This is a genomic window from Aestuariibius violaceus (assembly GCF_040779325.2).
GTDB classification, from domain to species: Bacteria; Pseudomonadota; Alphaproteobacteria; order Rhodobacterales; family Rhodobacteraceae; genus Aestuariibius; species Aestuariibius violaceus.
The window spans coordinates 499,352-554,980 of the sequence record NZ_JBFONT020000002.1; the positions used below are offsets into that span (position 1 = coordinate 499,352).

Sequence of the window (55,629 nt, forward strand, 5' to 3'; positions counted from 1 at the left end):
TCGAACTCTCCGCTTGCGATGCAGGACGGTCCCGCCGAAGGCCGTGTGCGCGCGCTTCTCGAGCCGTTCGCGGGCGACCTCTACCCCGGCGCGCTTGACGGTTACGCCTTGCCCGTCGCCGATGGCAGCGAACGTAATCGCGCCGGGATGCGCGCCGCGATCGACCGGCTGGAAGAGGCCGGCTGGACCGTTCAGGACGGCGCTCTCAAGAACGAATCCGGAGAGCCCTTCGCCATCGAGATCCTGTTCAAGCAAGGCGAGATGGAGAACCGGGCGGTCCTCGACATCTACGTCCAGAGCCTCGAACGGCTCGGCATGGATGTCGACATCGCAACGGTCGATCCGGCGCAATACAACGAACGCACCGACGGCTACGATTTCGACATGACGTTCTATCGGCGCGGTCTATCGCTTTCGCCCGGCAACGAACAGCGGCTCTATTTCGGCAGCGAAGGCGCCGATACGCCCGGCAGACGCAATCTGATGGGGGCGAAGTCTCCTGCCATCGACGCGATGATCAACAGCATCCTCGCTTCGGAAAGCAACGAAGACTTCCTTGCGGCGACCCGCGCACTGGATCGGACGCTCATGGCGGGCCGCTACGTGATCCCGATCTACCAGTACAACGTCAGCTTCATCGCCCATGCCAAGGAGCTGAAATACCCCGAGACGCTGCCGATCTACGGCGACTGGTTCACCTGGCAGCCGGATGTCTGGTGGTATGAGGAAGACTAGCCTCCTCCTCGCCCTCGCCCTCGCCCTCGCGCTCCTGACCGCCTGCACCCCCGCCCGCGTCGTCACCAAGACCGGAACAACGGCGGTCAAGGCGACCGGCGCGGTCGTGGGTGGAACGGCAAAGGCGGTGTTCTGAGATCAGGTATAATTGGCGCAGCTGAGTGCTGACACCTCGACGGAACCGATCGGTGCACCACTCTCATATACGTAGCTTTCACGGATCACGGCCCCGGCGCTCAGCAAGGCTGCAAAGAAGGTGTCGTCGCAGAGAAACGCTGTGATGTCGTATGCCCAGAAGTCGTTCATCTCGAGGCCGCTCTCGTGCTCCCGCACGAGGTAAACCCGCGTCAGCATATTTCCTGAGGCGCCGATCTGAGCAAGGATCGTGGTTTCATCGACGTGGATGGGTAGGACGGCCTCGTCCGCCATCGTCCGTAAGACATCGTCGATCCCGACTAAGCCGACTTGGAAATTGACATATGTCGCCTCCTGATCTGGGGTGAGCGGTCTTTGCGCTTCGCGCTGAATGGCCAATTCTTCGAGGTAAGGTACGGCGGAAAACGACATCATGAAGAGGACGAAGCCGATAAGCGCGCCAGGTATCCCTGCCAGCATATGGGGGTCCGGACGATCCCGATCAGAGGACCCCTTCATAAGCAGGACTAGGCACAGGAACGGCACGAGCGCAAAGAGCGCTGTCCACCGGTTCCATCCGATGTCCCTAGCACGGGCCGCACCGGTATGGCCCAGTAGAATCCCGGCCACGACCAGCCAAGCTCCAGTTAAGATTAGAAGAAACCAGACAAACCGTCCCACAACCGCGTCGATCATAAAGACGAATGGAAGAAAAGCGATGCTGATGAATAGGCTCAGAAAGCCGTACCAGGCAAAATAGGGTGCCCGCCGTAGCCGGTTTTCTTCGCTTCCGGCTGAGACACCGAAAATGCTGCCAACGAGCAGGACAGAAAAGGCTACGGCGCTGAGTCCGGCTTCGCCGAGCCCAAGTAGAGAATAGGCAAGGTTTTCAAACAAAGCGGCTGCCCGGTTTCAAGGAATGCCCCAACCGACATCAGATGTCCCGGTAGGCCGGTCGAGACCAGAGTGTTTTTGGTCCGCGCCGCAGATTGCTCACTGCTTTTGTACAGGTGCGGCCATGCCGCCACGCTCGCACCTACCGGTCCCGGATCTTCCCAAAGAATTTTCTGTTCAACCGTATGAATTCCTCGATTGCGCCGCCAAGCCCACCCATCTGCTTGCCTTTGAGATAGAGGTATCCCGCGCAGGCCCCGAGCGCGCCGCCGACGGTATCCATAATCAGATCGTACATTGTGTCGATCAGGCCGGATTTCTGCATGTTGAGGCCAAAGATCTGGTCCATCCCGAACTCGAAGATTTCCCAGAGCGCCCCGACCGTGATCGCCACGCAGAACGACAGGAATGCCACCGCCCAGGGGGGCGCAGCATAGCGGTCGCCCTCGAACAGCATGAAGATGAACAGAAATCCGAACAGCCCGAACGACACAGCCGACCCGAAATGAAGCGCGATGTCCCACCACCAGTAGCGCTCGTAGAAGTCGAAGGCCTCTCCCAGAAAGATCGTCGCGAAGATGAAGAAAACGATGCCCGAAAGAAAGCTCCGTGGCAGCCGCACCCCCATCCAATAGGCGAAGTATTGCGGCAGAAGGGTCAGCGTGAACGCGGCGAGGCCGACGAAGACCAGCGACCACCGTCCGAAAAGCACGCCGGTCACCACCGCGGCCAGCAACGCGACCCGAATAAGCCCTGCGAGGATCGCCGGACGCTCAGTCACCGAAAGCCCCCTCTCCCTTCATTCCGAAAGCCCCTATATTGGTGTCATGTCTATTGATGCTCCGAAACCCCTGCGGCTTGCGAGCTATAACATCCGCGCCGGTCTCGGCACCGACCTTCGCCGTGATCCGGCCCGCGTGCTGCACGCCATTGCCGGGCTCTCTGCCGATCTCGTGGTGCTGCAGGAAGCCGACCATCGCCTTGGCACCCGCCCCTCTGCCCTCCCCTACGGCCAGATCTCGCAGCTGACGGGCCTCGCCCCGCTTCCCATCTCCGAACGGCCCGGCGGTCTCGGCTGGCATGGCATCGCGTTGCTCGCGCAGCCCACCCTTGTGGTCTCCGACATTCATCGTATTCCGCTTCCCGGCCTCGAACCCCGTGGCGCCGTGGCGGCCGATATCGAGGCCGAGCCGGGGCCGCTGCGCGTCGTCGGCGTGCATCTCGGCCTTCTGCGCAGTTCGCGCCGCGCACAGCTCGACAGGATTCGTGAGGAGCTCGATGCGCTCGACCCGCGGCCCACCGTGATCCTTGGGGACTTCAACGAATGGTCGACACGCAAGGGGCTTGGCCGCCTTGCGCGCCATTACACGCTGCTGACCCCCGGCGGCACCTTTCCCGCCCGCCTGCCTCTGGCACCGCTTGACCGGATCGCCCATTGCGACCGGCTCAACGTCAAGCTGCGGCCCCCGCCCGAGGCGCGTCACCCGCATCCGTCGGATCACCGCCCGATCCTCGCCGACGTGACCCTGCAGCCCGCCGCCTGACACTTCCCGGCCACAGAGTGTCGCGCTTCAGCGGCGCCGACACAAAACGGTTACATTCCGGGCCTAGCCCTCCGCCCCATGAATATTCTTGTTCTCTGTACCGGTAACTCGGCCCGATCCATCCTCCTAGAAATGCTGCTCGACGACCTTGGCCAAGGCCGGGTCACCGCTTACTCAGCTGGCTCCAAACCGGCCGGCAAGGTGCACCCCTATGCGCTGAAGCTCCTCGAGGAGAACGACTACGACACCTCCCGCCTGCGGTCAAAAAGCTGGGACGAATTCGCGGGGTCTGACGCGCCAGAGATGGACATCGTCATCACCGTCTGCGGGTCTGCCGCAGAGGAGGCGTGCCCGATCTGGCCCGGCACGCCGATCCGCGCCCACTGGGGTGTCGAAGATCCTGCCGCCGCGCCGGAGGATGACTGGCCGGGCGCTTTCGGAACAGCCTATAGAATCCTGAAAAAACGTACAGAATCCTTTCTCGCCCAACCGATCGAGACCTTGGACGAAGGCGAGATCAAGGCGCTTCTCTCCCGCATCGGGCGGCAGGTCTGACATGCTGCGACAATTGTCTGCCGAGGCGCTCGGCACCGCTTTCCTGCTGATCGGCGTCGTGGGCTCCGGCATCATGGCCCAGACGCTGTCGGACGGGAACATTGCGCTGGCGCTTCTGGCGAATGCAATCGCGACCGGCTGCATCCTCTACGTCATCATCGAAACCCTCGGGCCGATCTCGGGCGCGCATTTCAACCCGGCCGTCACGCTCTATTTCACCTTGCGTGGCGAGATGACGCCCGGCCCCGCTGCCGCCTACATGGCGACCCAGATCTTGGCCGGCATCCTCGGCGTCTTCGCGGCGCATCTCATGTTCGACCTCCCCATCTGGCAGTTCTCCACGACCGACCGGACCGGCCCGGCCCTTTGGGCGTCGGAGATGATTGCGACCTTCGGATTGCTCTTCGTGATCGTCGGCGGCCTTGCGGCGCGGCGCGAGGCGATCCCGGTTCTCGTCGCGCTCTACATCACTGGCGCCTACTGGTTCACCGCGTCGACCAGTTTCGCCAACCCGGCCGTCACCATCGCCCGCGGCTTTTCTGACACCTTTGCCGGTATCAACCCGTCTCACGTGCCCGCCTATATCGGTGTCCAGATCATCGCCGCGATTGTCGGGGCCCTGACCCTCCCTCGTCTTTTCCGCAAATAGGGGAACCCGCCCAAGCTCATCCGCGTTCCCTGCCAAGACCAAGGCGGAGGACATCATGGATTGGACGCATGTGCAGCAGAACTGGGTCGCCTACATACCCCGTATTCTGACGCGTTGGCCCGATCTGGAGGAAGACGAGGTGCTGGCCACCGATGGCGACCTCGACCGGTTTGTCACCTACCTCTCCGTCGCGACCTCTCAAAGTGTCGAAGAGGCCCGTGACGAAACCCGTGCCTGGGCCACCGGGGAAGAGCCGTCGGATGTAAAGATGGACCCATGGCGCGATAACGAACGGATCAGCGACAGCGCCAGGAACATCCATGTCGGCGAAGACGTCTATAGCGACGACAAGGATTTCGGCGATGATGCCACCGCCGAACCCCCCGTTGGTCGCGCCGCCTCATAACCTGAAACCCAAAGGAGCCCGCCGATGACCTGGACCGACATCGCCCGGAACCCCGACCTCGCCCGCCTCACGCTGATGCCGGCTTTCCCCGAGATGCGCGAGAGTCATCTCAAGGCCGCGGCCGGCGACCGCATCCGTTTCGTCACCCGTATGGCGGGCCTGCACGATCTGACGGAAACCGAAGCCGCGGAGGCGCTTGAAGACCGTCTTGGCATGGTCAGGCCAGCCGCGCTGCTCCACGCCGCGGAATAGTCGCCGCCTGGGCCCTTAGATCAGCGACGTTACCCACAAGATTGTGGCGTCGTCGGCACTGACCGAGACGACATTATGCCCCATCGTCGCGTCGTAATAGGCGCTGTCCCCGCGCTTCATGAGGACCGGCTCGTAAAACTCCGTGTATAAACGAATTTCTCCCGTTAGGACGTAGAGAAATTCCTCGCCATCGTGACGCACCCAGCCGTCGAATTCATCGATTGACCGCGCCCGAATGCGGGCCCGATAGGGCAGCATCTTCTTCTGGCTCAGCGTCTCGGCCAGCAGGTCATGTTCATAGGTCGTCGTCGCATGCGCCGCACCCGCGCCCGACTTGGTGACCGCCATCCGCCCGTTCACCCGCGCGTCCCGCGGCGGCGTGAACAGCTGCGGCACGGAGATCTCCAGCCCCACGGCCAGCTTCTTCAGTGCATCGTAGGTCGGCGACATCTGCCCATTCTCAACCTTCGACAGCGTCGAGCGGGCGAGGCCCGCCTGCCTGGCCGCCTGCTCCAGCGTCCAGCCGCGGGCCTGCCGCAGCTCCCGCACCCGGGCGCCGAGATCAAGGGGTGCGGTCTGCACCTCCTCCTCGCCCGAGGCGCGGGCAATGCGGATGATGGATTTCGGATCGCTTTCGGCCATGCCTCGCTATAGCCGCTGCACCGGGGAGGGGGCAACCGAAGCGCCGATTTGCTATGCCGGATGTCTTGCCGCTACGCTGCCCGGCAATCGACAGAGCCAAGGGGAGGATGCGATGTCCAGCTTGCAGGAAGTGGTGGCCAGCGCCGTGACAGAGGGGGATGTGCCGTTTGCCGTCGGCATGCTGGCCGATAGCGGCGGCGTCCTGGAAACCGCAGCGGCGGGCGAGGCGCGTCCGGGGCACGCGGCCGACGAGAACACCGTCTTTCGCATCTTCTCGATGACGAAGGCGGTCGGTTCGGTGGCCGCAATGATCCTGATCGACCGGGGCAAGCTGACCATGGAGACGGAGGTGGCCGAGATCCTGCCGGACTGGTCCGCCCTCAAGGTTCTCGACGGGTGGGACGGCGACACGCCGCGGCTGCGGGAACCGGCCCGCGCCGCTACTGTCCGCCATCTGGCGACCCATACGAGTGGGCTGGAATACGAGTTCTGGAATGCCGATGTCGCGAAGTATCTCGAGGTGACGGGCCATCCCAGCATCCTCGCGGGGACCCGCCAATCGCTGAACTATCCCCTGACGAAGGATCCCGGGACCGGCTGGGGTTACGGGATCGGGATCGACTGGCTTGGGCTGGTGATCGAGGCTGTCGACGGCCGCAAGGTGGACGCCTTCTGCCGGGAAGAGATCTTCGAGCCGCTCAAGATGACCTCGACGGCGTTCGAGCCGGACGGCATGACCGACCGCCTGTGCGATGTGGTCATGCGTGGCGAGGATGGCGGCTTCGGCCCCTTCGACCTCGCCCCGCCGCCCAAGCCGGAGGTTTACGGGATGGGCCACGCCCTCTACTCCACGCCCGCCGACTACATGCGCTTTCTCCGCGTGGTGCTGAACCGCGGTGCGTTGGACGGGGCGCGCATCCTGTCTGAGGGCGCGGTGGACCGGATGCTCGCCGATCAGATGCAGGGCCAGACCGTCCAGCCGATGCAGACCGTCGCCCCGCCCGTCTCTGCCGATGTCGATCCCTTTCCCGGCACGCGATTGACCCACAGCTTTGCCTTCATGCGGAACGAGGAGGATATCGAGGACCGCCGCCGCGCCGGATCGCAAAGCTGGGCAGGCGTCTGTAACACCCATTACTGGATCGACCCGGCTTCGGACCGGGCGGGCGTCATCATGACCCAGTCCCTGCCCTTCGTGGAGCCGCGGTTCATGAAGACCTACGAGGCGTTCGAGAGGGCGGTCTACGCTTCTTAGACCTCACCGCCCTTGAACCACGGGGGGCAAGCGCATAGCCCCAAGACATGCCCGCCCCGTTCAACCTCGCCGCCCATGTGCTGGCCCGCGCCACCGACCGGCCCGACAAGATCGCGCTCGCGATCCTGGGCCCCACGAAGGCCGAACGCTGGTCCTACGCCCGGCTCGAGGCGGCCGTGCGCGGCACGGCGACCGGGCTGCTCAAGGCGGGCCTTGAACCGAGTGACCGCGTCCTTCTCCGCCTCGGCAACTCCGCAGACTTTCCAATCGCCTATCTTGGTGCGATCACCGCTGGCGTCATCCCCGTCCCCACCTCAGCCGCCCTTACCGCGCCCGAGGTCACGGCTCTCGCCGCGGATCTTTCACCCGCGGCGATCCTCCATGACGGCAAGGCGGCCCTGCCCGATCATCCGGCGTCGGTCCACGACCTTGCGACCCTGCGGAGCTGGCGTGATCTTCCGCCCGCGGAGTATGCGACGGGCGACCCCGACCGCGCCGCCTACATTGTCTACACCTCCGGCACCTCCGGCCAGCCGCGCGGCGTGATCCACGCGCACCGCGCCATCCTTGCCCGCCAGATGATGGTCGACGGGTGGTATGGCCTGACCAAGGACGACCGCTTGCTGCACGCGGGTGCTTTCAACTGGACATACACGCTCGGCACCGGATTGCTCGATCCATGGACCATCGGCGCCACGGCCCTGATCCCACAGGCGGGCACCAAGCCGGATCTTCTGCCACTTCTGATGAAACGCCACGAGGCCACGCTCTTCGCCGCTGCGCCTGGTGTCTACCGCCAGCTCCTCCGTGCCTCCCCGCTCCTCGACCAGCCGCACCTGCGCCACGGCCTTTCGGCGGGAGAGAAACTCCCCGACCAGACACGCGCCGCGTGGGAAACGGCCACTGGCACGAAGATCCACGAGGCGTTCGGTATGTCCGAATGCTCCACCTTCCTCTCCGGTTCCCCGGCCCGTGCCGCACCACCCGGCACGTCCGGCTATCCCCAGCCCGGCCGCCGCGTGACCCTTCGCACGGGCGGGACCGAGGCCAATGTCGGCACGATCGCAATCCACCGCTCGGACCCCGGTTTGATGCTCGGCTACCTCAATGCGCCCGAGGAAACCGCCGCCCGCTTCGACGGTGACTGGTTTCTGACCGGCGACCTTGGCCGGGCCGAGCCGGATGGCGCCATCATCTATCTCGGCCGCGCCGACGACATGATGAATGCGGGCGGCGTCCGCGTCTCGCCACTGGAGGTCGAAGCGGCGCTGGCCGCCCATCCCGAGATCACCGACATCGCCGCGGCCGAGGTTGCGGTGAAATCCAACGCCACGATCATCGCCGCCTTCTACACAGCAGCTCGCGATATCGTGGAGGACGATCTTAAGGCATTCGCCGCCACCCGCCTTGCGCGCTATAAGCAACCCCGTCTTTACCGCCGCCTGGCCGAGCTGCCCCGCGGTGCCAACGGAAAACTCCTGCGCCGGCAGCTTCGCGCAGACTTCGAGACCGAAAAGGACCCCGTCCCATGAGTATCCAGCTCGACATCATTTCAGATCCGATCTGCCCATGGTGCCTGATCGGCAAGATCCAGCTCGACCGGGCCTTGGCAGAGCGGCCCGATCACCCGTTTGCGATCCAGTGGCACCCCTTCCAGCTAAACCCCGACATGCCGCGCGAGGGGATGGACCGGAAGGCCTATCTCGAAGCCAAGTTCGGCGGCGCGGAAGGGGCGAAAGACGTCTACGGCCGCATCGCCGATCATGCGAAGGAGATCGGGCTTGATATCGACCTCGACGGGATCACCCGCACACCCAACACGCTCGACGCGCACAGGCTGATCCACTGGGCGGGGATCGAGCGCAAGCAACAGGCGGTGGTCGATGCGCTTTTCGCCGCGTATTTCAAGGAGGGTCGCGATATCGGTGACCGCGACACGCTCGCCGACATCGCCGATGGCGCGGGGCTGGATGCGGCGGCGATCCACCGCCTGCTGGAGTCGGACGCCGATCTGGACGGGATCAGCGACCGCGACGCCAAGGCGCGCGAGATGGGGATTACGGGCGTTCCGACCTTCATCGTGGCGGGCAAGCATGCCGTTCCCGGCGCCCAACCGCCCGATCTCTGGCTCAAGGTGATCGACGAGATCACCCAGCAGATGGAGGAGGCTGAAACGTGAGCCGCGACGCTCTCCTCGCCGTCTTCGGCGCCCTTCTGACGATCATCGCAGGCGGCACCGTGTTCTTCCGCGTGGTCGAGGACTGGACTTGGCTCGACGCCTATTTCTTCACCGTTGTGACATTGTCGACGGTGGGCTATGGCAGCTTGGTCCCCGCAACGGCCATCGGCAAGATCGGGACGACCGTCCTGATCTTCCTTGGCCTCGGGGTTTTTGCCGCGGCGATCCAGCAACTCAGCCACATGACGATCCACCGTCAGAGCGAACTGCGCCGCAAGCGCCGCGAAGCCCGGCAGGCGAAAGAGTCCGGCTGAGGGTTTCTTTCCGGCGCGCTCTGACGAGCGCATTCGAGGTTTTGCGTTCGCCACGCAGGCGGAAGGGGGCGCTGCCCCCTTCCATCCCCCGAAGTATTTCCGGCAAGATGAGGACATGACACGATTTTCCGAGGCGGATCGGGTGGCGGATGGCCTGATCGAGCGGGTAAAGAAAGCCTGTGACTTGAGCGCCTTGGCCGGATCGGTTGCGGCATGATCACGGCGCATCTTCCGGCGGGCTATGTTCTCGGGCGGTCGCTGACCTCTGCGCGGTATGTCGTGCCTGCGGCAGTGTTCGGCGCCGCGCTTCCCGATCTTGATCTTATCTGGTTCTACCTGATCGACGACCGGGCCTTCCATCACCACCATTACTGGGTCCACATTCCCGGCTTCTGGCTGATTGTCGGGGCTGTCGTCCTGCCCCTTGTTCGGCGTGCCAAACCCGCGCTACTGCCTGCCGGAATTGCGTTCTTCCTGAGTATCTTCCTTCACATCTGCCTGGACGCCATTGCAGGCGGCATCGCCTGGGCATGGCCGTTCTCAGACCGGTTTTTCACCCTCATCGAAGTTCCTGCGCGCTTCGATCACTGGGTTCTGAACTTCATCCTCCACCCGGTCTTCCTGATCGAGGTGGCGATCTGGGCTGCTGCACTCACCCTCCCGGTCGGGCGGCGGAGAGAGGCCTAATCGGCCTCCGCCCGTTTCTTGGCGGCATAGGGATGTTCCTCTTCGTCGCCGGACTGGAGGACGAAATTGGCGGCGAAGCCGTGGATCAGGATCGAGAGAAGGATCGTGATGGCCGCCACGCGCCACACCGTGTCGATGTCTCCGAACGAGGCGTGGTTCTGGGCGTAGGCGATGTAGAAGACAGAGCCCATGCCGCGGATGCCGAAGAAGGCGACGTTGCGGCGGGCGAGGTTTTGACAATCGACACCCAGAAGACCGATCCATCCGGCCACGGGGCGGATCAGGAAGATCAGAGCCACGGCAAAGGCGACCTCGGTCCAGGTGAGGTCCGCCAGCGCGCCCGCACCGATGAACGTCCCGAGCCAGAGCAGGAGCAGCGCCAGCAGGATCGATTCCAGCTGGTCGGCGCCGTGATGGACGAACTTCTCGTAGCCTTCCATCTCGGTCCCGCGGGTGTTGCTGCGCCCGGCCCGCGTGGCGGCGAAGACGGCGAGGAAGCCGTAGCCGTCCACGGCCTCCGTCACGCCATAGCTGATGAGCGTGGCAGCGAGGATCATCACGATGGAATTCCACGCCCCCTGACTGGCGTCCCCGATCTGGGAGGTCGCTATGCGGGAAATCACCCAGCCGCAGGCGTAGCCCACAATCCAGCCCGCCGCGACGCGGTAGGCGAAGTCGAAGCCCAGCCAGCCCCAGCCCCATTCGTCGATCGCCATCGCGCCCATCGTGGCCGCGCCGATGGCAAGGTAGACGAAGGGAAAGGCCAGACCGTCGTTCAGGCCCGCCTCGGCGGTCAGGGAGACCTCCATCGGGTCTTCTTCCTGGCCCGGCGGGCTGACCTGCACGGACCGGGCCAGCACCGGATCGGTCGGCGCGAGCGCCGCGGCGAGAAGCAGCGCCCCCGGGATCGTCAGCCCAAGCCCCCAGACGCCAAACAGCGCGATGGCCACGATGGTCAGCGGCATGGTGATGAGGATCAGCCGGAACGCCGCGTTCCAGTTGCGCCAGCTGCCTTTCGTATCGATGGCAAGCCCGGCGCCCGCGAGCGAAATGATCACGATCAGCTCCGAGGCATGTTCGATGATCGCGGTCTGCAACCCGCCGCCCCGCGGATCGATCACAGGCAGGCCGATCGCGCCGATGGCGATCCCGATCAAGACGTAGATCAGCGGAATGTTCACCAGACGGTAGCGCGACAGGTAAGGCTGGAATGTCAGCCCCAGCAGCGCAAGGCCGAAAACGGCGTAGAAGATATCGCGGTAATCGAGCGTCCCCAGCATTCCGCCCCCATCGAAAGACACGGGGTCAACGGCGCGGCGGCGGTTGCGGTTCCCCGGGGTCAGGCGGCGGGCGCCTTCGCCCCCTTCTTCGCCTTCTCGGCCAGATCGCGGGCGACGGCGAAGGCGCCCTTGATCTTGTCGGCCTCTGTCTTCCAGTCGCGGCGGACGAAGATCTTGTTGTCCTTGACCTTGGCGAGGCCCTTTTGGTCCTGAATGAACTCCACCAGCCCTTCGGGCGAGGCGAACTTGTCGTTGTGGAACTGGATCGTCGCCCCCTTCGGCCCCGCATCCAGCCGGGCGATCCCGGCGCGTTTGCACATCGCTTTGATGCGGACGACCAGCAGCAGGGTGTTCACCTCTTTCGGCAGCTTGCCGAAGCGGTCGATCAGTTCGGCGGCAAAGCCCTCCAGCTCGACCTTCGTCGTCAGTTCCGACAGGCGCCGGTAGAGGCCCAGCCGCACGTCGAGGTCGGGCACATAGGCCTCGGGGATCAGCACGGCGACGCCTAGGTTGATCGACGGCGCCCATTGCCCGTCATCGACGATCCCCTCGGCCTCGCCCGACTTGATCTTGGCGATCTGCTCTTCCAGCATCTGCTGGTAAAGCTCGTAGCCCACCTCGCGCATCTGGCCGGATTGTTCCTCGCCCAGCAGATTGCCCGCGCCGCGGATATCCAGATCCTGCGAGGCGAGCGTGAACCCGGCCCCCAGCGTGTCGAGCGAGCCCAGAACGCGCAGACGCTTTTCCGCCTGCGGCGTCAGCTTCACGCGCGGCTTGGTCGTCAGATAGGCGTAGGCGCGGGTCTTCGACCGCCCCACGCGCCCCCGGATCTGATAGAGCTGCGCGAGGCCGAACATATCGGCCCGGTGGATCACCATGGTGTTGGCTGTCGGGATGTCGAGGCCCGATTCGACGATCGTCGTCGCCAGAAGCACGTCGAACTTGCCGTCGTAGAAGGCGTTCATCCGGTCATCCAACTCGCCCGCCGCCATCTGGCCGTGGGCCACGACGTAAGTCAGCTCCGGCAGCTGCTCCTTCAAGAACTCCTCAATCTCGGGCAGGTCGCTGATCCGGGGGACGACGTAGAAGCTTTGCCCGCCGCGGTAATGCTCGCGCAGCAGCGCCTCGCGGATCGTGACCGGATCGAATTCGCTGACATAGGTCCGGATGGCCAGCCTGTCGACCGGCGGCGTGCCGATGATGGAAAGCTCCCGCACGCCCGACAGCGACATCTGCAGCGTCCGCGGGATCGGCGTCGCGGTCAGCGTCAGCACATGCACATCCGTACGGAGGGATTTCAGCCGCTCCTTGTGGGTGACGCCGAACTTCTGCTCTTCATCCACGACGAGCAGGCCGAGATTCTTGAACTTGATCCCCTTGGCCAGCAGCGCGTGGGTGCCGACGACGACATCCGCCGTCCCCCGTGTGATCCCCTCCTTCGTCAGCTGCGCGTCGCGCTGAGACACGAACCGTGACAGGGGCCGCACCTGCACGGGGAACCCGCGGAACCGGTCGGCGAAGCTCTTGTAGTGTTGGCGCGCCAGCAGCGTCGTCGGCGCGATCACAGCGACCTGCGTGCCCGACATCGCGGCGACGAAGGCCGCCCGCATCGCGACCTCGGTCTTGCCGAAGCCCACGTCGCCGCAGATCAGCCGGTCCATCGGCTTGCCGGCTGCCATATCCGTCAGCACATCCTCGATGGCCGAGAGCTGATCCTCGGTCTCTTCATAGGGGAATCGCGCGCAGAACTGCTCCCACAGCCCCTCCTGCGGCTCCATCACGGGGGCCGTCCGCAGTGCCCGCTCGGCAGCCACCCGGATCAGCTTGTCGGCGATCTGGCGGATCCGCTCTTTCAGGCGCGCCTTCTTGGCCTGCCACGCCCCGCCGCCCAGCTTGTCGAGCAACCCTTCCTCGTGCCCGAACTTGGACAACAGCTCGATATTCTCGACAGGCAGGTAAAGCTTTGATCCTTCTGCATATTCCAGCAGCAGCGTCTCATGCGCCGCGCCCAGGGCCGTCACGACCTCCAGCCCCTGATACCGCCCGACGCCGTGGTCCACATGAACCACCAGATCGCCGGGCGTCAGGCTCTGTGTCTCGGTCAGGAAGTTCTCGGCCCGCCGTTTCTTCTTCGTCTGCCGGATCAGCCGGTCACCCAGGACGTCCTGTTCGGAGATCACCGTCAGGCCCGGGCTTTCGAACCCGTGTTCCAGCGCCCAGACGGCCAGATGCAGCCCGCGCTTGCCGACGCCCTTGAAGTCGCGGATCAGGATCGCCTCGGCCACGCCCTCATCCTCGATCAGCCCTTCCAGCCGCTCCCGCGCGCCCTCGGAATACGAGGCGACGACCACCGGACCGTCCGCGAGTTTTGCCTTGAGATGCGACGCCAGGGCGCCGAAAAGGCTGACGCTTTCCTGCTGACGCTCAGGCGAGAAGTTGCGCCCGATCCGGCCGCCCGCATCCGTGACGCCCGGCCCCGTCGGCTGCGGCAGCGGCGCGAATTGCAGAACCCGCCGCCCGTCCACTGCCGCCTCCCACGCGGCGTCGTCCAGATACAGCGTCTCGGGTGGGGCGGGCTTGTAGACCGATCCCATGCCGCGCTGGTTCATCGCCACCTTCCGCGTCTCGTATTGATCCGCGATCTGCTCCCACCGGCTCAGCCGCGATGGCGTCACCTGATCGTCCAGCGTCACCGCAGCACCGGGCAGGTAGTCGAACAGCGTTTCCAGCCGCGCGTGGAACAGGCCCAGCCAATGCTCGATCCCCTGGTGCTTCCGCCCGGCGCTGACGGCTTCGTACAAGGGATCATCCGTTCCTGCGGCCCCGAATTCGATCCGGTAGTTCTGCCGGAACCGGGTGATCGCCGCCTCGTCCAAGATCACCTCGGAGACCGGCGCCAGCTCCACCACATTGAGCTTTTCGATCGTCCGCTGTGTGACCGGATCGAACCGCCGCGCCCCGTCCAGCACGTCGCCGAACAGGTCCAGCCGCACCGGCCCCGTCTCCCCCGGCGGATAGACATCGATGATCCCGCCACGCACCGCGTAATCGCCCGGTTCAGTGACCGTCGGCGCCTGGGTGAACCCCATCCGCACGAGGAACGCCTTCAGCGCCGCCTCGTCGATGCGCTTGCCCACCGTCGCCGTGAACGCCGCCTCCTGCAGGATCTCGCGCGCGGGCACCTTCTGCGTCGCCGCATTCAGCGTCGTCAGCAGCACGAACCGCTCGGGCATCCCGTGCACCAGCGCCGCCAGCGTGGCCATCCGCGCCGCCGAGACATCCGAATGCGGCGACACCCGGTCATAGGGCAGGCAATCCCAGGCTGGAAACACCATCACCGGCACCTCCGGCGCGAAAAAGGCGAGCGCCGCCTGCATCGCCGCCAGCCGCTTGTCGTCGCGCGCCACATGGACGACAGGCCCCGCCTCCAGTTCCTTCAGAACGAGACGGGCGTCAAAGCCTTCGGGCGCGCCCGAGACGGTGATCTTGGTGGAATCCGGCATGGGCGCTCACCTACGCGCTCCGCCGCGCAAGTCAACATTCAGAGGTCCTGAAACGGCCCCAACGTCAGGTTCTGGTACATTCCGAACATCGCTGTCACCAGAAGCGCCAGCATCCCGATCAGTTGCACGAAGAAGCGGTGCCGCGATAACAGCGCGAACAAGGCCTCGCCCTCCGGCGCATCCCGCCGGATCTGCCGCGCAGTGGTGTAGCTCATCATGCCGACGAAGGTCATCGGGAACGCGATAAAGAAGAGAGCCTGCGCAAACTCCACGTCATACCAGAACGACAAAAGCGTCAGCCCCGTCAGCATGAACGACACAAAGCCCACCAGCCACATCCCCGAGATCTCGACGATCCCGAGAATCCTGTTCACGTTGATCCGCACCAGATCCTGCAGATCCTGATAATGCTGTCCGCCATGCCGCCGCGCCCGCAATACCAGATCATAAGGAACGCCCAGCACCCAATGGCTCGCACTCGACCAGATCACCGCAAGGCCGATCCAGTACCACAAGTTCGAGAAAGAGCGGAGGTCGATGATCTCGACCAGAGTTTCGTAAATCGACAATCGGATACCCGCCACTGGGTTGGTGCGCGCGACCCTAGCCAGCGCCTCCCTGCTCCGCCACCCCCTTGAGCCGCCGGCCGCCACGTGTCAGGCACAGAAGACACAATCTATCTGAGAATTCCCATGCAGCCGCTCTCCGCCCCCTACCCCGCAACCCGGTTCCGCCGCCTAAAGCGCACACCTGCCCTGCGCGCCATGGTGCAGGAAGCCACCCTGACGCCCGCCGATTTCATCTGGCCGGTCTTCGTGATGGAGGGCGCGGATGCCGAAGATCCCATCCCCTCCATGCCCGGCGTTGCGCGGCTGACGACGGATCGCATCGTCAAGGCGGCGCAGGAGGCCCACGGCCTCGGCATCCCCGCGATCTGCCTCTTTCCCTATACCGAACAGGCGCTGAAGACAGAGGATTGCGCGATGGCGTGGGACGCGGACAACCTCGTCAACCGTACGATCCGCGCGATCAAGGACGCCGTGCCCGAGATCGCGGTGATGACCGACATCGCGCTCGACCCCTATAACGTGAACGGCCATGACGGCTTCGTGGTGGACGGCGAGATCATCAACGACGAAAGCGTCGAGGCCTTGGTGAAGATGGCCCTCGCCCAGGCCGAGGCAGGCGCCGACATCCTCGGCCCGTCCGACATGATGGACGGCCGCATCGGCGCGATCCGCCAGGCGCTCGAGGCCGAGGGCCATCGCAATGTCGCCATCCTCAGCTACGCCGCCAAATATGCGAGCGCCTTCTACGGCCCCTTCCGCGACGCCGTCGGCGCCTCCGCCCGGCTGGTGGGCGACAAGAAGACCTATCAGATGAACCCCGCCAATTCCGACGAGGCGCTGCGCCTGATCGCCCGCGACCTGACCGAAGGCGCGGACATGATCATGGTCAAGCCGGGCATGCCCTATCTCGACATCTGCAGGCGGGCCAAGGAAACGTTCGGCGCCCCCACCTTCGCCTACCAGGTCAGCGGCGAATACGCGATGCTACAGGCCGCCAGCCAGAACGGCTGGCTCGACGGGGACGCCGTCATGTTCGAAAGCCTCACCGCCTTCAAACGCGCCGGCTGCGACGGCATCTTGACCTATTTCGCCGTTGACGCGGCGCGTGCCCTCGCCTCCTGAGCCCCGTGCCGTCCCTGCTTGATCCGAGACCTCTCGTTCAGGAGTCCCGGCGCCCCTGACCCCTAAAGGTTCGCTGCTCAACTCTCGCAGGAAGTCTGCACCTTCCCGGTTTTATGACCGGCTTATGCACATTGTCTTCATTCTGATTTTGTTGATCGTCGCAACTGTGTGGGTGGTCAGCACTTGGCAAGAGCCGGGCATGGATCCGGACATAGTGACCCGGCATGACGACATAACGGTCCTCATGACACTCCGGCCAAATTTTGGTTTTCAAAGCGACTGGCATCGGCAGCTTACGATCACAAAAGACACCACCAGCCTGAAAATCAACCTAAACCCCGATGCTGGTTGGTGGCGTGGATCGAATCTTTACCTCACTCAAACAGGCGATCTTCTTCTGCACGAGGGTCAGGCCGGATGTATCCTAATCCGCACCGGCAATATGGAGCGCGGAAAGCCGGATCATCCCATCTGTAAAGAAGGCTCGCTACCGGATAACGACGCCCCGCACGTCGCCTCTCCAATTGGCTGCCCGCCTTAGCCGCCACTATCGGATTTCGCGGATGACCTGTATTTCCTTGGACACTTCTCCAAGGGAAGTCGAGATCCACATTTGTACGGTACTTTCTCGGACTACTGCGATAGAGCCGAAAAGCCGCTTCCACCCCGCCTTTAGACCCAGGCACTCCCGGCCCCATTCGGGATCTCCATCGGTCAGACGGCAATCTGGCTGTGAACCAAAGGGTCGGAAAGGCGTTCAACCTTCGAAACAATCGCCAGGCCGGACATGCTGAAACGCCTCGCCCCCACTCCCCTCCGCTGGTTTCGCCGCGATGGCGACGGCCTGCCGGTGGTCTTCCTCCACGGTCTTCTGGAGACCTCCGCGATCTGGGAGCCCGTCGTGGATGCCCTGCCCGACACCGACAGGCCGCTCCTCGCCCTGCCGCTCCCCGGCCACGCGATGGGCGAGGACGCAGCCCGCCTCTCCGACGACCTGCATGACGGCACCTTCATCGACCGCTACGCCGATGTTCTCCGCCGCACCTTCGACGGCCCCGTCAGGCTGGTCGGCCATTCCACCGGCGGGCTCGTCGCGCTGCAGATGGCGCGCCGCCACCCGGACCTCGTCCATGACATGGCGCTCGTCGGCACGCTCTTCTCGGGCGGGCTCGACGGCACGCGCAGCCTGTCGGCCCGGATCACCGAGATCCCCTTTGTCGGCCCGCTGACCTTCGCCTGGGTCATCCGCTACTGGCTTGCCGATCCGGCGCGCTTCCGCCGGGGGGTCGAGACGGTACTGGCCAACCGCGCGACCGACCTCGCCTTGCCCGAACGGATGCGGACAGAGCTTGCCCAGATCTATCCCGAGGCGCTCCACGCCGTGGCGCTCTGGCTCGGCCGGCAATGCGTACGCGAAAACCTGGCCGAGATCCGCCAGCCCGCACTCTGCATCATCGGCACACAGGATCCCGTCGTGCCACCCGCACACCAACTGGACCTCATCAAGGCGCTGCCGAATGGCCATGCGCTCTTGATGAAGACCGGCCACCTGCCGTTCCTGGAAGACCCCACCCGCTTTCGCGCGCTCTTCCTGCGCTGGCTGGCCGGCCGCTCATCGCCTCTGGCAACACAGCTCGCCTGACAAGCGATGACGGCCGCAAGGACGGAAGAGCGGCCCGCCTGAACTGACAGTCGCACCAGACCCCCTAGCGCTCCAGCCAGACGGAAGGCGCGCGCGCCTGCCAACCCTGCTCTTCCAGCTCGGGCACAGTGCTCTCTGCCTCCGGATAGCCCAGGCACAGATACCCGGTCAGCCGCCACGCTGCGGGCACCTCGAGCGCTGCCCGTACGACGCCGGGGTCGAGGATCGAGACCCAGCCAACGCCCAACCCCCGGGCCCGCCCGGTGAGCCACAGGGTATGGATCGCCATCACCGTCGAATAGTCCAGCGTCTCGGGCATCGTCTGCCTGCCAAGGCCGCGCCCCTCGGCCGGGTCGGGGTCGGTGAAGACCGCCAGATGCTCCGGCGCTTCCCGCAACCCGGCGAGTTTCAGTGCCCGGTACCGCGCCTGCTCAGCGCCGCCATACCCCTCAGACGCCGCGGCATTGCAACGCTCGAACGACGCGATGACGGCGTCCCGCGCGGCCGCGCTCCGCACACGGACGAACCGCCAGGGGCGGCTATTGCCGACCGACGGCGCAAGATCGACCGACGCCATCACCTCCGCCATCACCGCCTCCGGCACCGGATCTGGCCGGAAATGCCGCACGTCGCGCCGCCAGGTCAGGATGTCGGTCAATGCCGCGCGATGGGTCTTGGTCATCTTCATGAGGCGCAGTCCTGCCGCAAGTTCGGGCCGAAGGAAACGCTTTTGCCCGGCCTCACCGGCCCGAAGGGCGAATCCCCGCATCAGCGACAATCCGTGAGCCAGAGCTTCATTGTCGACCGAGAGTCTTGCCCCTACGAGCGTCCCAGATATCGGCCACCAGGCCGAGGATCCCCTTTCAGCGCCATTCGCCCATAAATCCCCGAAAAGCAAAGAACGTGAAAAAGAGCGGGAAATCAGAGGGCTAACAAAAAATACCTGCAACGACCTCGAGACCAAGACCCGCCGTGGATCAGTGCCAAAGATGTGTCCACGACCGCTATCCCTAGCCCATCGACACAACCGGCCATACAGCGTATAGTATTGACATACAGACCGGGCAAATCCGGCACCAACAGGCACATCAGAGCAGGCCCAACGTCATGAACAGTTACACCCGCCGCAGCTTCGCTTTCGGAGCCATCGCGGCCGCTTCGACCCTCGCCGCCTGCGGCAACGGCATCGGCTCCCAGGGGGGCGAGACCATCGACGCCCGCGTCGATTCCACGCTCAATTTCCTCTACGACCGCTACCCTTCGACGCGGGAGATCGGGAACAAGGCAACCGGCATCCTCGTGATGCCCGTGATTACCGAAGCCGGGCTCGGCTTCGGCGCGGCCTACGGGCGCGGCGCACTCAGGGTCAACGGCACGACGATCGACTACTATTCGGCCACCTCCGCCTCGGCAGGCTTCCAGATCGGTGCCCAGCAATATGCTCACGCGCTCTTCTTCATGACCGACGAGGCGCTCTTCGACTTCCGCCGCTCCACCGGCTGGGCTGCCGGCGCCGACGTGGAATATGCTTTCGCCGATCAGGCCGAGATGCTTCGGGCCGAGACGACGACGACTCTCGCCCCGGTGATTGCAGTGGTCTTTGCGCAGACGGGCCTGCGCGCGGGTGCCACGCTGGAAGGCACCAAATACACCCGCATCATCCCGTAGCGGATCGGGGCGCGTCCTGCGCCCCCTCCACCGCGTCGAGAACCTGTGCATCGGTCACATCGCGAAGCCGGTCCCGGTCGTGGTCAAATTTCAACCCCTCCGATGCCCTGCGGAACTGGATCTGTGCGGCCCCGAACGCGGCATCGCTCATCGCCTGATCGGGGTGGTTCATCAGGGCGCTCAACGCCTTCTGCAGGCGCTGCTGCACCTCGATGATCGCCGACCCGTCGCGCGCCAGCGGACCGAACCCGTCCTCGATCAGATCGGCAGGTGACAGCGGCGGCACCCATAGCCGCTTCAGGCTCGGCTCCTCCGCCGCCTCCGTCTCGTCATGATAGGCCATCAGAAGCCGGGTCAGCCGGGTGATCACATCGATCGCGGTGCCGGGGTCGTTGATCCCCGGCGACAGGGCCTTCGACGCAATCTCGCCCAGCACCATGAGGCCGAACCGGGGATCCTGATCGTAGGTCCGCACGTCGTCCCGCACGAGATGGGCGCGCAGAATCTCGTCGAACTCGCGCTCATCCTCCAGCTCCTCTTCGGCATCGCCCGTATCGTGGATCCACGCAATGACTTCACCTTCCACCAGAAAGGATCCCACCGCGCGCGTCAGATAGACGTCGAAGCCGTGGCTTTGCGCCCGGGCATTCAGCGATTCCTGATAGATCATCTGGATATACCCCGTCTTGTCCGCGCGCACCGGACAGGCGGCGTCGGGGATTTCGATGTCGTCGGTCAGCGGATGCGCGCCAAGGCATGGCCTCGACAGACGCTCCTCGAACTGTTTCCGGGTGATCTCCTCCACCTGCCGGGACGAGGCGATGAGGCTGCCGAAGGTCTGCAGATGCAGCGTCCAGCGGATCAGCGAGAAGACGATCAGCATCAGCACCAGCACGGTCGTGCAGAACAGAACGAAAGCCTGATCGTCGCCGTAGACGTTCAGCTCCCGCAGGACGATCGCGGTCAGCGCGAAGACATAGGCGCCGATGAAGGTCGACAGCGTGTTCTGCGTCGTCGGGTCCTGCATGATCAGCCGATGGATCCGCGGCGTCCACTGCGACGCGGACGAGCGGAAGACGCTGACCATCACGGTCAGCGAAAAGATCGTCGCGGCCAGCATCGCGTTGGCGATGATATCCAGAAGCCGGTCCGCCGCCTGACCCGACACATAGGTTGCCAGCGCATCGGGGATCAGCGGTTCGATGAACTGCGTCAGCCCGATCACCGCCAGCGACAGAAGCCCCATGACAACCACGCGCACCCAGAGTTTCCGCCAATAGGTCAACGCCTTGCGCAGGATCGTGACGGGAAGGGCTTTCAGCTTGTCCATCCCCTCCAACGCGCCAGACGTCCAACGGGTCCGCGACAGGCGGGCGGATGTCGCAAACGGACCTTCCCGCCTGTCCCGCCCCGTCCTAGGCTGGCCCCGTAGCCAACGGAGGGACGCCAGATGAAAACCACCACCCGCGTCGTCGTGATCGGAGGCGGCGTTGTCGGCTGCTCGGTCCTCTATCACCTCACCAAGTTCGGCTGGTCCGACGTGATGCTGATCGAGCGGTCGGAACTGACGTCAGGCTCCACCTGGCACGCGGCGGGCGGCTTTCATACCTTGAACGGCGACACCAACATGGCGGCCCTTCAGGGCTACACGATCGGGCTCTACAAGGAACTGGAGGAGCTGACCGGCCTCTCCTGCGGGCTCCACCACGTGGGCGGCATCACGCTGGCCGACACGCCAGAACGGTTCGACATGCTCAAGGCCGAACGGGCCAAGCACCGCTATATGGGCCTGCATACCGAAATCCTCAGCCCGGCCGAGATCAAGGAGCGTGCCGAGCTGGTGAATATAGATGGCATCGTCGGCGGCCTCTTCGACCCGCTCGATGGCCATCTCGACCCCTCCGGCACAACGCAGGCCTATGCCAAGGCCGCCAAGATGGGCGGCGCCGAAATCGTCCTCCACAACCGCGTGCTGGAAACCAACCCGCGCCCCGATGGCACCTGGGACGTGGTGACCGAACAGGGCACGATCCACACCGAACACGTCGTCAATGCCGGCGGCCTCTGGGCGCGCGAGGTCGGCGCGATGGCGGGCCTCTACCTGCCGCTCCTGCCCATGGCGCACCAATACCTCGTCACCGAGGAGATCCCCGAGATCGCCAACCGACCCGAGGAATTCCCCCACGTGATCGACCCCGGCGGCGAAAGCTACCTGCGGCAAGAGGGCAAGGGGCTCTGCATCGGCTTCTACGAACAGCCGTGCGAGCCCTGGGCCGTCGACGGCACGCCCTGGGGCTTCGGCCACGAGCTGTTGAATGACCAGTTCGACAAGATCGAAGACAGCATCGCCTTCGCCTATAACCGCTTTCCCGTCCTCGAACGCGCCGGCGTCAAATCCGTGATCCACGGCCCCTTCACCTTCGCCCCTGATGGCAACCCCCTTGTCGGCCCGATCCCGGGCCTCCGCGGATACTGGTCCGCCTGCGCCGTCATGGCGGGCTTCTCGCAGGGCGGCGGTGTCGGCCTGACGCTGGCGCAATGGATGACCGAAGGCGAGGCCGACCGGGACGTCACCGCGCTCGACGTTGCCCGCTTCGGCGACTGGACGACGCCGGGCTACACGGTCCCCAAGGTGGTCGAGAACTACCAGCGGCGCTTCTCCGTCTCCTACCCGAACGAGGAACTGCCCGCCGCCCGCCCCTTCCGCACCACACCGATGTACGACATCTTCAAAGGGATGGGCGCGGTTTTCGGCGCGCAATACGGGCTCGAGGTCCCGAACTACTTCGCCCAGGGGCAGGAGCCGCATCATGAAACCCCGACCTTCCGCCGCTCCGACGCCTGGGCCGCCATCCGGCGCGAGGTGCAGGCGGTGCGCGAGGCCGTCGGCATCAACGAGATCCAGAATTTCGGCAAGTACCGCGTGACCGGCGACAATGCCCGCGCCTGGCTCGACCGCATCTTCGCCGGCCGCATCCCCCAACCGGGCCGCGTCTCGCTGACGCCCATGCTCTCGCCCACCGGCCGCCTGATCGGCGACTTCACCGTGACGTGCCGGTCCGAGACCGAGTTCCAGCTCACGGCCTCCTACGGCGCACAAGGCTACCACATGCGCTGGTTCCTCCAGCATCTGGACGACGGCGTGCGGATCGATAACGTCTCGGACCACGTCACCGGCTTCCAGATCGCGGGACCGAAGGCGCGCGACCTGCTCCAGTCCGTCGCCCGCGCCGATATCTCAGGCATGAAATTCCTCGACGCCCGCCCGCTCACCGTCGGGATGGCCGATACCTGGGTCCAGCGGGTCAGCTATACCGGCGATCTCGGCTACGAGATCTACACCTCGCCGATGACCCAACGCGCGCTTTGGGATGCGCTCTGGCAGGCGGGCGAACCGCTGGGTCTCACACCCTTCGGCATGCGCGCGATGATGTCGCTGAGGCTCGACAAATTCTTCGGCTCCTGGCTGCGCGAGTACTCGCCCGACTACACGGCGGCCGAAACCGGCCTCGACCGCTTCATCTCCTTCAAGAAGAACGCCCCCTTCATAGGCCGCGAAGCGGCCGAGAAAGAGCGCAGCGAAGGGGCCACCCGCACCCTTGTCCCCTTCAAGGTCCACGCGGACGACGCCGATGTCGTGGCCTATGAACCGGTCTGGATCGACGGCAGCGTACAGGGCTTCTGCACGTCGGGCGGCTATTCCCATCACACGGATACCTCCGTCGCCCTCGCCCTCGTCCCGTCTGAAAAGGCCCAGCCGGGCCTCACCGCGGAAATCGAGATCCTGGGCGAGATGCGCCCCGCCGAGATGCTGACGACCCCCCTCTTCGACCCCGACGGCACCCGCATGCGCGGCTGACCCTCATCGCTCCCTCACGGGCGCTCTTCGCCAGCGAGAAGCGCCCGCAAGGAAGCGCCGAGCGCCTAGCCCCCGAAAGGCTTCGGCGGCGCCCCCCGAAACGATGGCTCCAGATCCGGAAACAGCGCCCCTGTCTCCGTCCCACCCGCAAACCGCTCCATCCACGGCAAGGCGGGCGAAAACGCCTCCGTCCGCACCCATTCGAAATACCCAAGCGCCCCGTGCGCCGGAAACGGCCCGATCGGCGTCGCGTTCTCCAGCACCAGCCCCCAGGGTCCGCCGAACCACGGACTGCCGCTTTCCGAGACGATATCCACCACGTCCACCACCCCGATCAGCCCGCCGCGCACCAGTTCTGCCGGATGCGGCGCCGTCACGCCCACCTGCTGCAGCTTGTAGAGCCCCCAGCGATACTCCTCCTCCCGCATCCCCGTCGCCGCGTGGATGCAGATCCGCCCGGTCTCCATCCCGCCCGACCGGATCGATCCCAGCGTCCGGTTCTCAATATCCTTGCCACCATGGATGATCGCCCAGGCCCAGGGCTGCCGGACCGAGAGCGCGCGCCTTGGCAGATCAGAAGCGACATCATTCATGATCGCCCACATAGATCGCCCGGCGCCGGACAACAGGGATGGCGACCCGCAAGACCCGCCGCTACGGTTTCGCCCGATGACCACGCCGATCCTGATCCTCGCCGCGGGCAGCTCCTCCCGCATGCACGGCCGCGACAAGCTGCTGGAACCGGTGAACGGCATCCCCCTCCTTCGCGACCGGGCGGAAACGGCCCTCGCCACCGGTCACCCCGTCAGCGTCGCGCTGCGCAGCCTCGAAGACACCCGTGCGACGGCGCTGAACGGCCTCCCCGTCAGCCGCCTTCACTGCCCGGACGCCGCCGAAGGCTTCTCTGGCACCCTCCGCAATGCCGTCACGGCCATGCCCAGGGCACGACGGCTGATGCTCCTGCTTGCGGACCTCCCCGATCTCACGACAGAGGACCTTAACACCGTCCTCAAGGCCTCTGATGATAGGCCGGATTATGCCATCTGGCGCGGAGCGACGGATAGCGGAAAACCCGGCCACCCCATCGTGATCTCCGACCAGGTGCGCCCCGGTTTCGCCGCGCTGTCCGGGGATAGCGGCGGCAAGGCAGCACTTGCCCCCTTCGCAGACGCGACCTGCCTCATTCCCCTTCCCGGCAGCCACGCCCTGAACGACCTCGACACGCCGGAAGACTGGGCCGCCTGGCGGGCACGCCGTCCCGACTAAAGACGGGCGGGACGTCGTCCCGGACGTCCCGCTCTGTTCCCGCGCTCTTCCGGTCGGGCTCTAGCGCATCAAAAGCCGCGCTTCGTGCTTCTTCAGCTCAACCCGCGCCGGCCGGTACCCTTCCAGCCCATCCCGTTCCTTCAGTTCCGGGAAGATATCGTAGATTTCCTGCCGCTGCGCGCTTCCCAGCCCCTTCAGAGACCGATCCCCCGGCTGGAAGCTCTCGGTCCAGGTGCCGTCCGACAGGACCACCTCGTGCCGGTCGCACATGAAATGCACATACGTAACCCCTTGCACCCCCGACTTCTCGATCCCCCGGCTACCGATCAGGTGCTTCGCCGCCACAAGCACTTCCTTCTCGTCGAAATAGAGCTCCGTCCGGTCGTTCGAGACCAGGATGCGATGGTTCGGGCTGACGAGCATGTCCCGCTCGGGCAGGTCGTTGCCAAGCGACCCTTTGGCGATCAGGATCGGCTCCAGCCGCCCCTGCGCCTCGGGCCGCTTCCGCGTGGTGTCGGACTGACCGATCCAGCGGATCTCCTGCAGGCCATTGTCGCGGGTGATGATCTTGTCGCCCACCCGCAACTCCTCGACCAGCCGTTCACCGCGCGCCGTCGCGATCCGCGTGCCGGGCGTGAAGCAGGGCGTCACCGCTTCGATCTCGGCGAATGTCATGGTGGAGCCGTCGCGGAACGTGACGATCCCGTCCTCCCGATCCTCCGAGGTGTAGGTGATGGACCGAACGCCCGTGCCCCGCAGATCCAGCCGGTCGATATCGCCGCCAGCGCCGTCCGGAAACAGATCGCTCGTCGTCCCGTCGGACCGGCCGTCAACTCCCGCACCGCCGGTCCGTTTGTCCTCACCAGCCACGACAGGATCGTAATAGACGTTGGTGATGTTGATTGCCGACGCCTCACCGCCCGCCGCTTCATGCACGATCTCGATTTGCGACACCGGGCCCGGGATGTTCACCAGCATCGAATACGCGCCCGGCGTCTCTGCCGCCCGCCTTTCAGAGGTCACCGCCTCGTCCCCACCGTCATTGCGCAGCATCACCTTGCGGCCGGCCGTCAGCTCGATCTCGGCCGGACGGCCGGTCGACTGGTAAGCCATGACGCGCACCGACGATTCCAGATCCACATCGTTGATCCGGAAAGCGACATTCGTCACATCGTCCGAAAACTCCAGCCCGTAGGCAACGCTCTCATCGACCCCATCCGCATCGCCGCCCATCCCGGCAATCCGCCCGTTGTGCCCGGACATGATCGTAAACGTCACGGACACCGTCCCGGTATTCTGGGTAAAGCCCGTGACCGCATCCCCCTCGCAGACCCGCCCGTCGGGATTGGCCTGATCGGGCGCCTCGGCCCAGTGGAACGCCTCCCGGTCGTCGTCCCCGCCAAGCGCCTGATCGCCAAAGAGCAGGTCAGCACCGTCGCCGCCATCGGCAAGATCCCGATCCGGATCGCCCGGCCAGACAATACCGGCGGCCTCGGCCCCTGCCGGCCCGCTGGCAACGCCGTGGGACGACCCCCGGAAGACGAGATCATCCACCGCACCAGATCCGGCGAGTGTTACCTCCATCCGCACGGCACCGTCGGCGCCGAACTCCACCAATTCCTGTCCGCCCATCCCTGTCACCGGAACCGGCACTCTTTCGATCAGGGCGCCGCCGGCACCATAAAGCCGGATCGCACCGCCGGTGTCCTCGATGTCGAGGAACCGCAAGGACTGCACGTCCGACGGGTGCTCGAACTCAAAGACCAGCGTGCCGCCTCCGGCATTGCCGTCCGGATCGCTCTGATCGCCACCGTCCGACAGGATCAGGACGTTGCCCCGATCATCCGCTCCGAGATCCCCGTCGCGGCCGATTGGGAACGCGGTATCGAAAATCATTGGCGGCCTGCCATCCGTTCCGGACGAGATCCTGACACCATCGCCCTGATACTGCATGCCGACGATGTCGCCGGCGGCCAAATCATCAAATGTAATCACTATATCTTTCATCTGCCCCTCCAGTCTCACGGCGGGCCGGCAAAATCGCCGCCGCCCTCACGCTTAAAATCAAGCGCGGAGTGCCTTCGACTGGTGTCTTGATCCATCGAGCGGATCGATGCTCTGGCTTCACTCGTCACTGCCAACCCGACCCCCTCAGATCGCAACACCAATAAAGGCGCCAACCGCGCCACACACGTTGCTCCGGCAAAGATCAGATCCGTCGGGAGGCGCATGTCCTGTCCCAGCAACAGACCACGCGCGATGCCACGTCCAGAACCCGCGGACGATAATTCCCGCAAGGCCCCGCCCAGACGGTCCACCCGGCGTGATAGGCCGGGACCGCAGCAAAGCCTCTTGGTTCTACGGAGTGACGCGGGGGCAAACCAAGCAAAAAGTGACAAAACTTAGACAAAATTGCAGCGACCTGCCCCCGATTTGCCATTTTCCGGCAGAAAAGGAGCGGCAGGCCTGCAAGTTATTGTTTCCATATCAGGAACTAATTCCAGCGTGCGATTGATAAAAACGGAGATTCTGCCCCGCCATATAGCAATGAGATCCCCCAATGTTCCCAATTCAGGGACAGTTTTCCATTATGAATAATCTTCAACCAATACATACTCGCCAAAAAGGTGTGACCTCACGGCCAGTTCGAAATCAACGATAGTACGCACCCAACCCCTCCATAGGCTCCAAATCGGAAACACTCTCCGCTGCATCCGAATCGGAAGACGTCCGACAGACCCCACTCCGCGCGATCGGATCGGCAAGCCGCAAGACGGCCGGCGGCGCATCAAGACACGCGTCCCCAAGGGGAAACCGGGCTCTCCGCAACCTGTGAGTAACCTTAACGCCCGCCGCTTCCGAAAACCCCGTCTTCATCTGGCCGAAAATACTCCCGTCGGAGACGCATCTCGCAACCAGCGCTCCCGCCCGGTGCGACCGCACCGCACTTGCAGCCCCGCCCCGGCCCGCTTACCTTTGCAAAAAAGCAGGAGGACCGGCCCCACATGCCGATGCAGGCCCGCGACATCGAAGACCTCATCCGCGCCGAATTCCCGGACGCCCAAATCACCATCAGCGACCTTGCCGGCGACGGGAACCACTACGCCGCCGAAGTGATCGACGAAAGCTTCCGGGGCATGAACCGGGTCCAGCAACAACGCGCCGTCTATGCCGCCCTGAAGGGTAAGATGGATGGCAGCCACGGGGAACTCCACGCGCTGGCCCTGACGACCAAGGTGCCCCAATGATCCTCTGGGTCGCGCTCAGCATCGCGGCGCTCATCACCGCCATAGCGCTCATCCAGCGGCAGGCCCGCGCGGGCACCTTCCAGCCCCTCGCCTCCCGCCAGCCCGTGATCGAGATGGAGGCACGCCCGCTTGGCTCCGAGGCGACTGATCTCGACACGCTCGCCGCCGCAACCCGCCGAAACGCCGCGCTCGACGGACTCAACGCCGCCCCGCGCGTCTTCGGCGGCGCCAAATCCCACTTTGACGCAACCCATATCCCGGCAGAGGCGGACGACGCCGACTACGCGCGCCGCTACCACCTCCGCTGGAACCCAAAGGACCGAAAAGGAACCCCCCGCCCATGACGACCGAAACCAAGGACCGCATCCAGGACACCGTCGATCAGAACCCCGTCGTACTCTTCATGAAGGGCACGAAAGAGATGCCCCAATGCGGCTTCTCCTCCCGCGTGGCGGGCGTGCTGAACTTCATGGGCGTCGACTTCAAGGACGTGAACGTGCTCGCCGACGAGGCGCTGCGCCAGGGCATCAAGGATTTCTCCGACTGGCCGACGATTCCCCAGCTCTATGTCAGCGGCGAATTCGTCGGCGGCTGCGACATCATCACCGAGATGACCCTGTCGGGAGAACTCGACGACCTCTTCGACCAGAAGGGCGTCACCTACGACAAGACCAAAGCCGACCAGATCCGCGCTGCCAACGGATAACGTCAACCCTCGGGTTGCTCGCGCCACATCTCCAAAACCGACCGCCCGGCGGCAACGCCGGGCATCGCCCGACCTTCCCCCGGAGGGCGATTTCACAACGTTTCAAGCAACATAACGCGGAAATGTGTGGCGAAGACGCGCGCAGCAGCCTCGTCGCAACGCCCTCCAGGTCGGGCGATACCCTCAGCACATTAGGACCACCGTCCCGGACTTGATCTGGCACCTCTTCCTCATCGCCAGCGCCTGACGTCTCCTCGAAACCGTAGCGTGGGGTTTACTCCGCCGGCCGCGCCTCGACCTGCGCCGCCAAAGCCTCCGCCTTCTCGGCCAGCCCCTTCAGCGCGTCCACCGACAGCCCCGGAAACTGCCCCGTCGCCGACGGCGCCACGGGTGCCCCCGATCGTATCTTCTCTTCCATCGAGGCGGTCTTGTCGGCCAGCATCAGCCCCGCCATCAGCAGCATCCGGCTCTCCGGCATCCGCCCGATCTGGTTCGACAGCGCCTGCGCCTCCTCATCCAGCATCCGCGCGGCATTCATCAGGAAATCTTCTTCCCCGTCCTGGCACGACACCTCGAAGGGCCGCCCGCCAATCTCGATCTTCACCACCGGCATCAGCTCGCCTCCTTGATGAGGGGCTCCAGCGCGCCCAGCACGGCCTCGATCTCGAGCCTGTCTGCCGAGCGGGCCGCCTTCAGCGCTTCCAGCTCGGCGGTCATCCCGCTTTCGATCAGCTTGGCGTCGCCCAGCCCTTCGGCATTGGCCGCCCGCAGCTTCGCATTCACGTCCCGCAGCGCGTCATTCGTGGCGCGCAACCCCTGCAGATCTCCGTCGATCCGCGCCATATCCTCGGCCTGCCGCGCCAGCGCCGCCTCAAGATCCGCCACCTGCGCCTCCAGCGCGGCAACCCTTTGCCCCCGCGCCTCGAACCCTGCCGAGATCCGATCCAGCGCCGCGCTCAGCCGCGCCTCCAACTCCGTCACATCTGTCATCGAAGATCTCACAGCTCCTGCTCAACCGCGATTCGCTCGCGTGTTCCGCCCAAATCTAGGCCGATTACGACCCCTCCGGCAAATCGGGTGCTGTTGCGCTCCGCGCCGCCCCTGCTATTCAGCCCCGAAGCCTCGCCACGAAAGGACCGCGCCTTGGATATCGACGCCCTCCGCTCCCGCCACCCCGATCACTGGATGCGCGCCGCCGCCATCCGCGCGCTGACGCTCGATGCCGTTGCCGCCGCCAATTCCGGCCATTCCGGGATGCCCATGGGCATGGCCGATATCGCCACCGTGCTCTTCGAGAAGCACCTCAAGTTCGATCCCAAGGCGCCCCACTGGCCGGACCGCGACCGCTTCATCCTGTCGAACGGCCACGGCTCCATGCTGCTCTACAGCCTCCTCTACCTCACGGGGTACGAGGATATGACGCTTCAGCAGATCAAGGATTTCCGCCAATGGGGCGCGGTCACCGCCGGCCACCCCGAACATGGCCACGTCGCGGGGATCGAAACCACCACCGGCCCCCTCGGCCAGGGCATCGCCAACGCCACCGGCTTCGCCATCGCGGAAGAGGCCCTGCGCGCCCGCTTCGGCAAGAAGGTCGTCGATCACCATACCTATGTCTTCGCGGGCGACGGCTGCCTGATGGAAGGCGTCAGCCACGAGGCCGTGGCACTTGCCGGCATGCAGAAGCTCGGCAAGCTCATCGTCTTCTTCGACAACAACGACATCACGATCGACGGCCAGGTCTCGCTCGCCGACATCACCGACCAGACGGCGCGCTTCGCCGCCTGCGGCTGGCAGGTGCAAGAGATCGACGGCCACGATCCCGAGGCGATCCATACCGCCATCGTCGCTGCCAAGGCCGACCCGCGCCCGTCCATGATCAACTGCAAGACCCATATCGGCCTCGGTTCCTCCGCCCAGGACACGGCCAAGGCCCACGGCGCGCTCACCGATCCCAAGCTGATCTCGGACGCCAAATCCGTCTACGGCTGGACGACCGGCCCGTTCGAGGTGCCCGGTGACGTCAAGCACTGGTGGGAAAGCCTTGGCCAACGCGGCGCCGAAGCGCGCGCCGATTGGCAATCCCGCCTCGACGCCCTGTCCGACGGCAAGCGCAAGCAGTTCGACGCCGCCATCGCGGGCGAGGCGCCGCGCAAGCTCTCCGCCACGATCAAGGCGCTGAAGAAACAGGTCACCGAAACCGCCCCGAAACAGGCGACCCGCAAGGCGTCCGAGAACGTCCTTGAGGTGGTGAACCCGATCTTCCCCGAAACCATCGGCGGCTCGGCCGACCTGACCGGCTCGAACAACACCAAGACCGGCGATCTGGGCATCTTCTCGCCCGACAACCGCACGGGCCGCTACATTCATTACGGCATCCGCGAACATGGCATGGCCGCCGCGATGAACGGCATCTCCCTCCATGGCGGGCTCAAGCCCTATGGCGGCACGTTCCTCGTCTTCACCGACTACGCCCGCCCGTCTATCCGCCTTTCGGCGCTGATGAAGCAGCCCGTGATCTACGTGATGACCCATGACAGCATCGGCCTCGGCGAAGACGGCCCGACCCACCAGCCGGTCGAACACGTCTCGTCGCTGCGCGCCATCCCGAACCTCCAGGTCATCCGCCCCGCCGACGGCGTGGAGACCGCCGAGGCGTGGGAGATCGCGCTGACAACCCCCGACAGGCCCACCGTGCTCGCCCTCACCCGGCAGGGCATCCCCACGGTCCGGACCGACCACAAGACCAAGAACCTCACCGCCCAGGGCGCCTATGTCCTGGCCGAGGCCGAGGGCAAGCGCCAGGCGATCCTGATGGCCACCGGGTCCGAGGTGCATGTGGCCCTCGCCGCCCGCGACCTCCTCCAGGCCGACGGCATCGGCACCCGCGTCGTCTCCATGCCCTCCTTCGAGCTCTTCGCCGACCAGGACGAGAAATACCGCCGCCGCGTCCTCCCCGCCGGCTCCGCCGTCCGCGTCGGCATCGAGGCCGGCATCCGCCACGGCTGGGACCGCTGGCTCTGCGGCGAACGCGGGAAAGAGGCCAAGGCGGGCTTCATCGGCATGGACAGCTTCGGCGCCTCCGCCCCCGCCGAAACCCTCTTCGAGAAGTTCGGCATCACGGCAGAGGCCGCGGCCCAGAAGGTCAGGGATTTGCTGTAGACCTTCTAAATCATCCTGGCGGGCCTCTCCTCCCGGTCCGGCAGAAAAGGTCCATGCCCTGTTCCCTACCGGACCGTCGACGTCATGCTCTATCGCGTCCTCGGATTGACCGCAGATCCCGCGCAAACAGACGGACAGGCGCGTCTGGAGCCGAAGTTATTTGCGCGACAACACTACTTTTGGTAGTCATCAAGAATTACGATTCATTTTTTGATTTATGGAGTTTGCGTTTCATGAGTGATCTATTGCGTCGCGGGTCAAGGGGATCCGACGTCGAGGAACTGCAGCAGGTCCTGAATTTTCACCTGAATGAAGAGCCGCTCATCGTCGACGGCATCTTTGGCCCGTTGACCGAGGGGCGGGTGAGAATCTTCCAACGTCTCGCCGGGATAAAGGACGACGGGATAGTTGGCCCGAATACCCGCAAGCACCTTTGCCAGGTCGCAGATGTCTGGTGCAGGATCGACGTGTTTTCGCTCGCTCCGGTCGAAGAAAAAAGCCCTCCGACGCTTTGCCCATTCATCCTGCCGATCTTGCCGGTCGTAGATCCCTGTCTCGCGCAGCTTCTTGGCCTCTGCGACATCGCGATCCCGAACCCGGCAATATGTCCCCCTCTGCGCGAAGGGCCGCCAAAAGTCATCGAACCTGTGCCTACAACACTGAAGCCGGTCGAGAAGGATCCCAAATACACACTCGGCGCGTCGGTTGGCGGCACGATCGACCTTCTCAAGGCTGGCAAAGGGCCGTCCTCGACGTGGATAGACATTCAACTGAAGGTTCCTTGGCCGGTGTACAAGAACCTCTCCTCGACATTCATAGTAAGCCCCCACCACGACTTCGCCGACCAAAGCTTCGGCGTCATGTTCAGCGGTAAGACAGCGTTGAAATACGACGTGCTCAAACTCGGAGACATCGCAAAGGTCTCGGCTGCCGCATCGGCCACGGCAGGCTTCGACCTCAATATCGACGCGGCTGACACCGCCTTCGGCAAGTTGCTTTTCAGCCCCACCCTGACGATCGGAAAAGGAAAGTCCGCATTTCCTTACCTAACACTCGGCCTAGGGGCTGGCGGAAAATTCGAACACGATCTCAGTTCAGGTAAAACCAAATCAAAAGGTGTGCTCGAGGGGACGGTGGGTGTTGGTTGGACACTGCCGAATTGGTAGTGACACCGTCTGATCTACCTCTTGTCTCGCTCCATCCCTCAACGGCCCAAACCTTTTGCGAGCTACTGCTTACAAAGTCGCGCCGATTATGCCCGGCTTCAGTCCGACTGTTCCTGATATAAAAGAGGCCCCCTCCCACCCAGAAGGGAGCCTCCATGGAGAGAGGCTTAAAAGGCGCACTCACTAACTCACACAAACCACGCACTCGTCACGTCACACCAATACGATTCACGTCATCGAAATATCGCCGTCCTCCCCCGTAATCTCCTGATCGGGCCAGATACCGCCCGAAAGGCCGTTTCCCTTCCTTCTAATCCGCAAACAGTTTCCGGATATCCCGCGTCAGCGCCCCCCTGACATCGCTCATCTCCCCGCGCGAGACATGGTTGTCGAGCGTGTCCAGCACCGCCCCGATCGCGTAATCCGCGTCCTCCATCGGATCGTTCTCGAAATAGGCCTGCACCCGGGCGATGAAGCCGTGGCGGCTCCGCTCCTTGATCGGCGTCTTGGCCGGGTGCCAGCCCTCGAAGAAAACGCCCCGGATGAAGATCGGCATCTGCGCCGACAGATGCGCCGCCTCGTCATGGCTCAGCTCGTCGCGCAACACCTGCAACACGGCGCGCAGCAGACGATAGGCGCGCTGCTTGTTCTCCCAGCCGACCCGTTCATTGACCTCGTTGATCCAGATATTGGCGGCCTGAACGGACTCGTCGATGATCTTCAGCCCCAGGGCGCTCATCTCCCCCTCCCAACCTGCTGCGCAATAAAGTTACTTAAGCAGCCGATTTACGCCCCCGCATTGACCAATGTCATTTACGGATAAGAATGTCTGAATTTGTTGACAGTCCACCTCACGCCGCGGCCCATGGCCCGGGTGCGATGCGCCCGGACGGCCGTTTCGGCAGCCTTGCCCGGCGCCCCCGACCCATAGGCGGTGGCTTATGGGTCTTCAGCGATCCATAAGCCGCCGCTTATAGATCCCAGGATCGCACGAACCCGCATCCACAATATCTGGTTTGCCATGGCGCCCTTCCCCTCAAGATCCGCGATTTCCGTGTCCGACAGAAAGCCGACGAAATGCCGACCGGATGCCGACATGCAAAAACGACGTCGCCGCGTCGTTAATTCGATTGCTGCGCAGCTCCCATGAAAGTACCCGATCCCTGAAGAACACGCCGTGAGAGGCCATCATGATCCAGGTTCTCGGCTCCAGCTGGGCGCTTCTCCTCGGCATGTTCATGCTGATGGTCGGCAACGGTATCCAAGGCACCCTCCTGGGCGTCCGCGGCGATATCGAGGGGTTTTCGACCTTCGAGATGTCGCTGGTGATGTCCGCCTACTTCGTTGGTTTCCTTGGCGGATCCTGGTTCACGCCGCAGATGATCCGCAATGTCGGCCATGTCCGCGTCTTCGCCGCGCTCGCCTCGCTGATCTCGGCCGTGATGATCCTCTACCCCGCGCTCACCTACTGGCCGCTCTGGGTGCTTGGCCGGGTGATCATCGGCTTCTGCTTCTCGGGCGTCTACGTCACCGCCGAAAGCTGGCTCAACAACGCCGCCGACAATTCCAACCGGGGCAAGGCATTGTCGGTCTACATGATCGTCCAGATGGCCGGCGTCGTGCTTGCCCAATACCTGTTTTTCGGTTTCGACGCATCGGGTTACGCGCTGTTCATCCTGGCCTCCGTGCTCGTCTCGGTCTCCTTCGCGCCGATCCTTCTGTCGATCTCCCCCACCCCCGCCTTCGGCACCGCCAAGCGGATGAGCCTCACCGAACTCATCGGCGTCTCGCCGCTCGGCTGCATGGGCATGTTCCTCCTGGGCGGCGTCTTCGCCGCGCAGTTCGGCATGGCCGCCGTCTTCGGGACCACGGCGGGGCTGACCGTCGCGCAGATCTCGTTCTTCGTCTCGGCCTTCTATATCGGCGCCCTCGTCGCCCAATGGCCCATCGGCTGGCTGTCCGACCGGATCGACCGGCGCAAGCTGATCCTCGGAATGGCCAGTGCCGGCGGGGCCGCCGCCCTGCTCGGCGCCGTTTTCTGGCAGAGCTACCCCGTCCTCGTCATCGCCGCCCTCGTGGTCGGCGGCGCTTCGAACCCGCTCTACGCGCTCCTCATCGCCTATACGAACGACTTCCTGGAGCATGAGAACATGGCCGCCGCCTCGGGCGGGCTCGTCTTCATCAACGGGGTCGGCGCCATCGCGGGCCCGCTTCTGATCGGCTGGCTGATGGCCCAGACCGGACCGGCGGGCTTCTTTGCCTTCCTGACCGTGCTGCTGGTCTTCCTGTCGGCCTATGCAGGCTGGCGGATGCTGCGCCGTCCGGCAGGCACTCCGGTAGAAGACACAACGCCCTATGCGCCGGTTCTCGCCACCGCCACCCCGGTGGCTGTTGAGGTTGCTCAGGAAGTCTATATCGAAGCCGAACTGGCCGAGGAGGCGGGCCAAAATGACGCAGCCACTGCTGCGACGTGACGCAGCGTCCTATTTTCCTTGTCAGGTCCTGGCGGGCCTGTAACAGTTTGAAGACAAAAGACGAGCAGTAAGGCACGAGGCTTGCAGATGATCCGCCCCGAGGACGTTCTGGGCTACTGGCTCGACGAGGTTGGCGAAGACGGCTGGTACGAGGCCGACGAGGGCCGCGATACTGAGATCCGCGAACGCTTTGGCACGGCCGTGGAAGAGGCGCAGGAAGGCGCCTACGGCCTCTGGCTCACCTACCCGTCCGGCACGCTTGCCTATCTCGTCCTGACCGATCAGTTCTCGCGCAACATCTACCGGGGCGACAAACGCTCCTTCGCGATGGACCGGCCCGCCGTTGCGGCGGCCAAGGCCGCCATCGACAAGCGGTGGGATCTGACCATTAACGAACCGGCAAGACAGTTCTTCTATCTGCCCCTCATGCACGCGGAAAATCTCTGCGATCAGGACCGTGCCGTGCGCCTGATCCTGACGCGGATGCCGGAGACCGGCAATTCCAACCTCCTCCACGCAAAAGCACATCGGGAGGTGATCCGCCGCTTCGGCCGCTTCCCCCACCGCAACGCGGATCTGGGGCGGAAGACGACGGCGGTGGAACAGGCCTTCCTCGACGAAGGCGGCTATGGCGCGGTCGTGCGCGCGCTCAAGGAACCGGCGGCGGCCTGACCGGTTTCCTACCCATGTGGATAAGTTGCAGCGGCCTTGCGCCGCAGAACGGGTGACATCCGCGCCACCCTGTGCCACCTATCGTTCAACGTTAAACATTCGTTAACCAAGGAGCGCCCCATGGCCGACAGCTACGACCTCATCGTGATCGGCGCCGGACCGGGCGGCTATGTTGCCGCCATCCGCGCCAGCCAGCTGGGCCTCAAGACCGCGATCATCGAACGCGAACATATGGGCGGCATCTGCCTCAACTGGGGCTGCATCCCGACCAAGGCCATGCTGCGCTCGTCCGAGGTCTTCCACCTGATGCACCGCGCCAAGGAATTCGGGCTCAAGGCCGACGGCATCGGCTACGACCTCGACGCGGTCATCAAACGCTCCCGCGCGGTGGCCAAGCAGCTGAACCAGGGCGTCGGTCACCTGATGAAGAAGAACAAGGTGACCGTCGTGATGGGCGAGGCGACAATCCCCGCCAAGGGCAAGGTTTCCGTCAAGACCGACAAGGGAACGGAAGAGCTTTCCGCCAAGAACATCATCGTCGCCACCGGCGCCCGCGCCCGTGAACTGCCGGGGCTCGAGGCTGATGGCGACCGCGTCTGGACCTACAAGCACGCCCTCCAGCCGCCGCATATGCCGAAGAATCTGCTCGTCATCGGCTCCGGCGCGATCGGCATCGAATTCGCGAGCTTCTACAACACGTTGGGCGCCGAAACGACGGTCGTCGAAGTGATGGACCGCATCCTGCCCGTCGAGGATGAAGAGATCAGCGGCTTTGCCAAGAAGCAGTTCGAAAAGCAGGGCATGACCATCCTGCAGAAGGCCATGGTCAAGAAACTCGACCGCGCGAAAACCAAGGTGACGGCCCATATCGAGGCGGGCGGCAAGGCCGAGAAGCACGACTTCGACACGGTCATCTCCGCCGTCGGCATCGTCGGCAATACCGAGGGGCTGGGCCTTGAGGATCTTGGCGTGAAGGTCGAGAAATCCCACGTCGTGACCGACGAATACTGCCGCACCGGGGTGGAGGGGCTCTATGCCATCGGCGACATCGCCGGCGCCCCCTGGCTCGCCCACAAGGCCAGCCACGAAGGCGTCATGGTCGCCGAACTGATCGCCGGGAAGAACAACGTCCACCCGGTCAAACCCGAGGCCATCGCGGGCTGCACCTATTGCCACCCCCAGGTCGCCTCTGTCGGCTACAGCGAGGCGAAGGCGAAGGAACTCGGCTACGACATCAAGGTCGGCCACTTCCCCTTCATCGGCAACGGCAAGGCCATCGCCCTGGGCGAGCCCGAGGGTATGGTAAAGACGGTCTTCGACGCCAAGACAGGCGAACTCCTGGGCGCCCACATGATCGGCGCCGAGGTGACCGAACTGATCCAGGGCTACGTCGTCGGCCGCCAGCTCGAGACGACCGAGCAGGACCTGATGGAGACGGTCTTCCCCCACCCCACCCTGTCAGAGATGATGCACGAAAGCGTCCTCGACGCCTACGACCGGGTCATCCACTACTGACGATCACTCCACCCGCAGGGGCACGCTCGTCAGCTCGGTGTTCCCCTGCGCCAGAAAATAGCGGATCTCGTAGTTACCAGGAGCCTCCGGCACTTCTACCTCCAGCGGAGAGCCCTCCCGCGTATAGGCATAGGTCTGCCAGCGGTCAGATCCCTCGGCATCCGCGGGTCCGATGGCAATGAAATCATCGGGATAGCCGGGTCCGTCCCATTCGATTCTGACCATTTCCCCCGCCGGTGCGGCGGTCGGCGCGGTAATGACCGCCGACGCTCCTGCGACGGCGATCTGGTTTTCCGCAAGGATGGTGTCGTCCTGCCCCATGAAATACCGGATCACGTACTCCCCCGGCATCGTGGGCACTTCCAGCCGCAGCGGATTCCCCTCGCGCACGAAAGTATAGTTCAACCACTGCTCCGATCCCTCCGCATCGACCTTGCCGATCCCGACAAAGTCATCCTTGTTGGCCGGTCCGGACCAGCCCACGGGGATCGTCTCGCCGACAACTGCAACACTCGGCGCTTCAAGCGACGCAGCGGCCGGTGTCAGCATGATCGGCACGGAGACAAGCGAATAGGTCTCTTGATTCATGAAGTACTGGATAACGTAGTCGCCAGGCTCGGTTGGCAGAACCAGGTCGAGCGGCGACCCCTCGCGGACATAGGTGAAGTTGTCCCACTGTTCGGCCTCTTCGCTTCCGACCTGTCCGATGCCGATGAAGTCGCTGGGATAGGCCGGGCCCGTCCAGGTGACGCGGATCGTGTCTCCCGCAACCGCGGCCTCGGGCGCATCGACCGTCGCTTCCGCTGCAAGAACCCGCAAGGCGTGCGATGCGATCGCGCTCTCCCCCTCGCCGCGGAAGTAGCGGATCACGTAATCGCCCGGCTCGGGCGGAACCAAAAGCGACACCGGGTTGCCTGTCGTCGTATAGGCGTAGTTGGTCCATTGCGCGCTGCCTGCGGCATCCGCGCGCCCGATGCCGATAAAGTCCAGGTCCTCGTCCGGTCCTGTCCACGTCACGTCAACCTGCGATCCCGCGACCACCTCGACGGGCCCGGCAATCGATGCCTCACCGGTGCGGGACGGGAAGATGATCTCGACCTCACGCGCCCTGTCGCTGACCGAGAAATCAGCGCTCAAGGTGACTTCGCCGTCCTCCGCCGTGGCAACGTAGCTGCCTGCGGAAAGCTCCAGCGAAAACGGATTGCCACTCCCCTCCTCCAGAACATCCTCAGGCCCGGCGATCGTCCAGCGGATGTCGTCACCGAAAGGCGTTTCCTCGGCACCGGCCAAAAGCGCCCGAAACGTCACTTCGAAGCCGGCCGCAACCTCCGGCGCCGCCTCGGTCACTCGGCCCAGGGCGGCGGTCAACTCGTCAGCATTCTCGGCCGCCGCAAAGATGCCGCCGGTATTCTCCGCAATGCATTGCATCTGCGCGAGCGCATCAGGATCGTCTCCGACCCCGAACCCCACCACATGGGCAGTGAAGTCCACGCCCTGCTCATTCAACGCAAGCGCCGCATTGCAAGGATCGGCATTACAGGTCTCGACACCGTCGGAGACGAGGATCACCGTGGCAGGCCGGTCCTCGTATCCCAGTGTCTCTGCCGCAGCTGTAACCGCGTCTATCATGGGCGTCCTGCCGCGGGGATTGATCGCCGCGACCGCCGCGTTGATCTGGTCGCGGGTATTCTGGGACGGCTCAACGATCGTTTCGATATCGCTGCAATCCCCTGATCGCCGGTGACCGTAAACCGTCAGCCCGAGGTCTCTGTCCGACGGGATTTCCGAGAGAATGCTTCCAACCACATCGCGTGCGATGACGATCTTGTTCACGCCATCGATCTGGCCCCACATTGATCGCGACCCATCCAGAACAAGAATCGTCGCCTCTTGCGCCTGCGACGGCGCCGCAAGCCCAAGCAACACTGCGCAAGCAAGACTGGTCTTTCGAACCGTCTTCGTCACCCAATCCCTCCACTCGAGCCTAATGACAACATGTCGAGCCTAGCTGAGTGTGCGCATTTCGTAGGCATGCTCAACCCTCCGCCTACTCACAAGACTGATACAAAAGTGACTTTAGGAGTCACCTCTCAACCCAAGCAAGAACTATTCCAGCCACAACAGACCGCAAATTGTCCCAGCTCCAAGAACACCGCGACGATCTGGCCTGCGGGCACGGGAACCGCAGTCACCAAACGTTTCAGCTCGCCCTCCGGAACGACGGCTTTCGTGACTTGAACCGGCCCCGCTCTGCGCTTTTCCGCCTGTTTGAAAATAAGTTATCATATGTCAACGCAAAGCCCCTTTTAACCAGCCCATCACCGCCCACATCGACGGAACGGCGGTACTCGTCCGTATCATTACGAGGCGTGCACACCCGAAAGACGGAACGCCGCTAAAAACTAGGAGGCATGCAAATGCACAGAATGATTTCGCTCACGGCCCTAGGTTTCGTTATGACCTCGCCCGCGCTGGCTGGGGGACTTATCGAGCCTGCACCGGAACCCATCGTACAGCCGCCGGTGGTCGTGGCGCCGCCCGCCCCGACGTTCAGCTTCGCTGGACCTTATGTCGGTGTCGGCATCGGGACAGGAACGTTCACGGCCGAAGGCAACAATGATTTCGATGATGAAGCCGAGAACTTCTTCAACGCGATCGATGACGATGACAGCGCCGCGTATTACCAGCTTCACGCCGGTTACAATTTCGTGCGCAACAACTTCGTCTTCGGTCCCGAAGTGGCCCTCTTCAACGGTGAAAGCGAGCTGTCGGACGACGTGACAGTCGGCAACGCCAGCGAAGCCACCGATGCTGAGGTGGATCTTGGAGCCCGTCTGATGGGCCGCGCTGGCTACCAGTTCGGCCGCGTCATGCCGTATCTCACTGCGGGTCTCACCTATCTCGAGATCGAAGCCGATGGCGACGATCTGAGCGATACCGGCTTTGCAGTCGGTGTTGGTGCAGACGTGCTCGTGACAGAGCAGTTCATGATCGGTGTCGAATACATCCAGAACGACTTCGACGAGTTCGACGACACCGACGCCGACGTTGATTACGAGACGATCGCGCTGCGCGGATCCTTCCGCTTCTGATCCGATCGCCAGACCACGGAAAGGCCGCTCCATCCGGGGCGGCCTTTTTCTTTACGCGGGGCGTTGACGCCGCCGCGGCCTGCGGGCAGGGCGGGGTCATGGCAGCCGAACGCACATCCTGGGCAGTGGTCGTCCTGATCTGGCTCGCGGGCCTCGGTGCAGCCGCCCAATACGCCAAGATCAGTGTCGTCTTCGACCGCCTGCCGGAGCTCTACCCCGAAGCGGGAGAGGCCCTTGGCTTCGCCGTGTCTCTCGTCGGGGTGACCGGTATCGTCCTCGGTGTGGTCGCGGGACTTCTGGTGGCCCGGATCGGCTACCGGAGATCGCTTTTTGGGGCGCTGCTCCTCGGCGGCACCATCTCCCTTTATCAGGCCACGACGCCTGCCTTCCCGCTCTTCCTGACGTCCCGGGTGATCGAGGGCATCTCCCATCTGGCCCTCGTCGTCGCGGCCCCCACGCTGATCGCCCAGGTCACGAAACCCCGCGACGCGGGCCTTGCCCTTACCCTCTGGGGCACGTTCTTCGGCGTCGCCTTCGCGCTCTTGACCTTCCTCGGTCTGCCGTTCGCCGCCCGCTGGGGCGTTCCGGCGCTCTTCCTCGCCCACGGCGCCTACCTGATCGGCTTCGCCGCGATCCTGTCCATCTGGCTTCCCCGCGACGAATGGCGCGCGGCGCAGCCAATCCGGCTGACCGATCTGCTCTCCCGCCACGGCATCATCTACCGCTCGCCTCGCATAAGTGCCCCCGCCATCGGCTGGCTCTTCTACACCTTCTGCTTCGTCAGCCTGCTGACCCTGCTGCCCCCTTATCTGACCCCCGAAAACCGTCTCTGGGTCATGACAGCGATCCCGCTGATCTCGATCCTGTCCTCCATGACCCTGGGCGTGTTCCTCCTGAAGTGGCTCCACCCGGTTCGCGTTATCGAGATCGGCTTTGTCACCTCAGCCGCAACGGCCCTCGCACTCCTCGCCCTTCCCGGCAATCCGGCGCTCTGCCTCGCCCTCGCCGCCGGGATGGGTCTTGTCCAGGGGGCAAGCTTTGCCGCCGTCCCGCGCCTGAACCCCGATGACGACGACCGCGCCGCATCCAACGGTGCCATCGCCCAGACGGGCAACATCGGCAACACTCTCGGTACCCCTGTCCTCCTCGGCATCATCGGCTTCGCCGGTCATGCCGGTTTCATGCTGACACTCGCTGTCGCCCTCTCCTTGGGCGCCTTGTCCCATTGGGCTCTCGCAACGCGCAGACGTCGCGGCAGCGCATGAAAGTTCTCTTAACGTTCTCATTTTTCCGTTGGAGACTCACCCAGCATCGCCTATCTGGGCTGATAACAGTTAACGGGGACCGTTGATGGCCGAGCTGAAGAAGATCGAAGTCCGCGGCGCGCGCGAGCACAATCTCAAGAATATCGACGTCGATATCCCCCGGGACGAACTCGTGGTGATCACCGGGTTGTCCGGCTCGGGCAAGTCGTCGCTGGCCTTCGACACGATCTATGCCGAAGGCCAGCGCCGCTATGTCGAAAGCCTCTCGGCCTATGCGCGGCAGTTCCTCGATATGATGGAAAAGCCGGATGTCGATCACATCTCGGGCCTCTCCCCCGCGATCTCCATCGAGCAGAAGACGACGTCCAAAAACCCCCGCTCCACCGTCGGCACGGTGACGGAGATCTACGACTACATGCGCCTGCTCTTCGCTCGCGTCGGCACACCCTACAGCCCCGCGACAGGCCTGCCCATCGAGGCACAGCAGGTGCAGGACATGGTCGACCGGACCATGGCGATGGAGGAAGGCACCCGCGGCTACCTCCTCGCCCCCATCATCCGCGACCGGAAAGGCGAGTACCGCAAGGAGTTTCTGGAGCTGCGCAAGCAAGGCTTCCAGCGGGTCAAGGTGGACGGCGAATTCTACGAACTGGACGAGCCCCCCACGCTCGACAAGAAGTTCCGCCACGACATCGACGTGGTGGTCGACCGGATCGTGATCCGCGACGGGCTGGAGACCCGGCTTGCGGACAGCTTCCGCACCGCGCTCGATCTGGCCGACGGCATCGCGATCCTCGAAACCGCGCCCGCCGAAGGCGAGCCCGAGCGCATTACCTTCTCCGAAAACTTCGCCTGCCCGGAAGGCGGTTTCACGATCCCCGAGATCGAACCGCGCCTCTTTTCCTTCAACGCGCCCTTCGGCGCCTGCCCCTCCTGCGACGGCCTTGGCGTAGAGCTCTTCTTCGACGAACGTCTGGTCGTGCCCGATCAGGCGCTCAAGATCGCCGACGGCGCCCTCGCCCCATGGCGAAAAGGCAAGAGCCCGTACTTCCTGCAAACGATCGAGGCACTCGCCAAGCACTACAAGTTCCGCAAGGACGCCAAGTGGAAGGACCTGCCAGAGAAGATCCAGCAGGTCTTCCTCTACGGCTCGGGCGACGAGGAAATCCAGTTCCGCTACGACGAAGGCGGCCGCGTCTATCAGGTCAAGCGCACCTTCGAAGGGGTGATCCCCAACATGGAACGCCGCTATCGCGAGACCGACTCAAGCTGGGTCCGCGAGGAATTCGAGCGCTACCAGAACAACCGCCCCTGCGGCACTTGCCACGGCTACCGCCTCCGGCCAGAGGCGTTGGCGGTCAAGATCGGTTCCGCCAAGGACGGGCAAGGGAATGGTCTTCTCCATGTCGGTCAGGTCGTCGAAATGTCGATCAGAGAGGCCGCCGCCTGGTGCGAGACCGTGCCGGACAGCTTGACCGCCCAGAAAAATGAGATCGCGCGGGCCATCCTGAAAGAGATCCGCGAACGGCTCGGCTTCCTGAACAATGTCGGCCTCGAATACCTCACCCTCTCCCGCAACGCAGGCACCCTATCGGGCGGCGAAAGCCAGCGGATTCGCCTCGCCTCCCAGATCGGCTCGGGGCTGACGGGCGTCCTCTACGTCCTCGACGAACCTTCCATTGGCCTCCATCAGCGGGACAACGATCGCTTGCTGACAACGCTCAAGAACCTGCGCGATCAGGGCAACACCGTGATCGTCGTCGAACACGACGAGGAAGCGATCCGCGAGGCTGACTACGTCTTCGACATCGGCCCCGGCGCCGGCGTCCATGGGGGCGAGGTCGTGGCCCACGGCACCCCGTCCGAGATCATCGGCAACGCCAAGTCGATCACCGGCGACTACCTTGCCGGGCGGCGCGAGATCGCCGTGCCCCTCGACCGCCGCAAGGGCAACAAGGGCAACAAGAAGAAGGTCACGGTCAAGAAGGCCTCCGGGAACAACCTCCAGAACATCGACGTCGACTTTCCCTTGGGCAAATTCGTCTGCGTGACGGGCGTGTCAGGGGGCGGCAAGTCGACCTTGACGATCGAGACGCTCTTCAAGACGGCCTCGATGCAACTCAACGGCGCGCGCCAGACCCCGGCCCCCTGCGAGACGATCAAGGGCCTCGAACATCTCGACAAGGTCATCGACATCGACCAGCGTCCCATTGGCCGCACCCCCCGCTCGAACCCCGCCACCTATACCGGCGCTTTCACCCCCATCCGCGATTGGTTCGCGGGCCTGCCTGAGTCCAAGGCGCGCGGCTACAAGCCCGGCCGCTTCAGCTTCAACGTCAAGGGCGGCCGGTGCGAGGCCTGCCAGGGCGACGGCGTCATCAAGATCGAGATGCACTTCCTGCCGGACGTCTACGTCACCTGCGAAACCTGCCATGGCGCGCGCTACAACCGCGAAACGCTCGAGATCAAGTTCAAGGGCAAATCCATCGCCGACGTGCTGGATATGACGGTGGAGGACGCACAGGAGTTCTTCAAGGCGGTCCCCAGCATCCGCGAGAAGATGGATGCTCTCGTCCGTGTCGGTCTCGGCTACATCAAGGTTGGCCAGCAGGCGACCACACTTTCGGGCGGCGAGGCGCAGCGCGTGAAGCTGTCAAAGGAACTCGCCAAGCGGTCCACCGGCCGAACGCTCTACATCCTCGACGAGCCCACGACGGGGCTCCATTTCGAAGACGTCCGCAAGCTGCTGGAAGTGCTGCACGAGCTGGTCGATCAGGGAAACACCGTCGTCGTGATCGAACACAATCTCGACGTCGTGAAGACCGCCGACTGGATCATCGATATCGGCCCCGAGGGCGGCGATGGCGGCGGCACGGTCGTCGCAACCGGAACGCCGGAAGACGTTGCCCTCGTCGCAGAGAGCCACACGGGCCACTACCTCAAACCGATGCTGAGTGCGCGGAAGGTCGCTGCGGAATAATCCGCAGCCCCGTAATCAGTCCAGCGCCACTCCGATCAGCACCAACGCCACCAAACCGGCTACGGCATAGGCCCAACCGGGCGCGGTGATCGTCAGATCCGATTTCAGCCACGTCGCAACGCTGTTCTTGTCGGTGGTATTTTCGGTCGGTTCTTGCATGTCGCGTTCCTTTCCCAAGCGTTTCTGTCAGAAAGCTGGGGTTTGATCCGCTGCTTGCAAGATGCGCGCCGGATCTATCGCATCCGCTGGCCTCTGATTGGCGATTGACCGCTGATTTGACGCAATCCGATACCGTTCAGGATCGGCCCTTCGCCGAGAATCGCGGCAACATTGCACTGAAATCCCTACCCTTCCCGCCCTCGTCCTCAACAAACTGCGCGTAAAGCTCCATCGCCCGCTGACCCATCGGCGTGTCCGCGTCCACCGCCTCCGCCGCCATCTGGCTGAGGCGCAGGTCCTTCAGCATCAGTTCCGCCGCGAAACCGGGCTTGTAATCGTTGTCCGCCGGGCTCTGCGGTCCGATCCCCGGCGCCGGGCAATAGGCGTTGAGGCTCCAGGAATAGCCCGACGAGGTTGAGACCACATCGAACATCGCCTGCCGGTCGAGGCCCAGCTTGTCGGCCAGCCCAAAGGCCTCGCAGGTCGCGATCATCGTCGCACCCAGGATCATGTTGTTGCAGATCTTCGCCGCCTGCCCGTTCCCCGACGCGCCGCAATAGACAGCCTTCTGCCCCATCACGTCGAAAAGCGGCGCCGCCGCGGCGTAGGCGGCCTCGGTGCCGCCGACCATGAAGGTCAGCGTCCCCGCCTGCGCCCCGCCGATCCCGCCCGAGACCGGCGCATCGAGCGAAAGCAGACCCCGCGCCCCGGCCCCGTCCGCCACGGTCCGCGCGCTGTCCACGTCGACTGTCGAGCAGTCCAGATGGGTCGCCCCCTCGACCATCGCCGGATGGATATCGTCGGCAACCGCCCGCAGGATCTTCCCGTCCGGCAGCATGGTGATGACGATCGCGGCATCCTTGGCGGCGTCCGCCGCGCTGTCTGCCAGAGGTATGTCCTCAGGCCGCGCGACCGTGTCGTAGCCCATCACGTCGTGCCCCGCGGCGATCAGGTTGCGCGCCATCGGCGCCCCCATGTTCCCCAACCCGATAAACCCGATCCTCATACCCTCTCCCCCTCCAAATCCAGCGGCGCCTCAAGCGGGGCAAGAAACGCCTCGACCTCCCCCTCAGGAACATCATGCAGATCGTGCCGCCACCTAGGGTTCCGATCCTTATCGATAATCAACGCCCGGATGCCTTCCAGGAAATCCCCGTGCTCAGACGCACGCGAGGTCGCCCGGTATTCCATCGCAAGCGCCTCTTCGATCTGCGTCCCCTTCCCATGCGACCCGATCAGACGCGCCGCGACCGCCATCGCCAGCGGAGAGTTCCGCCGCATCGCCTTCAGCGTCTCACCCGCCGCCTCCGACCCATCCGCCTCCAGCCGCGCGACGTAATCGTGCAAGTGATCCCCAGTGAAGATCCGGTCGATCCAATCCCGATCAACCGCAATGTTCCGATCCTCAGGCTCGATTGCCGCCTCCAGGATCGGCGCCACCCGCCCCGTTCGGACAAGCTCTTCTTTCATGGCAGCCCACGTCCCCCCCGGCAGGTAATGATCCGCAAACCCCGCCTCGATCGCATCGCCCGCGGCCATCCGCGCCGCAGTCAGCGCCAGGTAGAACCCGAGCCGCCCTGGCGCCTGCGCGAGCAACAGCGACCCCCCCACATCCGGCACCAGCCCGATCCCAGTCTCCGGCATCGCGATCCGGCTGCTTTCGCCCACGATCCGGTGCGACCCGTGACAGCCCAGCCCGACCCCGCCGCCCATCGTGAACCCCTGCAGGAAGCTGACGACCGGCTTCGGATACCGCGCAATCTTCGCGTTCATCCGGTATTCGTCCGTCCAGAACCGTGCCCCGTAATCGAACTCTCCCCGCCGCCCGGCCGCATAGATCTCTGCCAGATCGCCCCCGGCACAGAAGGCACGCTCCCCCTCCGCATCGAGAATGACGACCGCCACGTCGTCATCCAAACGCCAGCGATCGAACGCCTTCTCGATCTCCCCGCACATCGCCCAACTCAGCGCGTTCAGCGCGTCCGGGCGGTTCAGTGTGATGCGCCCCGCCTGCCCGTCCTTCCGGATGATGACGTCGCTCATTGCGTCAGAAGACTGCGGACGGTGATCAAGCGCATGATCTCGTTCGTTCCTTCCAGGATCTGGTGAACCCGCAGATCCCGCACGATCTTTTCGATCCCGTAATCGGCAAGATAGCCATACCCGCCATGCAGCTGCAGGCACTGGTCCGCCACGCGCGAGCCGACCTCCGTCACCAGCTTCTTGGCCATCGCACAGAATTTCGTCGCATCAGGTGCGCCGTGATCCAGCTTCCACGCCGCCTGCCGCAGGAACGTCCGGGCCGCCTGCAACTCGATCTCCATATCGGCAAGGCGGAACTGAAGCCCCTGAAATTCCTGCAGCTTCTGGCCGAAGGCCTGCCGCTCGCCCATATAGGCGACCGTCTGATCCAGCGCCGATTGCGCCGCCCCTAGTGAACAGGCCGCAATGTTCAATCGCCCCCCATCCAGGCCCATCATCGCGTACTTGAAACCCGCACCCTCCTCCCCCAACAGGTTAGACGCGGGCACCTTGCACCCGTCGAACTGAACCTGCCGCGTCGGTTGCGACCGCCAGCCCATCTTGTCTTCGAGCCCGCCGAAAGACAGCCCCTCTGCCCGGTCCTCGACCACGATGGCCGAGATCCCGCGCGGGCCCGCCTCTCCTGTCCGGGCCATAACGATATAAGCATCCGAATACCCACCGCCCGAGATGAAGGCCTTCGTCCCGGTCAGTTCAAACCCTTCGTTGGTCCGCTCCGCGCGCGTCTTCAAGGCGGCCGCGTCTGATCCCGATCCCGGTTCGGTCAGACAGTAGGACAGGATCGTCTCCATCTTCAGCGCGCCCGGCAGAAGCCTTTCCTTCAGATCTTCAGACCCGAACATATCGACCATCTTAGCGCACATGTTATGGATCGAGAGGAAGGAGGCGACGGACGGACACGCGGCCGACAGCGCCTCGAAAACCAACGTCGCTTCGAGCCGCGACAGCCCCGCGCCGCCTGCCTCTTCGCCGACGTAGAGCCCCGCGAAGCCAAGCTCTGCCAACTCGGGCCACAGCTCCCGCGGGATCGTCCCGTCCTGCTCCCACTGGCGCGCATGTGGCGCGATCTTATCCGTCCCGAACGCATGGGCCATCTCAAGAATGGCCGATTGCTCTTCCGTCAGCCCGAAATCCACGATAACGCCTCCCCAAGAACTGAACGCTTGTTTAATTTATTTCCCGGCAGGGTGTCGAGGGCAAGGCTTGCGCTCTTTCCGACAGGCTCTAGGAGTGGGTCATGGTTCGCATCGCCGTCGCCGCCGTCACTCACAAGCGCCCCGACATGTTTCGGGTTCTGCTCGAGTCCTTCGCCGCGATGGCCCGCCCAGATGACGCCGAAATCACCTTCATCCTCGTCGAAAACGGAGAGGCCGCAACGGTCGGCGACATCGTCGAGGGCTTCCGCAAGACCGTCCCCGAGGAGGTCGTCTTCGACAACGAACCCCGCCCCGGGATCCCGATGGTTCGCAACAAGGCGCTTGATATCGCGCTGGAGCGCGGCTTCGACTTCATGACTTTTGTCGACGATGACGAACGAGCTGACGACGGCTGGCTCGTCGCCCTTGTCAACGGCGTGCGCAGCCGGAAACTCGACCTCGCCGGCGGCCCTCTCCGCCTCGAAGCCGCAGACGAGACTGGGCCGTGGCAGGAGGCGTTCCTGACGCACCTGCGCGAACGCGCTGCGAAGAGGAACAAAACCCGGGCGGCCGCCGTCGCCAACGGCACCGACAACGAACTGAACATCTACACCAACAACTGGTGCGTCCGCCTCGACAAGGTCCGCGAAACGGGCATCCGCTTTGACGAGGCCCTGCAATTCACCGGCGGCTCCGACACCAAGTTCAGCCGTGACTTCGCGTCGGCCGGCGCCCGGATCGGCTGGATCCCCGACGCGATCGTCTACGATCGTATCCCGGCACGGCGCCTGACGCCCGGCTACCACTTCCGGCGCGCGCGCGACCAGTCGACAAACGCCTACCTTCTGAACGAACGGCCCATGCTTCCCACGCTGGGCCAGGCGCTGCTTCGGATCATCGAAGCAGCCTTTGTGCTGATCGGCCTTCCCCTGACGGGGCGCAGGGCGTTTGCCAAGGCGACCTATAAGGTGGGCTACTCCGCCGGGCGCATCCGCGGCATCCTGGGCCGCAGAAGCCGACACTATGATCCGGAGAAGGTCACCGGGCAGCGGGAATGACCCCAATGCCCTTGAGGTACGCTACTGCATCACCGGGATGGTGAACTCCCCGCCCTCCTTGATCCCGGACGGCCAGCGCGCGGTGACGGTCTTGGTGCGCGTATAGAACCGGAAAGCATCCGGACCATGCTGGTTCAGGTCGCCGAAGGCGGATTTCTTCCAGCCACCGAAGGTATGATAGGCGAGCGGCACCGGGATCGGCACATTGATCCCCACCATCCCCACATTCACCCGATTGGCGAAGTCGCGCGCCGCGTCCCCGTCACGGGTGAAGATGGCGACACCATTACCGTATTCATGATCCATCGCGAGGCCCAGGGCCTCCTCATAGCTCTGCGTCCGCACCTGCGTCAGCACCGGGCCGAAGATCTCTTTGCGGTAGATGTCCATGTCCTTCGTCGCATGATCGAAAAGGTGCGGTCCAAGGAAGAATCCGTCCTCATAACCCTGCAGACTGAAACCCCGCCCATCGACCGCAAGCGTGGCCCCTTGATCCAGGCCGCTCTGAACAAGCTTCTCGATGTTGGATTTTGCCGCCGCCGTCACGACCGGCCCGTAATCGACATCCGCGCCAGACGTATAAGGACCCACTTTCAGCGCTTCGATCCGCGGCACCAGCTTTTCGACCAGCCGGTCCGCCGTCTCGTCCCCCACGGGCACGGCGACAGAGATCGCCATGCAACGCTCTCCCGCCGCGCCGTAGCCTGCGCCGACCAGGGCATCCGCTGCCTGATCCATATCGGCATCCGGCATGACGATCATATGGTTCTTGGCCCCGCCGAAGCACTGAACCCGCTTTCCGTTCGCGCAACCGCGGCTGTAGATGTATTCCGCAATCGGCGTCGAGCCGACGAAGCCGATCGACTGGATCACCGGATGATCGAGGATCGCATCGACCGCCTCCTTGTCGCCATTGACGACCTGCAGCACGCCCTTGGGCAAGCCCGCCTCTTCCAACAGTTCGGCAAGCATCAGCGGCACGGAAGGATCCCGCTCCGACGGCTTGAGAATGAACGCGTTGCCGCAGGCGATCGCCGGGGCGAACATCCACATCGGGATCATCGCCGGAAAATTGAACGGCGTGATCCCAGCACAGACGCCCAAAGGCTGGCGCATCGAATACATGTCGATGCCTGGCCCTGCGCTGTCGGTGAACTCCCCTTTCAGCATCTGCGGCGCACCGATGCAGTACTCAACAACCTCCAGGCCCCGCTGAACATCACCCGCTGCATCGGGCAGCGTCTTGCCATGCTCGCGCGACAGGGCTTCGGCCAGCTTGTCCATGTCCCGGTTCAGAAGCTGTACGAAGGTCATCAGAACGCGCGCCCGGCGCTGCGGATTAACTGCCGCCCAGCCCCGCTGGGCCTCCGCCGCGATCTCGACAGCCCGCCCCACCTCCTCGGCCGAGGCGAGCGCCACCCGCGCCTGAACCTCGCCCGTCGCGGGGTTGAACACGTCAGAGAACCGCGCCCCCTGCCCGGTCACCTGTTCCCCCGCTACGTAATGCCCCAGCGTTTCCATCGCGTGCCTCCCTGTTCTCGGTCGGCGCGACATTAGGCCCGACCCACGGCAAGGGAAAGGGCCGCGCTTGACAGGTCAGCCTTTGCGGTTGACCCTAGGGAAGATTTCGACTGTGCGGAGGACACGTCATGCTCGTTCACCAAATCCTTAAGTCGAAGGCCAGTGACGCCGTTTTCACACTTACCCCCGATTCCCTCGTCAGCGACGCCGTAAGTATGCTTTCAGCCAAACGTATCGGCACCGTCGTCATCTCTGGGGACGGGACCCATCCTGAAGGCATTCTGTCCGAACGCGACATCGTCCGCGAGATCGGCAAGCGCGGCATCGGCTGCCTGAGCGATGCCGTTACGGACATGATGACCCGGGACATCAAGACTTGCGCGCCTGATGACACGACCGACCGGGTTCTCAGTCAGATGACCGAAGGCCGTTTCAGGCATATGCCCGTCCTAAAAGAGGGAGAGATGGTCGGCCTGATCTCCATTGGGGACGTGGTAAAGGCCCGCCTGAAAGAACTCGAGGTCGAGAAAACCGCGCTCGAAAGCATGATCATGGGTTACTGATCCGTTTCAGGTTGCATCCCGTTTCGCAATAATGTTGCGTGCCATCCGAACGGTGCAGTGATCGGGGACAGCAATGCGGATCGGTTTGTATCCCGGAACTTTCGACCCGGTGACGCTCGGCCATCTCGACATCATTCGCCGCGCGCTCGTTCTGGTGGACCGCCTCGTCATTGGGGTTGCGATCAATCGCGACAAGGGGCCCCTTTTCCCACTGGAAGAGCGTGTCGCGATGGTCGAGTCGCAGTCAAGCCGACTGATGGAAGAGACCGGCGTGGAAATCATCGTCCACCCGTTCGAAAACCTGCTGATCGACTGCGCGCGCGACGTCGGCGCGCAGATCATCATCCGGGGCCTCAGGGCCGTGGCCGATTTCGAATACGAATATCAGATGGTCGGCATGAACCGTCAGCTCGACAACACCATCGAAACGGTCTTCCTCATGGCCGAAGCCCAGCATCAGGCGATCGCCTCCAAACTCGTGAAGGAAATCGCCAGGCTGGGCGGCGATGTCTCGAAATTCGTGACGCCCGATGTCTCGGACGCCCTGATCGGAAAGTATTCCTGACTTAGCCGTAGACGGCTTTTTTCGCGATCCGCTCCGCATCGCCCCGATAGATATCGAGATCGAGCGCCACATCGAGTGGCAGCGCGCGAATCTCCGCAACGGTGCGGCGATAGGCAGCGCGTTTGCGGGCCTGGTCTTTGATGGTTTCGAGAATGGTCATTGCGGGTCTCCTTTCCGACGCGTCTCTGCGCCCTTCTGTTACCGCTATCTATTCAGTTGGACCTGACTGAGAACCCCACCTTGCGCCAAAGCCGCTATGCGCAGGATGCAAGGCTGGAAAGCGCCGCAAATGAACCAACTCGGCGGCTCGGGCGTTCGGAAATATCGATGCAGTCCAAGAGGTTAGAATGACCCGCCAATTTCTCGCAGTCCTTATCTGTTTCACCACCGGAGCCGCCATGGCGATAACACCGGAGGATATCGAAGCGGCAAGCTTTGAAGGGCAAGGCCTGCCCGACGGACAATCCCCCCTCTCGGTAAAGGTTCAAGTGCTTCTGGATCGGGCGGATATCTCTCCCGGGGTCATCGACGGATACAAGGGCGGCATGGTCGAAAGCGCCCTGCGCGCCTTCGAACGCCGCGAAGGGCTGGAGATTGACGGCGATATCGACGCTGAGGTCTGGCGTCGTCTGAAGGGCGACACGGCGGCGGGCATCACCGGTACGCACCGTATCTCGGCCAAGGATCTGGAACATGTCACCGGCATATTACCGACGGATTATGCACAATTGGCCGAGCGCGACCGGTTGGGGTACGAGCGTCCCTCGGAAGCCCTTGCCGAACTATTCCACATGGATGAGGATTTCCTGATCCTTCTCAACCCCGATGCCCGCTTTGCCGAAGGCGATGAAATCGCCGTGGTGCGCCCGAAAGCCGACGCATCTGGCGAGGTCGCGCGGATCCTCGTCCACCGCGAAACCGGTCGCCTCGAAGCCCTTTCGAAGGATGGCAGCATCCTCGGCAACTACCCGGTCGCCGTGGGATCACAAGAAACGCCCTCCCCCTCGGGTAAGATGGAAGTCAACGCCGTCGCCCCCGAGCCGACCTATACCTACAACCCGGATTTGAATTTCCAGCAGGGCGACAACGACGAGGTGCTCATTTTGCCGCCCGGCGCGAACGGCCCGGTCGGTCTGGTCTGGATCGACCTCTCCAAGCCAACCTACGGCATCCACGGCACCCCCGACCCGGCCAGGCTTTTCGTTGAACAAAGCCACGGTTGCGTCCGGATGACCAATTGGGATGTTCAAGAACTCGCAGGCATGGTCGGCCCCGGCGTGAGCGTGGAGTTCGTGGAATGAGGGCCGCACTCATCCTTCTTCTCGTCTGCAGCGAAGCCGCCGCTCAGGACAGCGCGCCCGACACCTCGCTTCTCCCCCAGGCGCGTCCGACCGAGGCCGGATCACCCGCGCTCGCCGATCCCGAAGATCGCGAGGAAGAGGTCGCGCCCGACGCCGAAGATGCCACCGAGCCGCCTGTGCGCGAGACGCTGCGCGAAGATGATGCTGATTTCGCCGCCTGCCTCTCCCGCCTCGACGGGTTCGGCACGGTATATCAAGAACGCGAAGCGATCCTTGATCCGGACGACGGCGATTGCGGAATCCTGCGCCCTGTAGAAGTGACCGAGGTCGTCCCTGGCCTCAGCCTCAGACCGGACGCCGTGATGCGCTGCGAAACCGCTGCAGCGCTGGCCGAATGGGTTTCCGGTTCGGTCCAGCCTGCGGCAGACCTCATCGAAAGCTACGGCGCCGTCACCGGCATCGAACACGGCTCCACCTATATCTGCCGCCGCCGCAACAACGCAGCCGAAGGCAAGCTCAGCGAGCATTCCTTCGGCAATGCGGTCGACGTCATGGCCTTTCTCTTCGAAAACGGCGAACGCATCCCGATAGAACCCCGCGCCGACAGCGGCACGATCGAAGAGGCGTTCCAGCGCGCCGTGCGCGGCGCCGCCTGCCTAAGCTTCACGACAGTCCTCGGCCCCGGCACCGATGCCACCCACGAAGACCATCTGCATATGGATGTGAAAGCCCGCCGGGGCGGCTACCGCATCTGCCAGTAGCCGCCCTGGGGCGCTTCAGTTACAGGTATTTTCCCATCTCGACAGAAGTGTCGATCATCCGGTTCGAGAAGCCCCATTCATTGTCATACCAGGTGAGCACACGCACCATCGTGCCATCCAGAACCTTGGTCTGATCGGTCGCGAAGATCGAAGAATGCGGATCGTGATTGAAGTCGGTTGAAACGAGCTTTTCGTCGGTTACCCCCAAGATGCCCTTCAGCGGGCCAGAGGCCGCCGCATGCATCGCCTCGTTGACCTCCTCGGCCGTCGTCGACTTTTCGGCCTCGATGGTCAGATCGACGACCGAGACATTCGGCGTTGGAACCCGGATCGCGACACCATCGAGCTTGCCGTCAAGCTCCGGCATGACAAGACCGACGGCTTTGGCCGCACCGGTCGATGTCGGAATGATGTTCGCCGCCGCCGCCCGCGCCCGGTAAAGATCCTTATGCAAGGTGTCGAGCGTTGGCTGATCCCCGGTATAACTGTGGATCGTCGTCATGAAGCCGCGCTTGATCCCGACCGATTCCGCCAGAACCTTTGCAACAGGCGTCAGGCAATTGGTCGTGCAGGAGGCGTTTGAGACGATCAGGTCATCCGCGGTCAGGGTGTCGTGGTTCACGCCGTAGACAATCGTCTTGTCGGCGTTTTTCCCCGGGGCCGAGATGAGCACCCGCTTCGATCCGTTTTCCAGATGCGCCTGACATGCCTCTTTCGAGGTGAAGATGCCCGTGCATTCCAACACGATGTCCACGTCACTCCACGGCAGATCAGCGGGATTCTTGATCGCCGTCACGCGCATCGGGCCACGGCCGACATCGATTGTATCGGGTCCGGTCGTCACCTCCGCCGGGAACCGACCGTGGACACTGTCATAACGGAGGAGATGGGCATTGGTCTCGACCGGGCCCAGGTCGTTGATGGCAACAACCTCGATATCCTTGTGGCCCTCTTCGATGATCGCCCTCAGGACGTTTCTACCAATACGGCCAAAACCATTGATCGCGACTTTGACGGTCATGCGAAATCCTCCTTGCAGCCCGGCGTCACCATCGCCATCGGCACGGAAAGGTCAACCGTACTAGC

56 protein-coding genes (2 of these 56 only partly in view) are annotated in these 55,629 nt (G+C 64.0%); 34 read left to right on the forward strand and 22 right to left on the reverse strand.

Annotated elements, in window-relative coordinates; genetic code table 11:
• Together AADZ90_RS09705 and AADZ90_RS09710 are read left to right on the forward strand one after the other, a co-directional pair.
• Positions 1–735, forward strand: partial view of an extracellular solute-binding protein gene (locus AADZ90_RS09705; protein ID WP_367309790.1) — the final stretch only. 1,083 nt of this gene lie to the left of the window's left edge; the window shows 735 of its 1,818 coding nt (coding positions 1,084–1,818); the start codon falls outside the window, past its left edge; the stop codon is at positions 733–735.
• Positions 722–871 carry a hypothetical protein gene (locus AADZ90_RS09710; RefSeq protein ID WP_367309791.1) on the forward strand — a complete coding sequence of 50 codons (150 nt, stop codon included), beginning with the start codon at positions 722–724 and terminating at the stop codon, positions 869–871. Before AADZ90_RS09705 ends, AADZ90_RS09710 begins: the two co-directional genes overlap by 14 nt.
• Positions 872–873: 2 nt before the next feature.
• Here the strand turns inward: AADZ90_RS09710 and AADZ90_RS09715 are convergent, their stop codons facing one another.
• Positions 874–1,767: a DUF805 domain-containing protein gene (locus AADZ90_RS09715; RefSeq protein WP_367309792.1), complete on the reverse strand. Its 894-nt coding sequence runs from the start codon at positions 1,765–1,767 to the stop codon at positions 874–876.
• 139 nt (positions 1,768–1,906) lie between these two features.
• Entirely contained in the window at positions 1,907–2,545 is a 639-nt protein-coding gene (locus tag AADZ90_RS09720; protein ID WP_367309793.1) for a DUF2238 domain-containing protein, read from the reverse strand.
• A 46-nt stretch (positions 2,546–2,591) separates the two neighbouring features.
• On the opposite strand from AADZ90_RS09720, the gene AADZ90_RS09725 reads away from it, so the two are divergent.
• The 5 genes from AADZ90_RS09725 to AADZ90_RS09745 all read left to right on the forward strand — a co-directional run bounded on the left by AADZ90_RS09725 (position 2,592) and on the right by AADZ90_RS09745 (position 5,170).
• Positions 2,592–3,308: an endonuclease/exonuclease/phosphatase family protein gene (locus AADZ90_RS09725; RefSeq protein ID WP_367309794.1), complete on the forward strand. Its 717-nt coding sequence runs from the start codon at positions 2,592–2,594 to the stop codon at positions 3,306–3,308.
• Between the two features lie 78 nt (positions 3,309–3,386).
• A complete protein-coding gene (locus tag AADZ90_RS09730; protein ID WP_367309795.1) occupies positions 3,387–3,863 on the forward strand; it encodes an arsenate reductase ArsC in 477 nt (158 codons plus the stop codon).
• Position 3,864: 1 nt separating this feature from the next.
• Positions 3,865–4,512, forward strand: coding sequence for an aquaporin (locus tag AADZ90_RS09735; RefSeq protein WP_367309796.1), 648 nt, complete (start codon positions 3,865–3,867; stop codon positions 4,510–4,512).
• A 55-nt stretch (positions 4,513–4,567) separates the two neighbouring features.
• The gene (locus AADZ90_RS09740; RefSeq protein ID WP_367309797.1) at positions 4,568–4,918 is read left to right on the forward strand and encodes a hypothetical protein; all 351 of its coding nucleotides are present in this window, start codon (positions 4,568–4,570) and stop codon (positions 4,916–4,918) included.
• 24 nt (positions 4,919–4,942) lie between these two features.
• Positions 4,943–5,170: a hypothetical protein gene (locus tag AADZ90_RS09745; protein ID WP_367309798.1), complete on the forward strand. Its 228-nt coding sequence runs from the start codon at positions 4,943–4,945 to the stop codon at positions 5,168–5,170.
• Between the two features lie 15 nt (positions 5,171–5,185).
• On the opposite strand, the gene AADZ90_RS09750 is transcribed toward AADZ90_RS09745, so the two are convergent.
• Positions 5,186–5,812: a helix-turn-helix domain-containing protein gene (locus AADZ90_RS09750; protein ID WP_367309799.1), complete on the reverse strand. Its 627-nt coding sequence runs from the start codon at positions 5,810–5,812 to the stop codon at positions 5,186–5,188.
• A gap of 112 nt (positions 5,813–5,924) precedes the next feature.
• Between AADZ90_RS09750 and AADZ90_RS09755 the strand changes: the two genes are divergently transcribed.
• From AADZ90_RS09755 to AADZ90_RS09775, 5 genes are all read left to right on the forward strand, one after another.
• On the forward strand, positions 5,925–7,067 hold the full coding sequence (locus AADZ90_RS09755; RefSeq protein ID WP_367309800.1) for a serine hydrolase domain-containing protein: 1,143 nt from the start codon (positions 5,925–5,927) through the stop codon (positions 7,065–7,067).
• 47 nt (positions 7,068–7,114) lie between these two features.
• A complete protein-coding gene (locus tag AADZ90_RS09760; protein ID WP_367309801.1) occupies positions 7,115–8,599 on the forward strand; it encodes a class I adenylate-forming enzyme family protein in 1,485 nt (494 codons plus the stop codon).
• Positions 8,596–9,246: a DsbA family oxidoreductase gene (locus AADZ90_RS09765; protein ID WP_367309802.1), complete on the forward strand. Its 651-nt coding sequence runs from the start codon at positions 8,596–8,598 to the stop codon at positions 9,244–9,246. The genes AADZ90_RS09760 and AADZ90_RS09765 overlap by 4 nt, the downstream gene beginning before the upstream one ends.
• A complete protein-coding gene (locus AADZ90_RS09770) occupies positions 9,243–9,560 on the forward strand; it encodes a potassium channel family protein (protein ID WP_367309803.1) in 318 nt (105 codons plus the stop codon). The genes AADZ90_RS09765 and AADZ90_RS09770 overlap by 4 nt, the downstream gene beginning before the upstream one ends.
• A 213-nt stretch (positions 9,561–9,773) precedes the next feature.
• The gene (locus AADZ90_RS09775; protein WP_367309804.1) at positions 9,774–10,247 is read left to right on the forward strand and encodes a metal-dependent hydrolase; all 474 of its coding nucleotides are present in this window, start codon (positions 9,774–9,776) and stop codon (positions 10,245–10,247) included.
• Here AADZ90_RS09775 and AADZ90_RS09780 read toward each other — a convergent pair.
• The 3 genes from AADZ90_RS09780 to AADZ90_RS09790 are packed head-to-tail and all read right to left on the reverse strand — an operon-like array spanning position 10,244 to position 15,599.
• Positions 10,244–11,527 (reverse strand): cation:proton antiporter, encoded by a 1,284-nt coding sequence (locus AADZ90_RS09780; RefSeq protein ID WP_367309805.1) that lies wholly within the window; start codon positions 11,525–11,527, stop codon positions 10,244–10,246. The two genes, AADZ90_RS09775 and AADZ90_RS09780, sit on opposite strands and share 4 nt — an antisense overlap.
• A 59-nt stretch (positions 11,528–11,586) precedes the next feature.
• Positions 11,587–15,030 carry a transcription-repair coupling factor gene (mfd, locus tag AADZ90_RS09785; RefSeq protein WP_367309806.1) on the reverse strand — a complete coding sequence of 1,148 codons (3,444 nt, stop codon included), beginning with the start codon at positions 15,028–15,030 and terminating at the stop codon, positions 11,587–11,589.
• 38 nt (positions 15,031–15,068) lie between these two features.
• Positions 15,069–15,599, reverse strand: a complete 531-nt coding sequence (locus tag AADZ90_RS09790) for a component of SufBCD complex (RefSeq protein WP_367309807.1) — start codon at positions 15,597–15,599, stop codon at positions 15,069–15,071.
• 123 nt (positions 15,600–15,722) lie between these two features.
• On the opposite strand from AADZ90_RS09790, the gene hemB reads away from it, so the two are divergent.
• The 3 genes from hemB to AADZ90_RS09805 all read left to right on the forward strand — a co-directional run bounded on the left by hemB (position 15,723) and on the right by AADZ90_RS09805 (position 18,363).
• Positions 15,723–16,721 carry a porphobilinogen synthase gene (hemB, locus tag AADZ90_RS09795; RefSeq protein ID WP_367309808.1) on the forward strand — a complete coding sequence of 333 codons (999 nt, stop codon included), beginning with the start codon at positions 15,723–15,725 and terminating at the stop codon, positions 16,719–16,721.
• A 124-nt stretch (positions 16,722–16,845) separates the two neighbouring features.
• A complete protein-coding gene (locus tag AADZ90_RS09800) occupies positions 16,846–17,262 on the forward strand; it encodes a hypothetical protein (protein WP_367309809.1) in 417 nt (138 codons plus the stop codon).
• A gap of 246 nt (positions 17,263–17,508) precedes the next feature.
• On the forward strand, positions 17,509–18,363 hold the full coding sequence (locus AADZ90_RS09805; RefSeq protein WP_367309810.1) for an alpha/beta fold hydrolase: 855 nt from the start codon (positions 17,509–17,511) through the stop codon (positions 18,361–18,363).
• 64 nt (positions 18,364–18,427) lie between these two features.
• Here AADZ90_RS09805 and bluB read toward each other — a convergent pair whose 3' ends face one another.
• Positions 18,428–19,132: a 5,6-dimethylbenzimidazole synthase gene (bluB, locus tag AADZ90_RS09810; protein ID WP_411996991.1), complete on the reverse strand. Its 705-nt coding sequence runs from the start codon at positions 19,130–19,132 to the stop codon at positions 18,428–18,430.
• 338 nt (positions 19,133–19,470) lie between these two features.
• On the opposite strand from bluB, the gene AADZ90_RS09815 reads away from it, so the two are divergent.
• A complete protein-coding gene (locus AADZ90_RS09815; RefSeq protein WP_367309811.1) occupies positions 19,471–20,031 on the forward strand; it encodes a lipid-binding SYLF domain-containing protein in 561 nt (186 codons plus the stop codon).
• Here AADZ90_RS09815 and AADZ90_RS09820 read toward each other — a convergent pair.
• Positions 20,021–21,361, reverse strand: a complete 1,341-nt coding sequence (locus AADZ90_RS09820) for a DUF2254 domain-containing protein (protein ID WP_367309813.1) — start codon at positions 21,359–21,361, stop codon at positions 20,021–20,023. The two genes, AADZ90_RS09815 and AADZ90_RS09820, sit on opposite strands and share 11 nt — an antisense overlap.
• Positions 21,362–21,481: 120 nt before the next feature.
• Between AADZ90_RS09820 and AADZ90_RS09825 the strand changes: the two genes are divergently transcribed.
• Positions 21,482–23,890, forward strand: coding sequence for a GcvT family protein (locus AADZ90_RS09825; protein ID WP_367309814.1), 2,409 nt, complete (start codon positions 21,482–21,484; stop codon positions 23,888–23,890).
• 65 nt (positions 23,891–23,955) lie between these two features.
• On the opposite strand, the gene AADZ90_RS09830 is transcribed toward AADZ90_RS09825, so the two are convergent.
• Positions 23,956–24,483, reverse strand: a complete 528-nt coding sequence (locus AADZ90_RS09830) for an ASCH domain-containing protein (protein ID WP_367309815.1) — start codon at positions 24,481–24,483, stop codon at positions 23,956–23,958.
• Between AADZ90_RS09830 and AADZ90_RS09835 the strand changes: the two genes are divergently transcribed.
• Positions 24,482–25,156 carry a nucleotidyltransferase family protein gene (locus AADZ90_RS09835; protein ID WP_367309816.1) on the forward strand — a complete coding sequence of 225 codons (675 nt, stop codon included), beginning with the start codon at positions 24,482–24,484 and terminating at the stop codon, positions 25,154–25,156. The genes AADZ90_RS09830 and AADZ90_RS09835 overlap by 2 nt on opposite strands.
• Before the next feature lie 60 nt (positions 25,157–25,216).
• Here the strand turns inward: AADZ90_RS09835 and AADZ90_RS09840 are convergent, their stop codons facing one another.
• Complete coding sequence (locus tag AADZ90_RS09840) at positions 25,217–27,163, reverse strand: Hint domain-containing protein (protein WP_367309817.1); 1,947 nt, start codon at positions 27,161–27,163, stop codon at positions 25,217–25,219.
• A 998-nt stretch (positions 27,164–28,161) separates the two neighbouring features.
• Here AADZ90_RS09840 and AADZ90_RS09845 point away from each other — a divergent pair.
• Genes AADZ90_RS09845 through grxD form a run of 3 tightly spaced genes read left to right on the forward strand, consistent with a single transcriptional unit; the run spans position 28,162 to position 29,110 of the window.
• Positions 28,162–28,404, forward strand: coding sequence for a BolA/IbaG family iron-sulfur metabolism protein (locus tag AADZ90_RS09845; protein ID WP_367309818.1), 243 nt, complete (start codon positions 28,162–28,164; stop codon positions 28,402–28,404).
• Entirely contained in the window at positions 28,401–28,748 is a 348-nt protein-coding gene (locus AADZ90_RS09850; protein ID WP_367309819.1) for a hypothetical protein, read from the forward strand. Before AADZ90_RS09845 ends, AADZ90_RS09850 begins: the two co-directional genes overlap by 4 nt.
• The gene (gene grxD, locus AADZ90_RS09855) at positions 28,745–29,110 is read left to right on the forward strand and encodes a Grx4 family monothiol glutaredoxin (RefSeq protein WP_367309820.1); all 366 of its coding nucleotides are present in this window, start codon (positions 28,745–28,747) and stop codon (positions 29,108–29,110) included. Before AADZ90_RS09850 ends, grxD begins: the two co-directional genes overlap by 4 nt.
• Before the next feature lie 274 nt (positions 29,111–29,384).
• Here grxD and AADZ90_RS09860 read toward each other — a convergent pair whose 3' ends face one another.
• Together AADZ90_RS09860 and AADZ90_RS09865 are read right to left on the reverse strand one after the other, a co-directional pair.
• Complete coding sequence (locus AADZ90_RS09860; RefSeq protein ID WP_367309821.1) at positions 29,385–29,723, reverse strand: cell division protein ZapA; 339 nt, start codon at positions 29,721–29,723, stop codon at positions 29,385–29,387.
• The gene (locus tag AADZ90_RS09865; RefSeq protein ID WP_367309822.1) at positions 29,723–30,100 is read right to left on the reverse strand and encodes a hypothetical protein; all 378 of its coding nucleotides are present in this window, start codon (positions 30,098–30,100) and stop codon (positions 29,723–29,725) included. The genes AADZ90_RS09860 and AADZ90_RS09865 overlap by 1 nt, the downstream gene beginning before the upstream one ends.
• A gap of 153 nt (positions 30,101–30,253) precedes the next feature.
• Between AADZ90_RS09865 and tkt the strand changes: the two genes are divergently transcribed.
• Positions 30,254–32,272 carry a transketolase gene (gene tkt / locus AADZ90_RS09870; RefSeq protein WP_367309823.1) on the forward strand — a complete coding sequence of 673 codons (2,019 nt, stop codon included), beginning with the start codon at positions 30,254–30,256 and terminating at the stop codon, positions 32,270–32,272.
• A gap of 233 nt (positions 32,273–32,505) precedes the next feature.
• Complete coding sequence (locus AADZ90_RS09875; protein ID WP_367309824.1) at positions 32,506–33,438, forward strand: peptidoglycan-binding domain-containing protein; 933 nt, start codon at positions 32,506–32,508, stop codon at positions 33,436–33,438.
• 310 nt (positions 33,439–33,748) lie between these two features.
• Here AADZ90_RS09875 and AADZ90_RS09880 read toward each other — a convergent pair whose 3' ends face one another.
• Positions 33,749–34,177, reverse strand: a complete 429-nt coding sequence (locus AADZ90_RS09880; RefSeq protein ID WP_367309825.1) for a DUF2267 domain-containing protein — start codon at positions 34,175–34,177, stop codon at positions 33,749–33,751.
• Positions 34,178–34,628: 451 nt separating this feature from the next.
• Between AADZ90_RS09880 and AADZ90_RS09885 the strand changes: the two genes are divergently transcribed.
• From AADZ90_RS09885 to lpdA, 3 genes are all read left to right on the forward strand, one after another.
• Positions 34,629–35,912 carry an MFS transporter gene (locus AADZ90_RS09885; protein ID WP_367309826.1) on the forward strand — a complete coding sequence of 428 codons (1,284 nt, stop codon included), beginning with the start codon at positions 34,629–34,631 and terminating at the stop codon, positions 35,910–35,912.
• An 87-nt stretch (positions 35,913–35,999) separates the two neighbouring features.
• A complete protein-coding gene (locus AADZ90_RS09890; protein ID WP_367309827.1) occupies positions 36,000–36,584 on the forward strand; it encodes a DUF924 family protein in 585 nt (194 codons plus the stop codon).
• 120 nt (positions 36,585–36,704) lie between these two features.
• The gene (lpdA, locus tag AADZ90_RS09895; RefSeq protein ID WP_367309828.1) at positions 36,705–38,099 is read left to right on the forward strand and encodes a dihydrolipoyl dehydrogenase; all 1,395 of its coding nucleotides are present in this window, start codon (positions 36,705–36,707) and stop codon (positions 38,097–38,099) included.
• A 3-nt stretch (positions 38,100–38,102) separates the two neighbouring features.
• Here lpdA and AADZ90_RS09900 read toward each other — a convergent pair whose 3' ends face one another.
• Positions 38,103–40,064 carry a vWA domain-containing protein gene (locus tag AADZ90_RS09900; protein ID WP_367309829.1) on the reverse strand — a complete coding sequence of 654 codons (1,962 nt, stop codon included), beginning with the start codon at positions 40,062–40,064 and terminating at the stop codon, positions 38,103–38,105.
• Between the two features lie 452 nt (positions 40,065–40,516).
• Here AADZ90_RS09900 and AADZ90_RS09905 point away from each other — a divergent pair, with 452 nt between their 5' ends.
• The 3 genes from AADZ90_RS09905 (at position 40,517) to uvrA (ending at position 45,436) form a co-directional block, all read left to right on the forward strand.
• The gene (locus tag AADZ90_RS09905) at positions 40,517–41,191 is read left to right on the forward strand and encodes an outer membrane protein (protein WP_367309830.1); all 675 of its coding nucleotides are present in this window, start codon (positions 40,517–40,519) and stop codon (positions 41,189–41,191) included.
• Positions 41,192–41,289: 98 nt separating this feature from the next.
• Entirely contained in the window at positions 41,290–42,456 is a 1,167-nt protein-coding gene (locus AADZ90_RS09910; protein ID WP_367309831.1) for an MFS transporter, read from the forward strand.
• A gap of 85 nt (positions 42,457–42,541) precedes the next feature.
• Positions 42,542–45,436 (forward strand): excinuclease ABC subunit UvrA, encoded by a 2,895-nt coding sequence (gene uvrA, locus AADZ90_RS09915; protein ID WP_367309832.1) that lies wholly within the window; start codon positions 42,542–42,544, stop codon positions 45,434–45,436.
• Between the two features lie 15 nt (positions 45,437–45,451).
• Here the strand turns inward: uvrA and AADZ90_RS09920 are convergent, their stop codons facing one another.
• The 4 genes from AADZ90_RS09920 to AADZ90_RS09935 form a co-directional block, all read right to left on the reverse strand.
• Positions 45,452–45,595: a hypothetical protein gene (locus AADZ90_RS09920; RefSeq protein WP_367309833.1), complete on the reverse strand. Its 144-nt coding sequence runs from the start codon at positions 45,593–45,595 to the stop codon at positions 45,452–45,454.
• A 136-nt stretch (positions 45,596–45,731) separates the two neighbouring features.
• Positions 45,732–46,601 carry a 3-hydroxyisobutyrate dehydrogenase gene (mmsB, locus tag AADZ90_RS09925; RefSeq protein WP_367309834.1) on the reverse strand — a complete coding sequence of 290 codons (870 nt, stop codon included), beginning with the start codon at positions 46,599–46,601 and terminating at the stop codon, positions 45,732–45,734.
• A complete protein-coding gene (locus tag AADZ90_RS09930) occupies positions 46,598–47,638 on the reverse strand; it encodes an enoyl-CoA hydratase/isomerase family protein (protein ID WP_367309835.1) in 1,041 nt (346 codons plus the stop codon). Before AADZ90_RS09930 ends, mmsB begins: the two co-directional genes overlap by 4 nt.
• A complete protein-coding gene (locus AADZ90_RS09935) occupies positions 47,635–48,774 on the reverse strand; it encodes an acyl-CoA dehydrogenase family protein (RefSeq protein ID WP_367309836.1) in 1,140 nt (379 codons plus the stop codon). The genes AADZ90_RS09930 and AADZ90_RS09935 overlap by 4 nt, the downstream gene beginning before the upstream one ends.
• Before the next feature lie 101 nt (positions 48,775–48,875).
• On the opposite strand from AADZ90_RS09935, the gene AADZ90_RS09940 reads away from it, so the two are divergent.
• A complete protein-coding gene (locus AADZ90_RS09940; protein WP_367309837.1) occupies positions 48,876–49,832 on the forward strand; it encodes a glycosyltransferase family 2 protein in 957 nt (318 codons plus the stop codon).
• Positions 49,833–49,853: 21 nt separating this feature from the next.
• On the opposite strand, the gene AADZ90_RS09945 is transcribed toward AADZ90_RS09940, so the two are convergent.
• A complete protein-coding gene (locus tag AADZ90_RS09945) occupies positions 49,854–51,353 on the reverse strand; it encodes a CoA-acylating methylmalonate-semialdehyde dehydrogenase (protein ID WP_367309838.1) in 1,500 nt (499 codons plus the stop codon).
• Between the two features lie 128 nt (positions 51,354–51,481).
• Between AADZ90_RS09945 and AADZ90_RS09950 the strand changes: the two genes are divergently transcribed.
• Together AADZ90_RS09950 and coaD are read left to right on the forward strand one after the other, a co-directional pair.
• Positions 51,482–51,916, forward strand: a complete 435-nt coding sequence (locus tag AADZ90_RS09950) for a CBS domain-containing protein (RefSeq protein ID WP_367309839.1) — start codon at positions 51,482–51,484, stop codon at positions 51,914–51,916.
• A 73-nt stretch (positions 51,917–51,989) separates the two neighbouring features.
• Entirely contained in the window at positions 51,990–52,481 is a 492-nt protein-coding gene (gene coaD / locus AADZ90_RS09955; protein WP_367309840.1) for a pantetheine-phosphate adenylyltransferase, read from the forward strand.
• A 1-nt stretch (position 52,482) separates the two neighbouring features.
• On the opposite strand, the gene AADZ90_RS09960 is transcribed toward coaD, so the two are convergent.
• Positions 52,483–52,641, reverse strand: coding sequence for a hypothetical protein (locus tag AADZ90_RS09960; protein WP_367309841.1), 159 nt, complete (start codon positions 52,639–52,641; stop codon positions 52,483–52,485).
• Positions 52,642–52,828: 187 nt separating this feature from the next.
• On the opposite strand from AADZ90_RS09960, the gene AADZ90_RS09965 reads away from it, so the two are divergent.
• A complete protein-coding gene (locus tag AADZ90_RS09965) occupies positions 52,829–53,782 on the forward strand; it encodes a L,D-transpeptidase family protein (RefSeq protein ID WP_367309842.1) in 954 nt (317 codons plus the stop codon).
• On the forward strand, positions 53,779–54,543 hold the full coding sequence (locus tag AADZ90_RS09970) for an extensin-like domain-containing protein (RefSeq protein WP_367309843.1): 765 nt from the start codon (positions 53,779–53,781) through the stop codon (positions 54,541–54,543). Before AADZ90_RS09965 ends, AADZ90_RS09970 begins: the two co-directional genes overlap by 4 nt.
• 19 nt (positions 54,544–54,562) lie before the next feature.
• Here the strand turns inward: AADZ90_RS09970 and gap are convergent, their stop codons facing one another.
• On the reverse strand, positions 54,563–55,564 hold the full coding sequence (gene gap, locus AADZ90_RS09975; RefSeq protein ID WP_367309844.1) for a type I glyceraldehyde-3-phosphate dehydrogenase: 1,002 nt from the start codon (positions 55,562–55,564) through the stop codon (positions 54,563–54,565).
• A gap of 60 nt (positions 55,565–55,624) precedes the next feature.
• Positions 55,625–55,629: the final stretch of a hypothetical protein gene (locus AADZ90_RS09980; protein WP_367309845.1), read on the reverse strand. The gene runs 139 nt beyond the window's last position; only the last 5 of its 144 coding nucleotides appear in the window; its start codon lies off the right edge, out of view; its stop codon occupies positions 55,625–55,627.

What these genes read in the sequence shown, in the direction of transcription:
- AADZ90_RS09865 (WP_367309822.1), bottom strand. Translation starts at nt 30,100, where the DNA reads ATGACAGATGTGACGGAGTTGGAGGCGCGGCTGAGCGCGGCGCTGGAT.
- AADZ90_RS09880 (WP_367309825.1), bottom strand. Translation starts at nt 34,177, where the DNA reads ATGAGCGCCCTGGGGCTGAAGATCATCGACGAGTCCGTTCAGGCCGCC.
- AADZ90_RS09725 (WP_367309794.1), top strand. Translation starts at nt 2,592, where the DNA reads ATGTCTATTGATGCTCCGAAACCCCTGCGGCTTGCGAGCTATAACATC.
- AADZ90_RS09760 (WP_367309801.1), top strand. Translation starts at nt 7,115, where the DNA reads ATGCCCGCCCCGTTCAACCTCGCCGCCCATGTGCTGGCCCGCGCCACC.
- AADZ90_RS09875 (WP_367309824.1), top strand. Translation starts at nt 32,506, where the DNA reads ATGAGTGATCTATTGCGTCGCGGGTCAAGGGGATCCGACGTCGAGGAA.
- uvrA (WP_367309832.1), top strand. Translation starts at nt 42,542, where the DNA reads ATGGCCGAGCTGAAGAAGATCGAAGTCCGCGGCGCGCGCGAGCACAAT.
- mmsB (WP_367309834.1), bottom strand. Translation starts at nt 46,601, where the DNA reads ATGAGGATCGGGTTTATCGGGTTGGGGAACATGGGGGCGCCGATGGCG.
- AADZ90_RS09860 (WP_367309821.1), bottom strand. Translation starts at nt 29,723, where the DNA reads ATGCCGGTGGTGAAGATCGAGATTGGCGGGCGGCCCTTCGAGGTGTCG.
- AADZ90_RS09775 (WP_367309804.1), top strand. Translation starts at nt 9,774, where the DNA reads ATGATCACGGCGCATCTTCCGGCGGGCTATGTTCTCGGGCGGTCGCTG.
- AADZ90_RS09970 (WP_367309843.1), top strand. Translation starts at nt 53,779, where the DNA reads ATGAGGGCCGCACTCATCCTTCTTCTCGTCTGCAGCGAAGCCGCCGCT.
- AADZ90_RS09755 (WP_367309800.1), top strand. Translation starts at nt 5,925, where the DNA reads ATGTCCAGCTTGCAGGAAGTGGTGGCCAGCGCCGTGACAGAGGGGGAT.
- AADZ90_RS09910 (WP_367309831.1), top strand. Translation starts at nt 41,290, where the DNA reads ATGGCAGCCGAACGCACATCCTGGGCAGTGGTCGTCCTGATCTGGCTC.
- AADZ90_RS09750 (WP_367309799.1), bottom strand. Translation starts at nt 5,812, where the DNA reads ATGGCCGAAAGCGATCCGAAATCCATCATCCGCATTGCCCGCGCCTCG.
- AADZ90_RS09800 (WP_367309809.1), top strand. Translation starts at nt 16,846, where the DNA reads ATGCACATTGTCTTCATTCTGATTTTGTTGATCGTCGCAACTGTGTGG.
- AADZ90_RS09905 (WP_367309830.1), top strand. Translation starts at nt 40,517, where the DNA reads ATGCACAGAATGATTTCGCTCACGGCCCTAGGTTTCGTTATGACCTCG.
- AADZ90_RS09805 (WP_367309810.1), top strand. Translation starts at nt 17,509, where the DNA reads ATGCTGAAACGCCTCGCCCCCACTCCCCTCCGCTGGTTTCGCCGCGAT.
- lpdA (WP_367309828.1), top strand. Translation starts at nt 36,705, where the DNA reads ATGGCCGACAGCTACGACCTCATCGTGATCGGCGCCGGACCGGGCGGC.
- AADZ90_RS09830 (WP_367309815.1), bottom strand. Translation starts at nt 24,483, where the DNA reads ATGAATGATGTCGCTTCTGATCTGCCAAGGCGCGCGCTCTCGGTCCGG.
- hemB (WP_367309808.1), top strand. Translation starts at nt 15,723, where the DNA reads ATGCAGCCGCTCTCCGCCCCCTACCCCGCAACCCGGTTCCGCCGCCTA.
- AADZ90_RS09885 (WP_367309826.1), top strand. Translation starts at nt 34,629, where the DNA reads ATGATCCAGGTTCTCGGCTCCAGCTGGGCGCTTCTCCTCGGCATGTTC.
- coaD (WP_367309840.1), top strand. Translation starts at nt 51,990, where the DNA reads ATGCGGATCGGTTTGTATCCCGGAACTTTCGACCCGGTGACGCTCGGC.
- AADZ90_RS09835 (WP_367309816.1), top strand. Translation starts at nt 24,482, where the DNA reads ATGATCGCCCACATAGATCGCCCGGCGCCGGACAACAGGGATGGCGAC.
- AADZ90_RS09815 (WP_367309811.1), top strand. Translation starts at nt 19,471, where the DNA reads ATGAACAGTTACACCCGCCGCAGCTTCGCTTTCGGAGCCATCGCGGCC.
- AADZ90_RS09890 (WP_367309827.1), top strand. Translation starts at nt 36,000, where the DNA reads ATGATCCGCCCCGAGGACGTTCTGGGCTACTGGCTCGACGAGGTTGGC.
- AADZ90_RS09735 (WP_367309796.1), top strand. Translation starts at nt 3,865, where the DNA reads ATGCTGCGACAATTGTCTGCCGAGGCGCTCGGCACCGCTTTCCTGCTG.
- AADZ90_RS09825 (WP_367309814.1), top strand. Translation starts at nt 21,482, where the DNA reads ATGAAAACCACCACCCGCGTCGTCGTGATCGGAGGCGGCGTTGTCGGC.
- AADZ90_RS09960 (WP_367309841.1), bottom strand. Translation starts at nt 52,641, where the DNA reads ATGACCATTCTCGAAACCATCAAAGACCAGGCCCGCAAACGCGCTGCC.
- AADZ90_RS09730 (WP_367309795.1), top strand. Translation starts at nt 3,387, where the DNA reads ATGAATATTCTTGTTCTCTGTACCGGTAACTCGGCCCGATCCATCCTC.
- AADZ90_RS09765 (WP_367309802.1), top strand. Translation starts at nt 8,596, where the DNA reads ATGAGTATCCAGCTCGACATCATTTCAGATCCGATCTGCCCATGGTGC.
- AADZ90_RS09745 (WP_367309798.1), top strand. Translation starts at nt 4,943, where the DNA reads ATGACCTGGACCGACATCGCCCGGAACCCCGACCTCGCCCGCCTCACG.
- mfd (WP_367309806.1), bottom strand. Translation starts at nt 15,030, where the DNA reads ATGCCGGATTCCACCAAGATCACCGTCTCGGGCGCGCCCGAAGGCTTT.
- AADZ90_RS09840 (WP_367309817.1), bottom strand. Translation starts at nt 27,163, where the DNA reads ATGAAAGATATAGTGATTACATTTGATGATTTGGCCGCCGGCGACATC.
- AADZ90_RS09850 (WP_367309819.1), top strand. Translation starts at nt 28,401, where the DNA reads ATGATCCTCTGGGTCGCGCTCAGCATCGCGGCGCTCATCACCGCCATA.
- AADZ90_RS09780 (WP_367309805.1), bottom strand. Translation starts at nt 11,527, where the DNA reads ATGCTGGGGACGCTCGATTACCGCGATATCTTCTACGCCGTTTTCGGC.
- AADZ90_RS09945 (WP_367309838.1), bottom strand. Translation starts at nt 51,353, where the DNA reads ATGGAAACGCTGGGGCATTACGTAGCGGGGGAACAGGTGACCGGGCAG.
- AADZ90_RS09920 (WP_367309833.1), bottom strand. Translation starts at nt 45,595, where the DNA reads ATGCAAGAACCGACCGAAAATACCACCGACAAGAACAGCGTTGCGACG.
- bluB (WP_411996991.1), bottom strand. Translation starts at nt 19,132, where the DNA reads ATGCGGGGATTCGCCCTTCGGGCCGGTGAGGCCGGGCAAAAGCGTTTC.
- AADZ90_RS09940 (WP_367309837.1), top strand. Translation starts at nt 48,876, where the DNA reads ATGGTTCGCATCGCCGTCGCCGCCGTCACTCACAAGCGCCCCGACATG.
- AADZ90_RS09740 (WP_367309797.1), top strand. Translation starts at nt 4,568, where the DNA reads ATGGATTGGACGCATGTGCAGCAGAACTGGGTCGCCTACATACCCCGT.
- AADZ90_RS09820 (WP_367309813.1), bottom strand. Translation starts at nt 21,361, where the DNA reads ATGGACAAGCTGAAAGCCCTTCCCGTCACGATCCTGCGCAAGGCGTTG.
- AADZ90_RS09845 (WP_367309818.1), top strand. Translation starts at nt 28,162, where the DNA reads ATGCCGATGCAGGCCCGCGACATCGAAGACCTCATCCGCGCCGAATTC.
- AADZ90_RS09950 (WP_367309839.1), top strand. Translation starts at nt 51,482, where the DNA reads ATGCTCGTTCACCAAATCCTTAAGTCGAAGGCCAGTGACGCCGTTTTC.
- grxD (WP_367309820.1), top strand. Translation starts at nt 28,745, where the DNA reads ATGACGACCGAAACCAAGGACCGCATCCAGGACACCGTCGATCAGAAC.
- AADZ90_RS09710 (WP_367309791.1), top strand. Translation starts at nt 722, where the DNA reads ATGAGGAAGACTAGCCTCCTCCTCGCCCTCGCCCTCGCCCTCGCGCTC.
- AADZ90_RS09965 (WP_367309842.1), top strand. Translation starts at nt 52,829, where the DNA reads ATGACCCGCCAATTTCTCGCAGTCCTTATCTGTTTCACCACCGGAGCC.
- AADZ90_RS09930 (WP_367309835.1), bottom strand. Translation starts at nt 47,638, where the DNA reads ATGAGCGACGTCATCATCCGGAAGGACGGGCAGGCGGGGCGCATCACA.
- gap (WP_367309844.1), bottom strand. Translation starts at nt 55,564, where the DNA reads ATGACCGTCAAAGTCGCGATCAATGGTTTTGGCCGTATTGGTAGAAAC.